Genomic DNA, 40,595 nt, shown 5'->3' with positions numbered 1-40,595 from the left:
CGCCGCTCCTACCCTGGGATCGCTAGCCCGCAACTCAGATCGTAATGCGGGCGGCGCCCTGCCGACGCTGCCCGCCGAGAGCTGATCAGCCCTTCTTCTTGGGGATATACAAATCGGTGATGGTGCCGTCGAACACCTCGGCGGCCATGCCGACCGATTCGCTCAGGGTCGGGTGCGGGTGGATGGTGTGGCCGATGTCGGCGACTTCGCAGCCCATCTCGATCGCCAGGCCGATCTCGGCGATCAGGTCGCCGGCGTGCACGCCGACGATGCCGCCGCCGACGATGCGGTGGGTGGCTTCGTCGAAGATCAGCTTGGTGAAGCCCTCGGTGCGGCCGATGCCGATCGCGCGGCCGCTGGCGGCCCACGGGAACTTGCCGATGCCGACCTTGAGGCCCTTGGCCTTGGCCTCGCTCTCGGTGACGCCGACCCAGGCGATTTCCGGATCGGTGTAGGCCACCGACGGAATCACCCGCGCCACCCACTCTTTCTTCTCGCCGGCCGCCACTTCGGCGGCGAGCTTGCCTTCGTGGGTGGCCTTGTGGGCAAGCATCGGGTTACCGACCAGATCGCCGATGGCGAAGATGTGCGGCACGTTGGTGCGCATCTGCCGGTCGGCCGGAATGAAGCCGCGTTCGGTGACGCTGACGCCGGCCTTGTCGGCGCCGATCTTGCCGCCGTTCGGCGCGCGGCCCACCGCGACCAGCACGCGGTCATAGACGGTCGCCTCGAGCGCGGCGGCCTTGCCGGCCTCGGCGCTTTCGAAGGACACCTTGATGCCTTCCTTCAGCGCCTCGGTGGCCGCGGCCTTGGTCTTCAGATGCACCGCCACGCCCTGCTTCTTCAGGCGGTCGGCGAGCGGCTTGACCAGATCGGGATCGGCGCCCGGCATCAGCTGGTCCATGAACTCGACCACGGTGACTTCGCTGCCCAGCGCGCGGTACACCGTGGCCATTTCCAGGCCGATGATGCCGCCGCCGACGACCAGCAGTTTCTGCGGAATCTCGGCCAGCTCCAGCGCGTCGGTGGAATCCATCACGCGCTGGTCGTCCCACGGGAAATTGCCGAGCTTCACCGCCTGCGAGCCGGCGGCGATGATGCATTGCTCGAAGCGGATCAACTGAGTGCCGCCCTCGCCCGCCACTTCCAGCTCGTTGGGCGAGACGAAGCTGCCGGTACCGGAGACCACGCGCACTTTGCGCTGCTTGGCCATGCCGGCCAGGCCCTTGGTCAACTGGCCGACCACTTTTTCCTTGTACTTGCGCAACGCGTCCAGGTCGATGCTCGGCTTGCCGAAGCTGACGCCGTAATCGCTGGCGTGCTCGGCCTCGTCGATGACCGCGGCCGCATGCAGCAGCGCCTTGGACGGAATGCAGCCGACGTTGAGGCAGACGCCGCCGAGGCTGGCGTAGCGCTCGACCAGCACCGTGTCGAGGCCGAGGTCGGCGGCGCGGAACGCGGCGGTGTAGCCGCCGGGGCCGGAGCCGAGCACGAGCATGCGGCATTCGACGTCGGCCTTGCGGCCGCTCGCCGCGGCGGCGGCCGGCGCGGGTGCGCTGCTTGCCGTTGCCGTTGCTGCCGCAGCGGGAGCCGCAGCGGCAGCGGGCTTCGGCGCTTCGGCCGGCGCCGCTGCGCTGTTGTCCGCGGCCGGCTTCGGCGCCTCGCCTGCGCCTTCGGCTTCGAGGATCGCGATCACCGCGCCCTCGGAGACCTTGTCGCCGATCTTGACGCTGATCGACTTGACCACGCCGTCGGCCGACGAGGGCACTTCCATCGTCGCCTTGTCCGATTCCAGCGTGACCAGGCCCTGGTCTTTCTTCACCGTATCGCCGACGGCGACCAGCAATTCGATCACCGGCACGTCGTCGTAGCCGCCGATGTCGGGAACCTTCACTTCGATGTTGTTGGCCATGACGCTGCGTCCTTTGTTCTATCTCGGGCCGACGGCGCGCTCGAAGCGTCCGTCGTGGGGGCGGCCATCGCAGCGCGACGGCCTGGCATGGGGCGGCGCGTACGCCGGATCAGCTCGCCGGCGCCGATGCGGCTTCGGCCAGACGCTTGTCCAATTCGTCCAGCGATTCTTCCAGCGCGCGCCAGCGGCGCTCGCGCTTGGACTCGCTTTCGTTCGCCGCCTCGGTCATCAGGCCGACCTGTTCCATGATCGATTCGCCCGGCCCGCAATCGGGGCGCACACCGCTGATGCGCAAGCCGTCGACGACGAAGATCAACTGGTCCTGCTCGTGGAACTCGGCGGCCTTGCCTTCCGGCGCCAGCGTCGACAGCGCGCGCTTCCAGCTCGCGACCAGGCGCTGGGCCAGGACGGCCGGCATCGGCGCCTCTTCGTTCTCGACTTCCTGGTCCACCCGCAGTTCCAGCGCCGAGCTGCGGCGCGAGGAGCTCCAGGCCGCGACACGCTCGCTGGCGGTGGCGTGGCGCAGGGTCCAAGCGCTCTCGCCCGGAATCAGCATCAGGCCGCTCTCGACGCCGCGCGCCGGCAGATAGGTCAGACGCAGGCCAGGCTCGGCCTTGGCCGCGAGCAGTTGCTCGACCGCCGAGCCGTGGTTTTCGGTAGCCGGCGGCCAACCGCGGCCCAGGGACACTTGGCAGCCATCGGCGGCATGAGCCAACGGAGCGGCCAGCAGCAAGGCGATCAGGCCGATGCGGCCAAGACGGCGTGGAGCGGAGACGTTCGGTATGCGGCTCATTACGGCGGGCAATCCTATGGAGAACAGCGGGCGTCGGGGCGTGGAGCTTGCGAGGCCGGCGCGGCCGCAATGACGTGTCCCGGTCGCGGACCGGAGCGCATCGCGGCAGCATGGCCAGCGTCGGGCGAAATCGGCAGGGCGGCCTGGCACGGTAGCCTGCTCCGCGCCGCCGCCGATGACGGCAGCGACGCGATGCGCACTACGGAACCTGAGCGGGAAGCCATCGCCGACGCGTGCCGCGCTTACAACAGCACGCGGCGCAGATCGGCCAGCAACTGCGCCAGGTAGGCGGTGAAGCGCGCGGCGGCGGCGCCGTCGATGACGCGGTGGTCGTAGGACAACGACAGCGGCAGCAGCAGGCGCGGCACGAACTGCTTGCCGTCCCAGACCGGCTTGGTCGCCGACTTCGACACGCCGAGGATGGCGACTTCCGGCGCGTTGACGATCGGCGTGAACGAGGTGCCGCCGATGCCGCCGAGCGAGCTGATCGAGAAGCAACCGCCGCTCATGTCGGCCGGGCCGAGCTTGCCGTCGCGCGCCTTGGCGGCGAGTTCGCCGGTTTCCTTGGCGATCTGCAGCACGCCCTTCTTGTCGCAGTCGCGCACCACCGGAACCACCAGGCCGTTCGGGGTGTCGGCGGCGAAGCCGATGTGGAAATACTTCTTGAGGGTCAGGTTTTCGCCGGAGGCATCGAGCGAGGCGTTGAAATCGGGGTACTTCTTCAACGCGGCCACGCTGGCCTTCATCAGGAAGGCGAGCATGGTCAGCTTCATGCCCGACTTCTCGTTTTCCTTGTTCAGCGCGACACGCAGCGCTTCGAGCTCGGTGATGTCGGCATCGTCGTGCTGGGTGACGTGCGGGATCATCGCCCAGTTGCGCGCGAGGTTGGCGCCGGAGAGCTTCTTGATGCGCGACAGCGCGACCGTCTCGGTCTCGCCGAACTTGCTGAAGTCGACCTTCGGCCACGGCAGCAGGTTGAGGCCGCCGCCGTTCGAGGCCGGCGCGCCGCCGGTCGCGGCGACCGCGCCGCCGCCCTGCATGACGCCCTTGACGAAGGACTGCACGTCTTCCTTGCTGATGCGGCCGCCGCGTGCGCTGCCGCTGACTCGGCCCAGGTCGACGCCGAGCTCGCGTGCGAACAGACGCACCGCCGGGCTCGCATACGGCACCTTGTCGGGCATGAGTTCGTCGGCGGTGAACGCCACCGGCGGGGTGCGCGGCGGCATCGCTTCGGGGTCGGTGCCGGCGTTGGCGCCGGGGATCGCTGCAGGGGCGGCCGGGGCTTCGAGCTTGGCTGCGGCGGGGGTTTCGGCTTTGGCGGGAGCGGGTGCCGCAGCTGCGGGCGCGGCGGGTTTTGCCGGCTCTTGCGGCGAAGCAGGCGCTGCTTTGGCTTCCCCTTCGGTTGGCTCGATCAGCGCGACCACGCTGCCTTCGGCGAGTTGGTCGCCGATCTTGACCTTGAGCTCGCGCACCACGCCGGCGAACGGTGCCGGCACTTCCATCGTGGCCTTGTCCGATTCCAGCGTCACCAGTCCCTGGTCCTGGGTGACCGTGTCGCCGACCGCGACCAGCAGTTCGATGACGGGTACGCCGTCGTAGTCGCCGATGTCGGGGACGCGTGCTTCCTTCAGCTCAGCCATTTCGTGGGGCTCCGCAATGCGCGAAAACCCTATTGTGGCGGTTGCAGGCGGTCACGCCAACCGCGTTGCCGGCCAATACCCACTAAAGGGCTAAGCAGCACCGGGACGCACACCGGCGGTGCCAGCGTACGCCCCAGTACTGCCGTGCGCCGGTCACGGCTTGGCGGATTTGCCCGACTTGCCCGGCGTCGACTCGACCTGCAACAGATCCAGCGGCTGGCCCTGGTAGCGGTATTCCAGTGCGTCCTCGAGTACATCGAGCGCGCGCATCTGCCGGCACAGGCCTTCGGCGCGGCGTCCGAGCGCGTCGGCGCGCGGCTGCACCGCGGCTTCGATCCTGGCATCCAGGTCGTCGAGCTTCTGCAGACGGCCGACATCGCCGCTGAAGGCGGCGGTGACCGCGCCGCCGACGACCTCGCCGATCACCGTCGGCAGGGTGTCGCCGAGCGCATCGCCGATGCCGTCGCCGAGCGCCTTGCCGCTGAAGTGGGTCGGGGTGATCACCCGGCTCAGACGGGCATCGAGCTGCTGGCGCGCCTTCTCGACGTGGGCGCGGGTGCGCTCGGGATGGTTGCCCAGCGCCGCGGCGACCTCGCCGAGCGCGGTGAAGGCGATGCCCGCGGCTTCCCGGCCGATCAGCTGCGCTTCCGGCATGGCCGCGCGGGTGCCGCGTTCGAACTCGGCCAGGCGGCGCGCGTCGGCGGCGTCGAGCGCGATCCAGCGGTCGTCGACGAACAAACGCCCCTGGCGCATCACGATGGCCTTCGGCTCGCCGCTCTCGCGGGTCAGGATCAGGCTGCGCTCGTTGAGGGTCAGGAAATAGCCGCTGTCGATTTCGCAACTGGCGTCGACATGGATGTTGGAGGCGAAACTCGAACCGCAGGCCAGCGTCAGTGCGGCCAGGGCGGTCAGTCGGAACGTGTGGGACGGGCGCATCGTCGGGTCCTCGACGGTGGAGTGCGTTCAGGATGCCGCAGCGCCGCCGCGCCGGCCCGTGCCGATGGGCGGCGTGACCTTCGTCATGGCCGTTGGCCTTGCCGGCTGTGGCGGTTGGATCGGCGGACGGGTCGCCTGCTCTGCGCCGATCCAGGCCGATCACCGCGCAAATGCACCGATACGGGTGTGCATTGCGTTCCCGGCATGGAACGCACCGGTTCGCCGATCGCTCATGCAGAGAAGCAGGCATGGCATGGCGATGCGGCGGCTTTGCGCAATCCGATCGCTCGGCGCCCGCGTCGACAAAGAACGCGCCAGCGCCGCGCGACATCGTTCATCGGTCGCGGCGAATACGCGAAACCCTTGCGCCGCGTGCGATCCGCGACGAGTCCCTGCGCATGGACAGCGCTCGCAAGCGATGATTTTTCGCGTGCATGCGTTACGAGATGAACGCAGGTTCATGCAAGTCGCGCACGGTTCATTTTGTTCATTTTTCCCTTGAAAACACGTGTCTAACACGATGCTCGCGTGAAAGTTCCTTCACCCGCGTTCGCGCGGCAAGTTCGGTTCATGCGTGCATGGCTATCTTGCGCCTCGCCTCCCCCAAGGCATCGACACAACACAACAACAGGAGATATCTCCATGATGCGCTTTCGTCATTTGACCCTTGCCCTGATGGGCGCCATGGCCTTTGCCCCGGCCGCCTTCGCTCAGGATTCCACCACCACCGACACCGCGAGCGGCAAGCGCTTCGCCGTCGTCGGCGGTTACGCGCTCAGCCAGCCGACCAAGAACCCGCTGATCGGCGGCGTACGCACCGATCTCGACGGTGAAGGCGCGGCCACGCTCAGCGCCAGCTACTACATCAACGACAACATCGCCATCGAGGCGTGGGGTTCGGCCGACAAGTTCGGTCACCGCGTCAACGCCGGCGGCGGCAAGATCGGCAGCGTCGATTCGCAGCCCATCGCGCTGAGCGGCCAGTACCACTTCCGTACCGCCGACAGCACCGTGCGTCCGTTCCTGGGCCTGGGCTACTACGAAGCCAACTACAGCAACGAAACCCCGATCGCCGGCCAGCGCCTGGGCGTCGAGAACGCCAAGGGCGCGATGGCGACCGCCGGCGTCGACCTCAACATCACCCCGACCTGGTTCGCCCGCGCCGACGTGCGCTACATGCAGGGCAAGTCGGACGTGAAGCTCAACGGCCTCAAGGTCGGCGAAGCCGAGCTGAACCCGGTGACCGTCGGTATCGGCGTCGGCGCACGCTTCTGATCGCCTGATCGCATCGTTACGCAACACCCAACGGGCTCCTTCGGGAGCCCGTTGTCGTTTCGACCGCTATCGCTCGGTGCGTTGTCGTCGCCAGCGCTCAGGCGAAGGCCTGCGGATCGGCCACGCGGATCAGGTAGAACGCGGCCCCGCTCGGATCGCTCAGGCGCGCGATGCGGTCGGCGCCGGCGTCGAACGGCGCCAGCAGGACGCGACCGCCGAGCGCCACCGCGCGCGCGACGCAGGCATCGACATCGCGCACCTGCAGATAGATCGACCAATGCGGTGCCATGTCGCCCCACTCCGGTCCCATCTGCATCAGGCCGCCGAGCCTGCGCCGATCGTCGGAAAACACCCGGTAGCCGCTCGCCGCGGCCGGCTGCGCCTGCATGCGCCAACCGAACAAGCGCCGGTAATAGGCTTCGGCGCGGTCGAGGTCGCGCGTGGCCAGTTCGGCCCAGCACACGGCGTTGTCGACGCCGAGGCGGTCGACGCCGGGATGCGCGCGCTGCTGGGCGAGCAGGAAGGCGACGCCTTCCGGATCGCTGCACACCGCCATGCGTACATGCTCCATGAGCTCGAACGGCGCGGCGATCAAACGCCCGCCCAGCGCGACGGCGCGCTTGGCGACGGTGTCGCAGTCGGCGGCGCGGAAATACACGCCCCAATGCGGCACGCTGCTGCCGTCCGGCCCCGGCCAGGCGCCGGGCACCAGGCTGTAGGCGCCGGCGACGTCGTGGCCGTCGAGCTTGAAGATCGTGTACGGACTGCTGTCCGGCATCGGGGTGCGTTCGATGGTCCAACCGAACAAAGCACAATAGAACGCCTCGGCCGCGACCTGGCCGTCGGTCGCCAACTCGAACCAACACGGCGCTCCCGGCGCGTGGACGAGCGAGGTCATCGTGGCTCTCCCCCTGACTACCCCTCGACACTACGCCGTGGCGAAGAAATCGTCATGGCGCGCTGCGGCGAAAGCGCTGCGCTGCGGTGCCTTGGGTGAGACAGCAGGAGTTTCGGTGAGCCTCGGCCAGAACGGCACCGCGCTCAGGGATGTTCGGCCTCGACGTGGACGCGTTCGCGGCGCAGCAAATACAGCCCGCTGGCGACGATGATGGCGGCGCCGATCCAGGTCGTCGAATCGGGCAATACGCCCCACAAGCTGAGGTCGAGCAATACGCCCCAGATCAAGGCCGTGTACTCCAGCGGCGCGATCAGCGAGGCCTCGCCGAGGCGGAAGGCTTCGGTGACCGCGTATTGCCCGATCGAACCGGCGACGCCGAGGCTGGCGATCAGCCACAGGTCTTCGCCGCGGATCGGCGCCCACGCAGGCAAGGCCAGGGCGCCGGCGCCGAGGGTCAACATCACCATCAGCCAGACCATCATCGCCTGGGTGCTGTCGGTGCGCGACAGCAGGCGCACGGTAATAGCGCTGACCGCATAGCCCAACGCCGCGGCCAACACCGCCAGCGCGGCCAGACTCAGCATGCCCTCGCCGCTCGGCCGCAGCAGTACCAGCACGCCGATCAGGCCGATGCCGATCGCGACCCAGCGCCGCGGCCCGACCCGTTCGCCGAGGATCGGCCCGGACAGCGCGGTGATCAGCAAAGGCGCGATGAAGAAGATCGAATACGTCGTCGACAGCGGCAACCGATGCACGCCGTAGACGAAGGTCGCCATCATGCCGATGCCGAGCACGCCGCGCAGCAGATGCAGCGACCAGCGCACCCGCAGCAGAGGCTTCAGCCCGCCGCTGGCCAACGCCCAGGTCAGCACGAACGGCAGCGAGGACGCGCCGCGCAGCGCGGCGACCTGGAAGGGTTGGTAGTGCGCCGACAGCAGCTTCAGCAGCGCGTCCATGATCGAGAACATCACCACCGCGACCAGCATGGTCGCCATCGCGCGACGGCGATGCGGATGCGCCACGCTCATGACGAGCGCAGGCCGGCGCAAGCGGCGTGCCGGGCGCAGGACAGGAAGCGGTGGTGTGACGAGAAGGACATGTCGGCCGATCGAAGCGGGACCGTCTATCTTGCCCGCCGCGCCTGCGCGCGTCATCCGGCCGACGGCGGACGCGATGAGACCGGGACGATGCCGCCCGGGCCGGCGCCGACAGAGCCAGCCGCGGCAGAGCAGATTCAGCCGCGCCGACGCAGCCGGCGTCCGAGCCCCACGCTGTAGGCCTGGTAGTAGCCGAGCAGCAGGCCGCCCACCGCGAGCAGGCTGCCTTGCCGCGGCAACCAACTGGCATGGTCGCTCCAGCCATGCGCGGCCTGCCACAGGCCGAACACGATCCGCGCTGCGACCACCAGGGTCAGGCCCAGGATCAGCCAGCGGTTCGGCGTGTAGTACAGGCTCTGGGCCTCGTACTCGAAGCGGGTCAGGTAGACGCCTAGCACGCCGAGCAACAGGCCTGCGCCCCAGCCGAGCGCGGCATACAGCGGGGCATCGGCGATCCAGTAGCCGACCAGCCAGGCGCTGACGAAGAAGATCAGCAGCGACAGCAGCGACAAGGCCGCCGCCAGCCGCACCGCCCACGGCAGGGCCCGGCGCCGGGCCTTGCCGTAGCGATAGCGCTGGATCAGCCCGAGCGGCAACAGCACCGCCCACAGCATCAGCAGGAGGAGCAAGGCCAGCGGAATCAGCAGCAACAGGGGCATGGCGGCAGCTTAGCGGTAGGCCGGGCCAAGGCCGCGCGAAGGAGGCGGCTTGGGATGGCGACCTCACCTTGTAACCCCGTGAGGCTCGGAGCGCTCACTTTTGCTCGCCATCCCGTGCAGGCTGGGGGGAGCGGACGTGCTTGCGAGCCACCGGCTCGCACCTCCGTGAACGCCAGGGCGCGATGCGCCCTGGCCGGGCCGCAGACGTAGAGACTTCAGCGCTCTACTCGGACGAGCCCTGGATCCCCGCCTTCGCGGGGATGACGAAATCGAGGAAACGCCCTGCGCGGGAAGGGCCGAATCGAGGACAGCAGTCGCGCCCGGGATGACGGATTCGAGAAGGCGGTCGTGCTGGGGACGACGAAGTCGAGAGCGACGGCCGCGGTTCGGCGGCCGTCCCGGGCTCGCCTCAGGCCGCCTGGCCCAGACTGGCGATGTCGATGACGAAGCGGTAGCGCACATCGCCCTTGATCATGCGTTCGTAGGCCTCGTTGATCTGGGCGATGTCGATCAGCTCGATGTCCGAGGCCACGCCGTGTTCGGCGCAGAAATCCAGCATTTCCTGGGTTTCGCGAATGCCGCCGATCAGCGAGCCGCCGAGCTTGCGCCGCTGCATGATCAGCGCGCCCGCGGCGACCGTCGACGGCGTTTCCGGAATGCCCAGCAGGACCATGGTGCCGTCGAACTTCAACAGGCCCAGGTAGGCGTTGTAATCGTGATCGCCGGACACCGAGTCGATGATGAAATCGAAGGAACGCGACAGCGTCTTGAAGGTCGCCTTGTCGCGGGTGGCGGCGAAGGCCTGCGCTCCCAGCGCCAGCGCCGCCTCGCGCTTGGACTCGGAGGTGCTCAGCACGGTCACCCGCGCACCCATCGCCACCGCGATCTTGACCGCCATATGGCCCAGGCCGCCGAGGCCGACCACCGCGACTTCGTCGCCGGCCTTGACCCCGTAATGCTTCAACGGCGAGTAGGTGGTGATGCCGGCGCACAACAGCGGCGCGGCGCGATCCAGCGGAATCGACTCGGGAATGCGCAGCACGTAGTCCTGGTCGACGGTGATGCGGGTCGAATAGCCGCCGTAGGTCGGCGCCCCGGTGCCGCGCTCGCGCGAGTTGTAGGTGCCGGTCATGCCCTGGTCGCAGTACTGCTCCTCGCCGGCCCGGCACTGCGGGCATTCGCGGCACGAATCGACGAAACAGCCGACGCCGACCGCGTCGCCGAGCTGGAAGCTCTTGACGTTGGCGCCGAGCCGGGCGACCCGGCCGACGATTTCGTGACCCGGCACCATCGGGAAGGCCGAACCGCCCCACTCGTCGCGGGCCTGGTGAATGTCGGAATGGCAGACGCCGCAATAGAGAATGTCGATCAGGACCTCGTTCGGGCCCGGCTCGCGGCGCTCGATCGAGAACGGAGCCAGCGGCGTGCGCGCATCGACGGCGGCGTAGGCGGCGGTTTTGTGCATGAGGTCGGATCCTGGAAACGGGTGAACGGAGTTTATCGGCGCCCCGATGAGCGGGGCGTCGGCCCGCCGCAACAGTGCATATCGCCCCCGCGCTTGCGTTACCCTTTGCCGGTTCTCCCCCCAGCGAGTGTGCCATGCCTTCCTTCGACGTCGTGTCCGAAGTCGACACCCACGAACTCACCAATGCGGTCGACCAAGCCAACCGCGAACTCGGCAACCGTTTCGATTTCAAGGGCGTCGATGCCGAGTTCGTCCTCGACGACAAGAGCATCACCCAGTCGGCGCCGAGCGAATTCCAGCTCGAGCAGATGACCCAGATCCTGCGTGCGCGCCTGATCGCGCGCAACATCGACGCCCGTTGCCTGGAATTCGGCGACGTCGAGACCAACCTGGCCCGCGCGCGCCAGAAGATCACCGTCCAGCAGGGCATCGAGCAAAAGCTGGCGAAGAAGATCGCCGCGACCATCAAGGACGCCAAGCTCAAGGTCGAGACCCAGATCAACGGCGACAAGCTGCGCGTCACCGGCAAGAAGCGCGACGACCTGCAGGCGGTGATGGCACTGCTCAAGGGCGGCGAATTCGAGCGCCCGCTGCAGTTCGACAACTTCCGCGACTGAGATGAGCGCGATGGCCCCGTCCGGCGACGACCCGATCGCGGCGACCCGGCGCTGGCTGGAGCGCGCAGTGATCGGCCTGAACCTGTGCCCCTTCGCCAAGGCGGTGCTGGCCAAGGGCCAGGTGCGTTTCGTCCTCAGCGAGGCCACGACGACCGAAGCCCTGCTGGAAGAGCTGGCCTCGGAGCTGGTGCTGCTGGAGCAGAGCGACCCGGAGCTGATCGACACTACCGTGCTGATCCATCCGCACGTCTTGAACGAGTTCCTGGACTTCAACGACTTCCTGGAACTCGCCGACGGCGCGGTCGCCGCGCTGGACCTGGAAGGCGAGATCCAGGTCGCCAGCTTCCACCCGGACTATCAGTTCGCCGACACCGCCTACGACGACGTCGGCAACTGCACCAACCGCTCGCCCTACCCGACCTTGCATCTGTTGCGCGAAGCCAGCGTAGAACGCGCGGTCGCGGCCTTCCCCGATCCGGACGTGATCGTCGAACGCAATCTGGCGACCTTGGAAAAGCTCGGCCTGGAGGGCTGGCGCAAGCTGATGGCGGGTTGATTGGCTAACGCTCGGTGGACGGCAGGGGCGACGGGCAGAGCAGAGCAAATCCCCCTTCCCCCCTTTCCAAAGGGGGAAACAGCCAGCGCGACTTGATGTATGGATTCGCTGGCAGGTTGCAGACTCGGGGCCGCTCGCCACGGCTAGCACGTTCGCATCGGCTTGAAAGTCCGCGAGCGACGGATACATCCGATGGCGAAGAGCACCTGCCCGGAAGCACTTCCCCCCTTTTGCAAAGGGGGGCCAGGGTGGGAGTTGCTCTTGCCCTACACCAGCCCGACCAGCCCGCGCTTAGCCCGCAGCCGCCGCGCGCGCACCCAGCGCCCTATCCAACAAAGTGCGCGCCTGCACCAGCGAATCGGCAATGCGGTGCCCCAGGCCGCGCAATTCCGCGCGCGGCGGAACCAGGTCGGGCACCTGGATCGGCGTTGCGCCGGCGGCGAGCGCAGCGCGCACGCCGGGCTCGGAATCTTCCAGCACCAGGCAACGGCGCGGATCGACACCGAGCTGCCGTGCAGCCAACAAATAAATGTCCGGCGCCGGCTTCGCATGCTCGACGTCGCTGCCGGTGACGATCACCGCGAACCGCTCGATCAGGCCGCTCGAAGTCAGCTTCGCCAGCGCGCGTTCGCGGCGGGTCGAGGTCGCGACCGCCTTCGGGATACCGTGCGCATCGAGCAGGTCCAGCAAGTCGATCAAACCGCTCTTGAGCGGCAGGCCGGCGGCGACGCGCGCGTCGTAGAGGCGGTCGCCGGCGTCGCGCAGGCGCAAGGCCGTGTCGGCGCCGAGGCGCTCGGCGAGCATCGCGTGGCTGGCGCGATCGTGCATGCCGACCATGCTCAGCCACAGCGCGTCGTCGGCTTCGATCGACTCCTCCACCGCGGCGGCGCGCCAGGTCTCGAGCATCGCGCGCTCGCTGTCCAGCATCAGGCCGTCCATGTCGAACAACACCGCATCGGGGACGAAATCGATCGGCGGCAACCCGGACTCAACCACGGAACAAGGTCTCGATATCGGACGCGTCCAGCCGGCGCCATTGCCCGCTCGGCAGATCGCCCAGCGACAAGCCGCCGATGCGGCTGCGGTGCAGGGCTTCGACGTGGTTGCCGACCGCGGCGAACATGCGCCGCACCTGGTGATAGCGGCCTTCGGTCAGAGTCAGGCGAGCCTGGCGCGGGGCGACCACGTCGAGCACGGCCGGCGCCAACGGCGTCTGTTCCGACTCCAGCATCAGCTCGCCGCTGGCGAAGATCGCGCTCTCGTCGCCGCGCAGATCGGCGGCCAGCGTGGCCTCATAGACCTTGGCCAGCTGCGCCTTCGGCGACACGATCCGATGCAGCAGACCGCCGTCGTCGGTGAACAACAGCAGGCCGCTGGTCTCGCGGTCGAGCCGGCCGACCGAGGACAACAACGGCGAACGCGCGCGAAAACGCGGCGGCAGCAAGTCGTAGACGATACGTCCGGGGTCCTTGGTCGAGCAGGTGTAACCGACCGGCTTGTGCAACAGCAGGGTCAGGCCGGCCGGCGGATCGAGCGGCTCGCCGTCGAGGCGGATCGCCTCGTGCGCGACCTTGTCGTCGGCGTACAGCACCTCGCCCTGCGCATCGGTGATGCGGCCCGAGCGGAACATCGCGGTGACGTCCTTGCGGCTGCCATAGCCCAGATTGGCGATCAGCTTGACCAGTTTCATGCGCGCGCCCTGCCCGGAGCCTTCGAATGCTTGATCGCTTCGACGACCTTGAAGCCGCCGCGCTGGGCGACGATGCGAACCTGGCCGAAGCGTTCGTCGAGCACCGATTCGTAGGGCAGATGGCGGTTCGCCACCAGCCACAGGCGACCACCGGGGTTCAAGGCCTCGGCGGCGACGGCGATGAAGCGGCGGCCCAGGTCGGGGCGTTCGTCGCGGCCCTGGCCGTGGAACGGCGGGTTGCTGACGATCACGTCGTAACCGCGGTCGAGGCCGGCGGTGACGTCGTGCCAGTGGAACTCGAGCTCGGCCGTCGTCGCCACGCGCGACAGATTGGTTCGCGCCAGTTCCAGCGCGCGCGCCTGCGCTTCGTACAGGTCCACGGCGACGACGCCGGGGCAACGCGCCAACAATTCGGCCGAAAGATAGCCGTAGCCGGCGCCGAGATCGGCCGCATGGCCGCGCAGATCGCTCGGCAGGTGCGCCGCGAGCAAGGCCGATGCGGTGTCGATGCGGTCCCAGGCGAACACCCCGGGGCGGCTGACGAAGCGGCCGCCGAGGATCTCGCGCGGCGCGTCGAACGCCGCCCAGGCCGCGGCCTGGGCAGGATCGGCCGCGCCGTCCAGCGGTGCGGTCCAGAACGCGCGGCATTTGCGCTTGGACAGGCTGCCGACCGGGCCGGCGATGCGCCCCAGGTCGGTCTCGCCGGAACGCGCGCCCTCGTCGTTGCGCATGCAGGCGAGCACGCGCCCGCCGGGTGCGGTGCGCGCGATCGCCTGGGCGAACAGCGCTCGTGCCTCGTCTCGCTGGCGCGGCGGCAGCACCAGCACCAGCGGGAAGCGCCGGGCCGGGTCGAGCGTGTCCAGGTCGACCGTGTCCAGGCCGGCGCGGTGCAAGGCGTCGACTTCGGGCTTGAAGCCCTGTTCGCAGACCAGGCCGGGGCGCGGCTGCTGACGCAGGCCGATGCCGTCGCGCGCGTGCAGGAACAGCGCGCCGCCCTGTTCGGGCCAGCGCAGCACGCCGTCGGCGAGGGGCTGGAAGAGGGTGTCGAGCGCGTCGTCGGAGCGGTCAACGCGCATGCGGGGAATTCTGAATGGCGGTCATCGCACGGATTTTACGCGCGACCGCGCTAGGGTGTCGGCATCGCATCCAACGGAATGCATGCCTCATGCGCCTGCCCGTCCTGATTGCGGCCCTGTTGATGCCCGCGGTGGCCTGGTTTTCCCAACAGGGCGTGTTCGGCCCCGACAACGGCACGATCTCCGACCGCTACCCCACCCTGCTGGTCGCGGCCGGCTACGCCTTCGCGATCTGGGGCCCGATCTTCCTCGGCGACCTGATCTTCGCCTTCTGGCAGCTGCGCGGGCGCTATCGCGGCGCCGACAGCCTGCGCCGGCTGCGCCCGGCCGCGGCCGCCGGCTTCACCCTGACCGCGCTGTGGATGCCGATCTTCTCCCAACAGTGGTTCTGGCTGGCCTTGGCGGTGATCTGGCTGGCTCTGGCCTGCCTGGCCCGCTGCGCGGTGCTGCTGTCACGCGACAGCCACCCCCTGCCCGGGCAGATCGCCTGGGCCAAGTTCCCGATCTCCTTACATGCCGGCTGGCTCAGCCTGGCCGCGTTCCTGAACACCGCCCAGGTGATCGTCGCCTATCGCCTGTTGCCGACCGACGACATGCTGGCCTGGAGCCTGGTGCTGCTGGCCGCAGCCGCCGCGCTGCTGTTGCTATTGAACGCGCGCATGCGCGGCAACGCCGGCTATACGATCGCCGCGCTATGGGGCCTGGCCGGCGTCTACGTCGAACAATCCGGGTCGGTCTTGCATGGCGCGCAGATCGCCGCCTGGGGCGCGGTGGCGATCGCCGTGTTGTTGCTGGCGCAGACCTTATGGTTGCGCCTGCACCCGCGGCACCGGGTGTTTTCCGGCCACCTCTCGCCGGGCGAGTGATCGTCGTCGGCGCGTTCGCGCTGCGGCGTCGTTGCGGCTGCGCAACAGCGGCTTCATCGCCACGCAACGCCGCGACCGCGAGGATGGAACATCGTCCAGCCCAAGGAGCGACCCACGATGCGAGCCCTTTTCATCGGCGGCACCGTCGACAACAGCGAACTCGATCTCGACGACGGCACGCCGCCGCGCCATTACCCGCCCGACACCGGCAGCGGCCACTCGCGTTACCGCTTGCACCACGTCGGCTTGCGGCAGAACGATACGGTCTATGCGGTGTATGCGGCACCGGACCTGGCCGACGGTGAGGTCGAGCGGGTCGCGCAGGAGCGCGGCTATGCGCGCCGATTCCAGGCGGAGCCGCAGGTCAGCGAGTGACCCAAGATCGGTGAGCCTCACCGCTGCGCGCGCCCCTCTCCCGCACGCGGGAGAGGGGCTTATCGAAGCCGAAGTTCAGTGAGGTCGGCTCGCCGAACTCAGCCCTGCAATTCGCGCAAGGTCACCGACGGCGGTGCGTCCAGCACCCGGCGAGTGGCGAACATGCCGGCCGCCAAGGCCGCCAGCACGCCGGCGGCGGCGCCGAACGCGGCCATGCGCGCGTCGAATTCCCAAGGCAGATCGAACACCTGCACCGCGACCACGCCGGCCAGCACCGAGGCAGCGATGGCCGCGGTCAAACCGGACAACAGACCGATCGCGGCGAACTCCGAGGCCTGGGCCAGGCGCAACTGGCGCCGGCTGCCGCCGAGCACGCGCATCACCCCGCCTTCGAGCAAGCGTTCGTCCTGGCTCGCGCTGACCGCCGCCATCAACACCAGCACGCCGGCGACCAGGGAGAAATAGAACACCACCTCGACCACGGTCGAGACCTGATCGGCAGTGCTGCGCACTTGCTTGAGCACCTGGTCGATGTCGATCACCGACAGGTTCGGGAAGCGTTCGACCAACTGCGAGGTGAAACGCGTGCGCTCGGCCGGCACGTTCATCGCGGTGATGTAGCTCGCCGCATAACCGTCGAGCGAACCGGGCGAAGCGATGACGAAGAAGTTCGGGCGGAAACTTTCCCAATCGACCTTGCGCAGGCTGGTGACGGTGGCCTGGAAGTTCTGCCCGGCGATGTCGAAGCCGACCTGGTCGCCGAGCTTCCAGCCCAGCTCCTCGGCGAAACCTTCTTCGACCGAAACCTCGGGCCGGGCGAGCTTTCGCGCGGCCCAGAACGTGCCGTCGACGATCTTGTTGTCCGAGCGCAGGCTGTCGGCGACCGACAGATTGAATTCGCGCTCGGCCAATTGCTTGGCGCGCTCGCCGCGCTCGGCATAGTCGGCGCCGGTGACGGCCTTGCCGTTGTGCGCGACCAGGCGCCCGCGGATCATCGGAAACAGGGTCGGCGCCGGCAGGCCTTGCTCGCCGATGAAACGGCGCACGTCGGCGATCTGGTCCTGCTGCACGTTGATGATGAAGCGGTTCGGCGCATCGGCCGACAACGACAGCTGCCAGCGATCGAGCAGATCGGTGCGCACGAAGGTCAGCAGCAGCAAGGCCATCAGGCCCAGGCCGAGCGCCGAGACCTGGGCGATGCTGGTGCCGGCGCGGCGGCTGACGTTGGCCAGGCCGTAGCGCAGGCTGCCGCGCAAGCGCGAACGCAGGCGGCGCACCACCACGATCAAGCCCCAGGCCAGCAAAGCGAGCACCGCCAGAGTCGCGGCGATGCCGCCGAGCATGGCCGCGCCGAGCGCGACCGAACCGGCCTTCCACCACAGCAGCGCGCCGAGGCCGAGCAGGCCGACGATCGCGACCACCCAGGCGCTGGGCTCGGTCGGATCGAGATCGCGGCGCAGCACGCGCAGGGCCGGCACGCGCCGCAGCGCGAGCACCGGCGGCGCGCCGAAGGCGAGCAACACCACCATGCCGACACCGAAGCCTTGCACCGCCGGCAACCAGCCCGCGCCCGGGATCGACATCTTCAAGGCCTGTTCCAGCCAACCGCCGATCAGCCATTGCAGGCCGAAGGCGAGCGCGACACCGATCGCGCTCGCGATCAAGCCCAGCAACACCATCTCGCCGACGTGGATGCCGACCAGGGTGCGCTGGCTGGCGCCAAGGCAACGCATCACCGCGGTGCCGGACAAATGGCGCTCGCTGTGGCGGCGCGCGGCCATCGCCACCGCGACCGCCGCCAACACCACCGAGACCAGCGCGGCCAAACCGAGGAAACGGCCGGCGCGGTCGAGCGCCGAACGCACTTCCGGACGCGCGTCGGAGATGGTTTCCAGGCGCTGGCCCCGTTGCAGCGCGGGCTTGGCCGCGGCGACGAAACGCTCGACCGCACCGGGCGCGCCGGCGACGACGAGGCGATAGCGGATGCGGCTGCCGGGCTGGACCAGCCCGGTCGCGGGCAGATCGCCGGCGTTGAGGAACACCTTCGGCGCGATGTTGAAATAGTCGAGCGAGGCATCCGGTTCCTGCACCACCAGCGCGGCCAAGCGCAGGCTGGAATCGCCGATCGCGATGCTCTGGCCGATCTGCGCGCCGAGCGTGTCGGCGCCGGCGCGGCTCATCCACACCGTGCCCTTCGCCGGCACGCCCTGCGCATCGCGTTCGGCGCCACCGGCGCGATCGACGATGCGGAAACTGCCGCGCAAGGGAAAGCCTTCGCCGAGCGCGCGCAGATCGCCGAGTTGCAGGCGTTCGCCGACCCGGATCATGGTCTGCAGTTCGGTGGCTTCGGCGCGGCGCAGCGCCGGCACCGACGCGGCCCGGCGCAGGGCGCCTTCGATCGGGTGATCGGCCCGGATCACTGCATCGCCGCCGAGCAGGCGATTGGCTTCGATGGTCAACGCGCGTTCGGCGCGATCGGTGACGAAGCCGACCGCGGTCACCGCCAACACGGCCAATACCAGCGCCGCGAGCAGGATGCGCACGTCGCCGGCCTTGAGGTCGCGGCGCAGTTGCCGCCACGCCAGGGACACGGTGCGGGGCATGCCGCTCACTCCTGCACCAGGCGGCCGCTGTCGAGGCGGATGCGGCGATGGCAGCGCTCGGCCAGGTGCTCGTCGTGGGTCACCAGCACCAAGGTCGTGCCGGCATCGGCGTTGAGTTCGAACAGCAATTCGATGATCGCCTGACCGGTGTGGGTGTCGAGATTGCCGGTGGGCTCATCGGCGAACAACAACGACGGCCGGGTCACGAAGGCGCGCGCGAGCGCGACGCGCTGCTGCTCGCCGCCGGACAACTGGCGCGGGTAATGATCCAGGCGCTGGCCCAGGCCGACCTTGGCCAGGATCGCTTGCGCCGGCGCGAAGGCATCGCGGTCGCCGCGCAGTTCCAGCGGCAGCATCACGTTTTCCAACGCGGTCAGCGATGGCAACAGCTGGAAGCTCTGGAACACGAAGCCGACTTTCTCGCTGCGCACGCGCGCACGGCCGTCCTCGTCGAGCGAGGAAATCGGTTCGCCGTCGAGCACGACCGTGCCGCTGCTCGGCGAGTCCAGGCCCGCCATCAACGACAGCAGGGTGCTCTTGCCCGAGCCGGAGGCCCCGACGATCGCGACCGTGTCGCCCTTGGCGATCGAAAATCCGACCCCATCGAGGATCGTGAGTTCGCCCGACGGCAGCGCCACGCGCTTGCTCAGCCGGTCGACCTCGAGGGTCGGCACCGCCGCACGCGATACCGCTTCAGCGTGCGTCCCGTCGCGACCCTTCACGATGGAATCGGCCATGATCGAATCGGCCAGGTTGGAAGCTGCCATGATCGTCCTATCTGCTTGCCTCGCCGTATCTTCGGGAGACGTTATTAAATGAGTTTTAAGAACTGCAACCGCGGGGGCTTCGATTTCGGGGATCTCGGCGACGCGAGCGCCGCCGTCGCCAGCACCGCCCCGGACCGCACCTGCGGCCCGGCCGGCGATATCGCGGCCCGGAAAGAACGATATGCGGCATCGCCGGGCCGCGTTCAATGGGCCGTTGGTCGTGGCGCCCACGCCGCGCTGCTGGCCGCGGCCGTGCTGCTGAGCGCTTGGGCGCCGCTGCAGGCTCAACCGGCGACCGCCCCACGAGCCTCGGCCAAGCCTGCGGTCGCCGCACCGGCGGCCAAGGCGGCACGCACCGTGCTGTTCATGGGCGACTCGCTGTCGGCCGGCTACGGCCTGGCCGCCTCGCAAGGCTGGGTGGCGCTGACCGCCGAGCGCATCGCCAAGACCAAGCCCGGCTGGAAGGTGGTCAACGCCAGCATCAGCGGCGAAACCACCGCCGGCGGCGCCTCGCGCATCGCCGGCGAACTGCAGCGCAACCGTCCGGCCGTCGTGGTGATCGAACTGGGCGCCAACGACGGCCTGCGCGGACTGCAACTGGCGCAGAGCCGGGCCAACCTCGAACGCATGATCGCCGCGGCCAAGGCGGCCAAGGCACAGGTGCTGCTGATCGGCATGCGCATGCCGCCGAACCTCGGCAAGGAGTACACCCAGGGCTTCGAGCGCAACTTCCGCGAACTGGCGAACCAGCACGGCACCGCCCTGCTGCCGTTCCTGCTCGAACCGATCGCCCTCGACCGCGCCGCGTTCCAGGCCGACAACCTGCATCCGATCGCGAGCGCGCAGCCGAAGCTGCGCGATCACGTGTGGACTCGGCTCGGGCCGATGTTGAAATAGCTGCGAATCGAAACGGGCGCGAAGGCGTCCGCTTCAGGCGCTGTGGCGGGCCGCGGTAGAACGGGCCCGTGCGTGCGGCTTCTCGGCATCGCGTCCGAGATAGGCCTTGCAGCGGAACTGGTCGATATCGTTGATCCGCAGGATGTTGCGCTTGCGGCTGACCAGGCCGCTGCGGTGCCAGGTCTGCAACTGCGCGTTCAACTTGGGCCGGCTGGCGTTGACCATCGCCGCCAGGATGCTCTGGGTCGGCGGCAGGGCGACCTCGAAACTGTCCTCGCGCGGACGCGTCTGCGACCGCATCAGCGACAACAGATACCTCGCCAGGCGCGATTCGAGGCGATGCAGGCACATCGTCTCCAGGCTTTCCACCGCTTGCCGCAAGCGCATGCACAACGAGGCATGGGCGCGTTCGATGACCGCCGGGTCCGCCGTCAGGCTCGGGAAGTGGCGGCGCGACAGCAACAGCACGCGGGTCGGACTGTAGGCCACCGCGGTGAAGGTATGCGAGTGATTGTCGAGCAACGGCGTTTCGTCGACCGTTTCGCCGCTTTCGATGGTGTCGACGATGAGCTCCTGGCCATCGGGACCGTACAGCAGCTTATAGATCCGCCCGTGGATGACGAAGGCGAGGAAGTCGCTGGAATCGTTCTTGAAGAACAGCGCATCGCCTTCTTCGAGGTTGAGTTCGGTGGAATGGCGGGCGATGTGTTCCAGCAGCGTCGCCGGCAAACCGCGCAGGAGGTTGCAGCGATCCAGGCCCCAGCGGCGCCGGCGCACGGCGATGTTGTCTTCGAGTGTCACGCACATACGGGCGGCCGCGTGCCCGAGCTGGCGGTTGCGTAAGTCCGGGCGGCGACGAGGCCGCGATCATGGTGGCCGCGCATGCGGCCGATGGCACGTTGCATAACGCCCCCTGTGGATCGTCTGCGTTCGGAGCCTGCGGCGAGCGGCGAGATCCGTCGATCGAGCTGTGTCGGAGGTGCGGCGCCGTTGCGGCGCCGCCAGCGCGAACCCGGCACGCAGGAGCCGGTACGATGCCGGCGCCAGCAGCGGCCCGGCATCGTGTCCCTTGCGGATTACGCGTACGGCGACGGCTTGAACGAGGTGAGCACGGTCAACAGGCTGGTCAGGTTGTCCGCCACGCCGGTCTGAGCGACCTTCTCGGTGGCGCCTGCGGCGGCGGTGGTGTCGACGCTGTAGATCTGCATCACGCCCTGGTTGGCGGCGGCCAGCGACAACGAATTCTGCTGCTGCTGCGAGGAAACCGCGTTCTCGAACAGGATGCCGGTGGAGTGCGCGGCGGCCTGGAAGATCGAGCCCATGGCGAAGGCCGGCGCTTCGCCGATGACCTTGACGTTGGACTGGGTGACGGCGTCGGTGATCTGGTTGTTGACTGCGGTGGGAAAGGCCATGAAGAAATCCTCGGTTGGCGATTACTGGAAAGCGAATGAGCCCGGATGCCGGCCCGGCTCAGCGCGAGCGCGGACCGGCATCTGCGGCCTGACCGTCGCGGTCAGGCCCGAACGGCTGCGAGGTATGCGAATCGAACCGATTACGGCTTGAACGCGCGCAGCACGGTCAGCAGGCTGGTCAGGTTGTCCGACACGCCGGTCTGGGCGATCTTTTCGGTCGCACCGGCGGCGGCGGTGGTGTCGAGGCTGTAGATCTGCATCACGCCCTGGTTGGCCGCCGCCTGCGCCAGCGTGTTCTGCTGCTGCTGCGCGGACACGGCGTTTTCGAACAGGATGCCGGTCGAGTGGGCCATCGACTGGTAGATCGAGCCCATCGCGAAGGCAGGCGCCTCGCCGATGACCTTGACGTTGGACTGGGTGACGGCATCGGTGATTTGATCGTTGACGGCGGTAGGGAAAGCCATGTTGAACTCCTTGGAGGGATGAAGTACGGCCGATGCCGTACGTGTTGGAAGAACGAGTCATCTATCGCGTTGTGAAGCCGATGCTGGCGCCTTGGCGGCGTGTTTTAGTTGTTGTCCCGATCGGGTTTTGCAGCGGAATTTCCGCTGTTTTCCGCATCGGCACGCGACTCGTCCGATGGCGCGGAATTCTGGGTCTTCGGGATCAGGCCGTTGTCCTTCGCGGCGTCGATCACGCTTTGCAGTTGTTTGGCGAGCGGCCCGAACTGTTTGTCGAAGCAGGCCTCGACTTCGAGCTGGACCAGGTGCGCGAGTTGATCGGCGATCTGCGCGATCATCGGCCGCTCGCCGGCAGCGCCTGCGTTGCCCGGCGGCGGCTTGGGCGGACGCAGATCGTCGAGCGAGGTGGCGCGCTCGACCGCGCCGAGCACCGCCGCCTCGGCTTCGCGCTCGGCGCGTGCATCCTTGCGCACCGTCGCCTGGGTACGGCGCAGGCTTTGCTCGATCACGTCCTCGATGCGCTGACGGCCGGATTCGATGAGGTTGCCGGCCTGCGAACGGCCGAGCTGTCCGACCGTCGGCGCGCCGGCCGGCGCCGCTGCGCGCGCCTTGGAATCGGCGTCGATCGCATCCAGCGCCGCGCTCACCTGCATGCGTTCTCCGTCGCTGAGTTCGCGGCCGAGCACGTGCAAGGCCAACAGGCCGACGTGATGGTCCAGTTCGGTGCGGATCGGATCGGCGGCGGTTCGGCTCATCGAGGCACCATTGAGCGAGGCGCCATTGAGCGCGGCGCCGTTGACGGCCGCTGCGCTGGCGAAGCTTGCATCGGGAGGGGCGGCGGACATCAGCGCGCTCCCAACTGCTTCAGCAACGCGCTCAGCACCTGCTGGGGCTGCACGCCGGCCAGCTTGGCCAAGGCCGTCAGGACCTGCTCGGGCGACACCCCGGCCAGTTTCGTCAGCGCTTCGAGTACGTCCGGGCGCAGGAAGCGCTCGATCAGCTCGTCACCGTCCGCGGCCGGCTCGGCCGGCGGCGCCGGATCCGCTACCGGCGCGGTCGCCGGCGCCACCGGCGGCGCCGATGCCGGCGCGAGCGCGTGCTCCATCGCCTCGCTCGATGCGGCGTGCGCCGCCGATACGGCCTGCTCCACCGCCTGTTGCGACGCCGCTTGCGCAGCCTTGACCGCCGGCAGATCGAACAGACCTTCCAGTTCCTCGTGCAGCAGGTAATGCAGATTCTCGTCCATTGCGAACTCCGGTCTTACAAGGGATGCGATACGCAATGCGGTCGCCGATCAGGCCGGGCTGGGCTTGCGCGTGACGGTGACGACGGACGCCGGCGCCTTGTATCCGGCGATCGACGCAGTGATTTGCCGCGTGCCGGCAAAAGCCGCGAGTGGGCCGACCGTGGCCTGCCAGTAGGCGGCCGAGACGCTGGCGACCAGTTGTTGCAACTGCGCGCCGACGTTGCCCTGGCTCGACGCGGAGGCCTCGAAAGGCACCAGGTCGTAGGCCAGCAGCACGATCGTGCGCAGGAATTCGTCCTGGATATCGCTGTGTTCGAGGCCTTGCGCATCCGAGCCGAGCAGGTAGGAACGCCAGTTGATGAACAGGTTCAGGGCCCGGCACAGCGCCGCGAACCAGACGCTGCGCACGCCGCTGTCGCCGGCCAGGGCTTCGACCAAGGCCTGGAATGCGGCATAGGCGCGGTCGAGGTTGGCGACGCTCGCGATCAGCGCCATCGCCGCGGCCAATTGCTCCTGGATCACCGGCTTGCCGGCGACGAACAGATCGGCCAGCGTCGCGGCATCGCGCACCAGGCTCATGAGTTGGGCGATCTGCGCGGCGCTCAGGGCCTGCAGGCCGGTGAACATCAGCCTGTCGCTCGCGACGCGCAGCAGGTCGGTGTCGACATAGCCGTCGAGGCCGCCCTGGGTCGAAGCGAACCATCCCGGAGCGCCGGTGACCGCATGCCCCCCCAGATGGGTGTCGAAGGCGATGAAGGGGTACTTCGCGGCGACGAAGCTGCGGTAGTGGCAGGCGTGGCCGAGTCGGAACCCCAGCAGGCTGGCGTTCGCCGTCAACAGCTCGTAATAGCTCGGGCCCTGCTCCGACGACGGCAGATCCAGCGATTCGCACAAGGCCATCGTGTTGCGTTTGCCGGCGGAGTCGACCCGCTCGCGCGTGCGCGCGCTGGCGACGTCGTAGCGGCGCAAGGTCAGGCCGTCGCAGGTCAGGCTGTCGTTGCGGAACATCTCGTCGAACAATCCCGAGACGTCGTAGGTCCGATGCGGCGGCGTGCCCGCGCTGTCGCGCGCCTCCTCGGCCTGGCGCCCTTTGGCCGCGGCCAGGCAGGCGAAGACATAGTCCGAATAGGCGCGATAGAAACCCGTCGCCGGCAACCGCAACGAATAGGCCATGGCATAGCCGATCGCCGAGCGATTGTCCGAAGACAGACCCGCGTCTTCTCCGCACTGGATGTGGTTGGTCAGTTGCAAGGCACGCGCGCCCGCGCCGGCACCGAAGAAACGGGTCAGCTCCGGGCTCGGTTGAACCTGCTGCTGCGCGGTCAGAAACGCGAACAACTCGGCGTAGTGGCCGCCCCTGTTCCCGCTGCCGGGCAGGTCGATGCCGATTACCTCGCCGAGGCTCGGATCTTCGAACAGGGGCAGGATCCTGGCGCTCAGATCGCGTTCGAGCGCCTGCGCGCCGGCGTAGACCGCCGAGGTCCGCGCCAGCAGCTTGTACTGGGTCTGGCGGGCTCGGTTGTAGCTCGCGACGACAGCATTGGCCGCGCGGATCTCGTCCTCGCCGATGGCCGTCTGCACATGGGCGACGCCCTGCTGTTCGAGATAGCGCAGGCTCATCGCCATCCACTGCAGATAGCGTGTTTCGCCATCGGGCTCGGCGCGCAGCCGTCTGATCGCGAACGAGCGTGCGCAGCAGGCATCGTCGAACGGCGTGTACTGGCCGGCGCTGTAGATCTTGCGGTTGAAGTAACGCAAGGCCGGCATCAGCTGGTCGAGCGTCGTCGAGGCGTTCGGCTTCGCGCCCTTGACCAGGGCCTCGAGCGCGCCGCGCACGGTCTTGTACAGCACCGGGTCGGTGGCGGCGATGCCGCGGCGCAGGTTCAGGCCTAACCAACGGGTCAAGCAGACGCAGGCGATGTAGAGATTCTCGGCGATGCATTCGCCGCGCTCGTAGCGCGCGCGGTTGCCGCTGGCGGCCAGGCTGGCGAGCGGATTGCTCTCCTCCATCCACGACAGCGCCTTGAGAAACAAGGACACCGCGCCGCGACCGGCCTGGGCGTCGTCGGCTTCGCCACCGCCGAAGGCCGCGGCCAACGACAGTTGCTGGCCCTTGGCAATGGCGACCGTAGCCTGCACTTCGACCGTGCCGTCGCGGCCCTGCACCTTGTACGCGACCGGCAATTGCAGCGAGTCGCCGGCCACCGACGCCGCATCTTCGACCGGCAGGATGCCGGCGAAACGGCTGTGGTAGTCGAAGCGATAGCTCGGCAATGTCAGCGACGGCAAGGCGAAATAAGCCATGGCCCGGGTCCTGTGGGTGCGGTGCGGCGACGGCGGGCCGACGCGGGCGTGCGTTCACGCCCGCGCGGGACGGCGCGGCGGTCAACTGCCCTTGCGGTTCTGCAGCAGCGAGGAGTACTTGGCGATGCTTGAATCGATGCGGTCGATGGCGAAGCTCGCCGACTCGGCTTCCATCGCACCGGCAGCGGCGGCAACGGCGGCGGCCGCGCCCATGAGGATGTCGGTGGCGAGAATGCCCAACGCGTCCTCGGCGGCTTTCTCGAGGTGGTTGTCGACCAGGTCCTGGGTCATTTGCCGCATCAGGATGCCTTGGCTGGCCAGCGCGATCTTGCTGACACCGTCGAAATAGGCCGCGGCCGATTGCGCCACCAGGCCGGCGGCCTGGCTGATCATCATGTCCGGCCCGGTCGCGATCTGCGACGGCGCATACGACGCGGTCTCGGCGTTGGTGAATTGGACCGCCTGCACGATCTGCTGATTGAGCGCGTCGGTCGGCGGCGGAGCCGGCGTCGGCGGATCGACGCTCTTGGCGACCGCCAGGCTGCGCGCCGCGGCCAGCGGCGAGGGCGGTGGCGTCGCAGGAGTCGCAGGAGTCGACGGCGGCGTGCCCGCGGCGGCGGCCGAGGACGGTGCCGCGGCGGCGCTGGCAGGCGACGTCGCGGCGGCATCGCTCGGCGACGTGGCACCCGCTGCTGCGGGTGCTGCGGGTGCCGTCGATGCCGCGGGTGCGGCAGCGGCGGGCGTTGCCGTAGCCGCCGGCGCGCTCGGATCGACAGGCGCAGCCGGCGTAGCGGACGTCGCCGGACTCGCACTTGCGCTCGCGTCGGCCGGCGTCGTTGCGGGCGTCGTTGCAGGCGTATCTGCGGCAGCCGCGGGAGCCGTCGGCGCGTCGCTCGGCGGCGGCGCAGCGGTGGCCGCTGCCGCGGTCGCGGCCGGCGTATTCGCCGGGTCGGGCGCGGCCGGCGCCGCGGATTCTGCAGGCGCAGGCGACGCCGCGGCAGCGGGCGCGGTGGCGGCCGGCGCCGGAGTCGTCGCGCTGGCGCTGGCGCTGGCCGCTGCGGCATCGGTGGCGGGCGGATCGATCGGTGCGGGAGGTGTGGTGGCGTTGATGATCATGGCGGCGGGTATCGCTATAGGCGGCGTGGCAGCGGATGCCGCAATGGGCAGCGTGGGGCTGGCCGTAGCGGTGGAGGGTGTCGGCGTGGACGATGCGATCGACGGTGCGGACGATGCTGGCGGTGGCGCTGCGCTCGCGTTGCGAGCCGTTTTCTTGCCCGACGCGTTCTTGTTCTTGCCGGGCCGTTGTTTCATCGCCGGGCGCTCCCACAACGAGGGTCGCGAGCGGGAACGGGCTCATGCCCTCGCCTCGCCGGCGCCAGCGCCGACGCAGCGAGCGTCATGGCTTCTCCCCGATCGCCATGATCAGCGCAACCGCCTTGGACACCACCGCGCTCGAGATCTGGTTGAGCACTTGCTGGCTGTGTACGGCGTTCTGCAGCGACAGGCCGGCCGAATGGCTGGACACTTGATAGAGGGATGCGATCGCTTGCGCGGGCGCTTCGGCGACCACCTTGACGTTGGTTTGGGTGACAGCGTCGGTGATCTGCGAATTGACGGAGGTCTCGTCGGCCATGAGCCTGTCCTTGAATGGTGCGGTTTGAAGGGGTCGGCATGACCGGCGCCGGGGTTGCGCTGTCCATTCCGTTATTCGTCGTGGGTCTGATTGGGAGGAACGCCCGGCCAGTACCGTTGTGAAACGAGATTTGACCGATGCGCTTGCAGACCCCGCGAACGAGGTCTCCGCCCCGCCCGCTCGAACGCGCTCAGTCGCGCGCCATCGCAGTCTTCAGACGGTTGCGCAGCAGCTCCACGCGCTTGCGCGCGAGCGGCTGGTTGATATGGAATTTCTGGGCGATCACCGGGTACGGCAGATCGTCGATGAAGCGATAGGCGAACAGGCGACGCTGTTCGCGGCTCAAGCGCGAGACCGCGGCGACGACGCGATCGAGTTGCTGGTCCAGTTCCAGCTTCTGCAGCGCCGACAGGCCGTCGTGGGCGAAGCCGCTGGCTTCGCTGTCGATCTCGCGGTTGCGGTCGAACACCTCGCGGTCGCGTCCTCGCCGGCGCACGCTGTCGAGAAATACGTGACGCAGCACCACGAACAGGAAGCCGCAGGGATCGGTCACGGTCTGCGGCGCGCGGCGCATGAACAGCAGGGCCTTGATCGCGGTATTGGCCAGCAATTCCTCGGCCTGGTCGCGCTGTCCGTCGGCGAAGCGGCGCGAACGCGCCTCCAGTTCGGGCAAACACATCCGCCAAGCGTTGGCGAACATTTCGTCGGCGACCTTGAGGTCGTCGCGCTCATTCTTGGGACGTTCCATCTCTCGCTTCTCCTGTGTCGAGCACCTGAGAGCGAGTCTGGTTAGGGGGTCTGGCGATGGCTGTTACTTGGGTGACACGCGCCTGCTGCTGAGGGCGATGAACTGCGCACCCCGTCGCGATACTCGACTTCCGTTCCCGTTTTCGTCGACGAGTTGCGATTTCGTCACCATCGCCGGTGTCCGCAATACGCGTCGGATGCCGTTGCGCGCGCGGGGCGGCAAGGCTGCGAGCGTCACGGAAGGCACGTGCGCCGCGACACGTCGGCGCGGCGTTTCAAACGATGTTCGATGCCCGTCCGGAGGGCCGCAGGCGAGTGGCGAATCGATCGCCGCGCGCCCGACGAACGCCTCGGAGCCGCGACTGCGTCACAGATCCGCGTCGACGACCGCGCAACATCACAACGCAGCGGCGCGCCTGCGCGATGGCGCAGGCCTTGCTTACGCGGCGCGGCCTTGCGCGCCGCCGTCCAAGCCCAGACCGCGCAGAGCGCCGTCCCAACCCCAGGTCAGGGCGCAGCAGGCCGCGACCACCAGCCCCCAGGACACGCTGCCTTGCGGCAAGGCCTGCAACGGCGCCTGCAGCGCCGGCAACCAGTTCGCGCTGGTCGCCATCATCATGCCCATACCGATCACCAACAGCAGGCCCAGCAAACCGCCTTGCAGCAGGCGTTCGAGGCGATCGCCGGCGGTCGCCGCGGACTCGGCCCGGCGCGCGACCTGCGCGGCGAAACCGTAGGGAATCGGCTCCATCACCGGCGCACGCAGCGCCCGGCTGAGCAAACGGTACTGGGCCAGGCGCGGATCGCCGGCGCTCATCGGCATGCCGGCGCGCTCTTCCTGCAGCGCGCGCTCCTGCAGCCGCCACTCGCGCGCGATGCGTTCGTCGTCGAAACGCGGTTCGTGATCGGAAGGAATGCCGTTACGGTTCATGCGAATTCTCCCAACCGGGCTTCGAGGCGCTGGCGCAGGCGGGCGCGAGTCCGGAACAGATGGCTCTTGATCGTGCCCTCGGCCAGGCCGGTCATGCTGGCGATTTCGCCGATGGGCACTTCTTCGAGGTGATACAGGGTCAACAAGGTGCGTTGCAGCGGCGGCAAAGCTTCGATTTCGGCGTGCAGCCCGGCGGCGATCTCCTCGTCGGCGCAGGCCGCCTCCAGGTCGAAGCCGTCGCTGACCATGTCGAGCGGCGACAAGGCGTCTTCGTCGTCGGCGACTTCGAGGATCGGAATGCGCTTGCGTTCGAGATGGCGCTTGGCGACCGAATAGGCGACCTGGCCGATCCACGACTTCAAGGGGCTTTCGTGGCGGTACTGGTGCAGGCACTGGTGTACCCGCAGGAACGCCTCCTGGCACAGCTCGCGGGTGTCGTCCGGGTGCCGCACCATGCGCTGGATGATGTGCCAGCACAGCCCCTGATAGTCCCGCACCAAGCGCTCGAAAGCGCCCGGCGTCTGGGCCAGGACGGCAGCGACCAGACTGCGGTCGTCGTTGATGGGGAGGCCGGTCATCCCGCTCAAGATGCGGTCAGGGCGCAATCGGTTGCAGTGACGAGGATATCCATCGCGATATGACAACGGTCAACTTCCGGATGGCCAGGCCGGACCGGCCGACCCCGCCGGCCACCCTGTAACCGGCGTAGTTCACCGCGCCCAGCCCCGGCCGCAGCCCCATCGCCCGGGCCTGCAACCGATCGCCAGGTACCCGTATCCATTACCTCGTGACCCGAACCCGAAGAGACTGCCCACATGGAATTCGAACTTCTTATCCCCATTACCCTGTTCATCTGCATCGTCTTCGCGATCAAGATCGTCGTGGACGCGCGCTTCCGCAGTAAGTTGCTGTCGACCGGCGGCGCCGAAGAGCTGTTGCGCTCGATGGCCCGCGACGAAGACATCCGTCGCCGCCACGGCGCCTTGCGCTGGGGCATCGTCATGGTCCTGCTGGCTCTCGCCTTCGGCATCATCGAGGCCACCGGTTGGCGCGAAGCCACCCCGGGCATGGTCGCGGTGCTGCTCGGCGCCTGCGGGTTGGGCAATCTCGCCTACTACTTCATTTCGCGCAAGCTGAATTGACCAAAGTAGTAGACCTTCCGTGCCGGTCTCGGCCGGAAGGCGGTTTCTTGCGGGTGCGGAGGCGGCGATGATCGCCGCTTCTGCTCCGGAGCCCCGCATGCGTCCGCTCACATCGCTGCATCTGTTCCTTGCCTGCCTGTTCGCCGTCGCCGCCTCGTGGCCGTCGGTCGCCGGCGNACGCTCCCGACCGAGGTCATGTTCCCGACCGCCGCATCGTCATGACCGTCGACGATCTGCCCTGGGTGCAGTTGCCCTCGGTGCCGAGCGCCGAGGCGATCGACGGCCACCGCCGCCTGGTCGCGGCGATCGAGCGCGCCGGCGTGCCGGCGATCGGTTTCGTCAACGAGGGCAAGCTCGAACACGACGGCCAGGTCCAGCCCGAACGCCTGGCGATGCTGCGCGACTGGCTCGACGCCGGCGCCGAGCTCGGCAACCACGGCCACGGCCACCTCGACCTGCATGCGGTCGGTCTGCCGGCCTACCAGGCCGACATCCTGCTCGGCGAACGGCAGTTGCGGCCCTTGTTGGAACGCGCCGGCCGCGCGCCGCCGCGCTGGTTCCGTCATCCCTATCTGCGCGCCGGCCGCAGCGCGCAGGACAAGGCCGATCTGCAGCGCTTCCTCGCCGGACACGGTTACCGCATCGCGCCGGTCACCGCCGACAACACCGATTGGATCTGGGCCACCGCCTACCTGCGCGTCGGCGAATCGCCCGAGCTGTCCAGGCGCGAGGCGCGCAAGCTCAAGGCCAAGCTGCGCGGCGACTACGTGGAGCACATGGGCGACAAACTCGACTACTACGAACGCCAATCGGTCGCCCTGCTCGGCTACGCCCTGCCGCAGATCTGGCTGATCCACGCCAACGCGCTCAACGCCGATACCTATGGCGAGCTGATCGCGATGATGCGCAAGCGCGGCTACCGTTTCGTCGACCTGGACGAAGCCATGCGCGACCCCGCCTTCGAGCGCAGCGACGCCTACCTCGGCCCGCTCGGCCCCAACTGGCTGCACCGCTGGGCGACCGGAGAGCACCCGCCGGCGAGTGTCCTTGCCGGCGAACCGGAGACGCCGGCCTGGGTCATGAAGCTGGCCGAGGTCGAACCGGAATGAGCGCTGCTCGTGTCAGAGCGGCGTAAGCGGCGACCTGCGCCGGCCGTTGCAACGCCGCGGTCGCGGCTTGCGCCGTCCCTACCCAAAACCGTGCGCCGTCACGACCGATCCAGGGCGGTGCGCAGCACCGGCACGGTGGTCACGTCGTCGACCCCCTTCAACGCGGCGACCCGCTCGCGCAGGTCCGCCAGCTCGCTCGGCGAATGCGTTTCCACCAGCACCATCAGATCGATCTCGCCGGCGACGCTGTGGATCAGGCGCACCTGCGGCAGTTGCGCCAACGGCGGCACCACGTCGTCGCAACTGAAGCCCTCGCCATAGCGCAGCAACAACCAGGCCCGCAGCGGATCGCCGCCGCTGCCCAGGCGCACGGTGTATTGGGCGATGACCCCGGCCGCCTCCAGACGCTGCAGGCGCTCCTGCACGGTGCTGCGCGACAGCCCCACCGCCTTGGCCAGGGCCACCGTCGACGAGCGCGCGTTGTCCTGCAGCAGCGCGATCAGCTTGCGGTCGGTGTCGTCGAGCGTCTTCATCGCAAGGGCCATCCATCCGGCGAGAACGCCGGCACTATCGCCGGCCTGACCGGCATTCTGCCGGGTTGAGACCGGCGCAGGCGAATGCGCACGATAAGCCATCGCCTCGCACCCCGACCGGACCCGCACCGATGGCCGCCTCCGGCTTCGCCGACCTGCCCGCCCCGCCCTACTACGCGGTGATCTTCTCCTCGCAGCGCAGCGCCGCGGACGCCGAAGGCTACGACCGCACCGCTACGCGCATGGCCGAACTGGTGCGCGACCAGCCGGGCTTTCTCGGTTTCGAATCGACGCGCGGTGTCGACGGTTTCGGCATCACGGTCGCCTACTTCGACAGCGAACAGGCGATCCGCGCCTGGCGCGAACACGCCGAGCACACGGTCGCCCGCGACCTGGGCCACCGCCGCTGGTACCAGCGCTTCGAGCAACGCATCGCCATCGTCCAGCGCGCCTACGGCGGCCCCCACCTTCCTGCCGACTGAACCCCACTCATCACCCGAGCGACCATGACCGAGCCGAACCGCATCGCCCTGATCCCCATCGACGTGCAACGGGGCTTCGACTACCCACCCTGGGGCCGGCGCAACAACCCCGACATGGAAGCCAACGGCCAGCGCCTGCTCACGGCGTGGCGCGAACGCGGATGGCCGCTGATCCACGTCCGCCACGATTCGATCCATGCCGGCTCGACGCTGCATCCCTCGCACCCCGGCAACGCCTTTCGCCCCGGCTTCGAACCGCGGCCGGGCGAAACCGCGATCGGCAAGTCGGTCAACGCCGCCTTCATCGGCACCGACCTCGACCTGCGCCTGCGCCGGCTCGGCGTCGACACCGTCGCCCTGTTCGGCATCAGCACCGACATGTGCGTATCGACCACCGCGCGCGTTGCCAGCAACCTGGGCTACCGCACCATCGTCGTTGCCGACGCCTGCTTCTGCTTCGACCTCGCCGACGCCGACGGCAGCGTGATCCCGGCCGAAGCGGTCAGCCGCGCGCATCTGGCGACCTTGCGCGCGGAGTTCGCCGAAGTGATCGACAGCGACGCGCTGATCGCGAGGATCGCTTGCACACAGAGATGACACCGCCGCCGCAGCGAAGCTATCGGCGCCCTCTCCCGCGATGCGCGAGAGGACCGGGGCGAGGGCAAGCGCATTCGAGCCGCCGCCTCGCCGAAGCAAAACGCGCTTGATCGAAACCACTCGACGAACGAGCGGCACCGTCATTGGAAGAAACCTCTCTCCCTTCGATCGCACCGCACCGCTCACGGGGCGACGAACGGTATTGCATCCGGTTTTTCGCGGGCGTATCGTTCGCGGCCTTCGTCCTAGCGACGCATTCGACCGACCTCCTTCCGTGCATTTCACACTCGACATCGCCAAACAGAACGCACCGCGGCCCTCGTGCCACGGCCTGTTCGATCGCGCGTCGACGAAGCGCGGTCGCCTCGACGTTCTGCACACGCCGGACTGACTCCCTTTACCACGGGAGATCGGTCGCCCCGATCTCCCGAGGAACGCGAACGCCCTCGGTTCACCACCGGGGGCGTTTCAGTTTCAGCGTCCGCAAAGGGAAAAACCAAGCAATAACGCGAGTCCATACCCCCGAAGCATCCGAGAGGAAAGGGGATGAGCCGTCGAGGCGCTTCGAGCGCTGTGTCCCGATGCTTCGGCACGGGCGGCCGATCGTGGAACCGCAGACATGGGCGCTTGCGCCCGAACCCATTGCCGATTGGCGACAGTCGGCAATACGAAGCATCCGATGAAACGAACGACAGCGGTACGGGCTCGCAGCCCGTCCGGTGCGCGCGGCATTGCCGTGGCGTATGCCGACGTCCGCGGATGGATGTTTCTCAAACCGACGGTAGCTCAGCCTGGTAGAGCAGCGACGTAGTGCGCGGGTCATCGGTTCGAATCCGATCCGTCGGTCTTTGGATATAGCTCAGTCGGGTAGAGCAACAGCTTTCGATGCTGTCGGTCGCGGGTTCGAGTCCCGTTATCCCTAACTGCCTTCCAAGCAGTTAATCAGGAACGAAAGTTCCGATCCAGGAAACGCCCCGCGCGGCGTTTCGCCAAACGCCGCGTTCGCGCGGCGCGCAACGGAACGACGCAGCGGCGACATCGCCGGACCCGCGCCCTCGTGGCGCGCGACGGTGCGGCGCAAGCCTCGCGACAGGGAACGTCGCGAACGCGGGCCGCATCGCCTCCCGCCGGCAGCGCGCGGGTTTCGCGATGACGATGCCAGGGGCGTTTCCTACCTATTGCTTTCGTCGGCGCTCGCGCACGACGGATCACCGCGCCGTTGCGACGACCGATTCGGTCGCAGCGGCCATCACCACGGATCGGGCCCACCGGAACCACAAGGAGAACACCATGTTCTGGATGAAGAAGGTCGTGGTCGGCGATGCCGAGCGCGCCCTGGTTTACCGCAACCGCCGGATCGAGCGCGTGCTCGGCCCCGGCGTGCATCGACTCAGCAACTGGCAGCACCAGCTCGAAGTGACGGCGCATTCGATCGTCGACGCCCAATACAACGGGCGCGACGCCGATGCGCTGATCGCCGGCCTAGGCGCGCGCCTGGACGAACACTTCGTGCTCGCCAACCTGGGCATGCAGGAGATCGGTCTGGTGCTGCGCAACGGCAGGATCGACGATGTGCTCGCACCTGGCACCCGCCAGCTGTACTGGAAGGGGCTGGCGCAGATCGAAGTGCGGACCATCGTCCTCGGCGACGGCCTGGCGATCGAGCCGGACGTCGCCAACCGCTTGCGTCAGCTCGCTTACCTGGACCGCATCGCGGTCGCCGGCGCGGTGCCGACCGAGTCGGCCGGGCTGTTGTTCGTCGACGGCAAGTTCGTGCGCCGTCTCGAGCCGGGCGCCTATGCGTTCTGGAATTTCCGCAAGAACGTCAGCGTCGAGGTGATCGAGCTGCGCATGCAGGCGATGGAAGTGTCGGGCCAGGAGTTGCTGACCCGCGACAAGGTATCGCTGCGCGTGAACCTGGCGGCGAGCGTGCGCGTGACCGACCCGGTCGCCGCGCGCACCCGCGTCGTCAAGCACGCCGAGCACGTCTATCGCGAGCTGCAGTACGGCCTGCGCAAGGCGGTCTCGTCGAAGACGCTGGACGAGCTGCTCGGCGACAAGGCCTCGCTCGACGCCGACATCTTCGCCTACGTGCGCGGCCAGGTCGCCGGCATCGGCGTCGAAGTGCTGGGAGTCGGCGTCAAGGACGTGATCCTGCCGGGCGAGATGAAGGAGATCCTCAACGGCGTGGTGCAGGCGGAAAAGACCGCGCAAGCCAACGTGATCCGCCGTCGCGAGGAGGCCAACGCCACGCGCAGCCTGCTCAACACCGCGAAGTTGATCGAGGACAGCCCGGTGCTGATGCGGCTCAAGGAGCTCGAGGCGCTGGAGAAGATCACCGAGAAGATCGACAAGTTGACCGTGTTCGGCGGTCTGGAGGGAGTCATGAAGCAATTGGTCAGCCTCAAGGGCCACGGCTGAAGGCAGGGCCGGGCGGCATCGCCGTCCGGATTCCGATAGCGCCGGGGCCGCAAGCCCATAACGGACGCCGCTCCCCAGGGAGCGGCCATCTCGTCGTGCCCGCAGGGCGCGACGGACTATCGGATAGAGAATCGCGATGCGTAAGGATATGTACAAAGTGATCGTCGAACGGCCACGAGGCGGAGGCATGACCTCGGCTCGCGCGCGGCCGGCTCGCGATCCGGAAGACGAACCGCTGCACGAGGGCATGAAATATCGCCACGGCAGCCGCAAGTGGTTGAACGAAAACCTGAAACCGCTGCAACGCTACCTGGAACGGCAGCTCGGGCGGCGCTGGGATTTCGTCTACTCGGAACTGTGCGGACAAGTCGACCGGCGCAATACCGTGCAACAGCACATTCACCAACATCTCGAGGATTTCGTGGCGATGCGGGTGCATCGGGTCGACGGCGAGCTGTACGCCTTGCGCCGTTACGGTGGCTTCAAGACCCTGGCCGAATCCTGGCACGACCTGTACGTGTGCCCGGACAGCGGTTGCCTGATGCGCAACGAAGCGGCGATCCGTTTGCGGGTCGAACGGCGGCGTGCGCATGCGCGGGACGTGCAACACCGCCGGCAAGGGCTGGAACCGGAGGTGCGCAGGCTCGGGCCGACCGCCCAGCTGCGGCGCATCGACGGGATCTGGTATGCGATCGAGCTGGCACCCGTGCCTGCGTCCTGGCAGCGCCAGCCGCGTCACGGTGCGCACGGCACGGTTCGTACCTTCGCCCACGACCTCGTCACCGGCCAGCAAGCCGGCGACTGCGCGGGCCGGCGCGAGGGGCTTTACGGAGACGCCGGCGTTTACGCGCAGCGCAAGCGGCAACTCGGACGCAACGAACTGCTCGAACACGGACTTAGAAACAACGACCTGCCGGACGTCTACGACGCACCCGCCCCACGGCGCTGGCGCCGGATGGGCAAGTACCGCGGACCGATCCGCCGCGGCGGTCGCCACAAGGAACATTGAATGACTACTACATCGAACTACGAATTGCTGCACGCCGACGAAGGCGCGGTGCCGGTCAAGGCCTGGGTCCGCGGCGTGCCGGTCGACGAAGGCGCGAAACGACAACTGCGCAACATCGCCGCCCTGCCCCATGTCGGGCCCTGGGTCGCGGTGATGCCGGACGTGCACCTCGGCAAGGGCGCCACCGTCGGTTCGGTCGTGCCCACCCGCGGCGCGATCATTCCGGCCGCGGTCGGCGTCGACATCGGTTGCGGCATGGCCGCGGTGCGGACCACGCTGCGGGCCAAGGACCTGCCCGACAGCCTGGCCAAGCTGCGCTCGGCGATCGAGCACTACGTGCCGGTTGGCAACGGCCGCGGCGGCGAGCACCGGCGCTTGCCGGACAGCCATGCCACGCGCCTGGCCAAGTCGGGGCTGGCGCAACGGCTCGACGCCATCCATGCCAAGCACCGCAAGCTGCGCACCGACAAGCTCGACAAACAGATCGGCACGCTCGGCGGCGGCAACCACTTCATCGAGGTCTGCCTCGACGAGGCCGGCGCGGTCTGGATAATGCTGCATTCGGGGTCGCGCGGCACCGGCAACCTGATCGGCAGCTACTTCATCGAATTGGCGCGACTGAAACTGGAACACCGCGTGCTCGGCTTCCATCTGCCGGACAAGGACCTGGCCTTCCTGCTCAAAGGCGAGCCTTTGTTCGACGACTACATCGAAGCGGTGTCGTGGGCGCAGGACTACGCCCGCCACAACCGCGAAGCGATGATGGACCGGGTCCTGCACGCGATGCGGATCCAGTTGCCGAAGTTCCAGTTGGAAAAGACCGCGGTCAACTGCCATCACAACTACGTGCAGCGCGAACAGCACTTCGGCGAGGCGCTGTGGGTGACCCGCAAAGGCGCGGTCAGCGCACGCGAGGGCGAGCTCGGGATCATCCCCGGCAGCATGGGCGCGCGCAGTTTCATCGTGCGCGGCAAAGGCGATGCCGACAGCTTCCACAGTTGCAGCCACGGTGCCGGCCGGGTGATGAGCCGCAGCGAAGCCCGCCGGCAGATCACCTTGAAAGACCACCGCGAGGCCACGGCCCACGTGGAATGCCGCAAGGACGCGGCGGTCATCGACGAGTCGCCGGCGGCGTACAAGCCGATCGAAGCGGTGATGGCTGCGCAGTCCGACCTGGTCGAGGTGGTCCACACCTTGCGCCAGGTGGTCTGCATCAAGGGTTGAAGCGCCTGTTGCGCTTGCGACGCCGCCCCTCGGGGGCGGCGTTTTTTTGCCCGTGCGCAGCGATCAAGGATCTCGTCGCCCGGCTCCCGCGTTCAGGGCGAGCCGCACCCGTGGTTCAGCTTTCTCTACGCCTTTTCCGCATTTTCTGAACGCCGCGCGTTTGTCTGAACATCCTGTACGCATCTTTGCGACTGTGCTCGCGTTTCGTCTGTGCGCTGACGACTTTTCCGTGCACGCGGCGCGGCGAAAACCGATATCGTGCGGATGCAAGGGGAATGCCAACGGACTGAGCTTATGACGCATCGCAATGCCGACCGGCTGTCCTTTTTCCACTCCGACGACGAGTGCGAACCGCCCCCGACAGCCGCGTCCGCGGCGGCGCTGTCCCACGAAACCCGCGAGCTCGCCATCACCTATGGCCTCGGCGCCCGCCTGCATCACGGCGAACGCCATTGGCTCGATATCCGCGACGATCTGGCCCGCGGCTGGGAGCGTTTGTGCGGCCGCGAGTGCGTGCCGTGGACGCAGGTCGAGGGCGATGTCGAAGGCGCCTGGCGCCTGGTGTTGGCCGACTGACTCGATCGCAGGCCGCACGCCGCCCTACCGATAAATTCCCCGCCGGCGCCTCCCTGCGCCGGGCGAGTGGGCGATGCACCCACTGAGCCGCGTTGCGTACGCGGATCGGGTCGAGAAAACGATAAGCGCCGATTCGCTCAGGCGCGCACCGGCTGCGGCCGCCGCCACTGCCATTTCAGATTCACGCCGAGCGTGCCGATCACGATCAACACCACGCCGAGGCTCTGCACCGGCACCAGGCTGTGGCCGTAGACCAGATAGTCGAGCAGCAGCGCGATCACCGGATAGATGAAGGCCAGCACCGCGATCGTCGCCACCGGCAGGCGCGGATACGATGTGTAGAACAGCACGTAGCAGACGCCGCTGTGGATCAGGCCCAGGCCGGCAAGCCAGAACCAGTGATCGCCCGGCACCCACACCGCGGCATAGTCGGCGAACGGCGCCAGCATGACGATGCCGACCAGGCATTGGATCAACACCACCGCGAACGGCCGCTCGCGGCTGATCCGCCGCGACAGCAACAACGAAGCGCCGCACAGGATCGCGGCGACGAAGGTCAGGGCGACGCCGATCAGATAGCCGCTGCCGGCGCTGTTCCACAGCTTGAACGGGTCGGCCGAGCACAGCACGCCGACGAAGGCGATCGCGGTCCAGCCCAGGTCGGCGCTGCGCGTGCGTTCGCCGTAGAACATCGCCGCCATGCCCATGACTACGAACGGGAAGAAGTGGTAGACCATGGTCGCCACGCCGATCGACGAGCGCGCCATGCCGGCGAACAGCGCAACCCAGTTCAGCACCAGCAGCACGCCGCTGAAGATCGCCGAACGGATCAGCGCGCGCTCGCCGAGCAGGCCGCGGAACAGACCGCGGGCGCCGCCCCAGGCGATCAGGAAAGCGCTGCCGAAGACGCAGCGGAATAGCACCGCGGTGATCGCGTCCTGGCCGCTTTCGTGCACGAACACGCCGACCGAACCGATCAACAACTCGGCGATCAGCAACTGGATGAGGGCGCTACGCGACTCGCTCGGGGTGACGGCGTTCATGGCGGCAACGGCGGGGGGGGAAGGACAGCCTAGGCCGACACTGCCGACCGATACAGATTCAGTTAGTATCGGATTCGACCAGTACAGATCCGGGCTACCGTGCTGTTCCGCCGGCCGAGAACACGGCGATCGCCCTTGCCCCGAGAGAGTCGTCGCATGGCCCAGGACCTGCTCTACGAACGCCTTGCCGACCGCATGCGCCGGCAGATCCAGCGCGGCGTGCTGCGCGCCGGCGAACGCCTGCCCTCGCTGCGCCGGCTCGGCCGCGACCAGCGCATCAGCCTGGCCACCGCGGTCGAGGCTTATCAACAGCTCGAACGCGAAGGCCTGATCGAGGCGCGTCCGCGCTCGGGTTACTACGTGCGCTCGGCGCCGATGCAGGCGCCGCGCAGCCCGCGCGCCCGGCATCTGTCGCGCGCGCCGATGCCGGTGCGCAACCCGGCCCTGCTCGGCGTGCTCGACGTGCAGTCGCGCCGCGACCTGGTGCCGCTGCACGCGGCGACGCCGGCCCCGGCCTTCCTGCCGAGTGCGGCCCTGGCCGCCTCGATCACCCGGGTGATGCGCCGCGATCCCGGCACCGCGCTCGGCTACACCGTGCCTCAGGGCCTGCCGGAACTACGCGAGCGCATCGCCCAACGCTACGGTCAATGCGGGGTCGAGATCGACCCCGACGAGATCGTCGTCACCGCCGGCGCGATGGAAGCGATCAGCCTGACCCTGCGCACGGTGACCCGGCCCGGCGACATCGTGATCCTGGAGACTCCGACCTATCACGGCCTGCTGCAGGCGGTCGCCGCGCAAGGCCTGCGCGTGCTCGAAGTGCCCAACCGTCCCGGCCTGGGCATCGACGCCGCGCAGATCGGCGAACTGCTTGAGCGCCATGCCGTACGCGCCGCACTGCTGGTGCCCAACTTCAACAACCCGCTCGGCAGTCTCACCGGCGACGCCGACAAGCGCGCGATCGTCGCGGCCTGCGCCGCCCACGGCACGGTGGTGATCGAAGACGACCTGTACGGCGAACTGGCCTACTCCGGCGAACGCCCCTCGCCCTTGCGCCGTTACGACGACGGCGAGCATGTGGTCACCTGCGGCTCGTACTCGAAGATGCTCGCGCCGGGACTGCGCGTGGGCTGGATGATCGGCGGCCGCCGCACGCAGGAATTGCTGCGCACCAAGAGTTTCTCCACCGTCGCCACCGCGACCCTGCCGCAGATGGCGCTGATCGAGCACTTCGCCCGCCACGACGTCGAACGCGGCCTGCGCCGCCTGCGCCGCGCCCTCGCCGATAACGCCCAGGCGTATCGGCAGGCCTTACTCGATCACTGGCCCGACGGTACCTGCGTGGCCGAACCGGCCGGCGGCATGACCTTGTGGATCGAACTGCCCGCCGACATCGACGGCCAAGCCTTGTTCGAGGCCGCGCTGGAACGCGGCATCGGCACCCTGCCCGGGCATTTGTTCTCGAACCGTGGCGACTACAGCCACCATATGCGCCTGAGTTGCGGGCAGCCGTGGGACCGGAAGATCGAGACCGCGCTACGCACGGTCGGCGAATTGGCGAAGGGGCTGCAGGGTTGAGGCGACGCAAGGTGGTCGGCCCGCG

Annotated in this window: 41 protein-coding genes and 2 tRNA genes; 17 read left to right on the top strand and 26 right to left on the bottom strand. The window is 68.3% G+C overall.

What is annotated here, in order from left to right; translation table 11 throughout:
• Positions 1-85 precede the first annotated feature (85 nt).
• From lpdA to ACTJJK_RS05010, 4 genes are all read right to left on the bottom strand, one after another.
• The gene (gene lpdA, locus ACTJJK_RS05025; protein ID WP_440729656.1) at positions 86-1,912 is read right to left on the bottom strand and encodes a dihydrolipoyl dehydrogenase; all 1,827 of its coding nucleotides are present in this window, start codon (positions 1,910-1,912) and stop codon (positions 86-88) included.
• A gap of 109 nt (positions 1,913-2,021) precedes the next feature.
• Positions 2,022-2,705, bottom strand: a complete 684-nt coding sequence (locus ACTJJK_RS05020; RefSeq protein WP_440729655.1) for a hypothetical protein — start codon at positions 2,703-2,705, stop codon at positions 2,022-2,024.
• Positions 2,706-2,947: 242 nt separating this feature from the next.
• Positions 2,948-4,345: a dihydrolipoyllysine-residue acetyltransferase gene (gene aceF / locus ACTJJK_RS05015; RefSeq protein WP_440729654.1), complete on the bottom strand. Its 1,398-nt coding sequence runs from the start codon at positions 4,343-4,345 to the stop codon at positions 2,948-2,950.
• 153 nt (positions 4,346-4,498) lie between these two features.
• Positions 4,499-5,281 (bottom strand): DUF2884 family protein, encoded by a 783-nt coding sequence (locus ACTJJK_RS05010; protein ID WP_223620902.1) that lies wholly within the window; start codon positions 5,279-5,281, stop codon positions 4,499-4,501.
• A gap of 642 nt (positions 5,282-5,923) precedes the next feature.
• Between ACTJJK_RS05010 and ACTJJK_RS05005 the strand changes: the two genes are divergently transcribed.
• Complete coding sequence (locus ACTJJK_RS05005; protein WP_031371109.1) at positions 5,924-6,556, top strand: OmpW/AlkL family protein; 633 nt, start codon at positions 5,924-5,926, stop codon at positions 6,554-6,556.
• A gap of 97 nt (positions 6,557-6,653) precedes the next feature.
• Here the strand turns inward: ACTJJK_RS05005 and ACTJJK_RS05000 are convergent, their stop codons facing one another.
• The 4 genes from ACTJJK_RS05000 to ACTJJK_RS04985 all read right to left on the bottom strand — a co-directional run bounded on the left by ACTJJK_RS05000 (position 6,654) and on the right by ACTJJK_RS04985 (position 10,675).
• Positions 6,654-7,454 (bottom strand): VOC family protein, encoded by an 801-nt coding sequence (locus ACTJJK_RS05000; protein WP_440729653.1) that lies wholly within the window; start codon positions 7,452-7,454, stop codon positions 6,654-6,656.
• A 143-nt stretch (positions 7,455-7,597) separates the two neighbouring features.
• The gene (locus ACTJJK_RS04995) at positions 7,598-8,482 is read right to left on the bottom strand and encodes a DMT family transporter (RefSeq protein ID WP_440729652.1); all 885 of its coding nucleotides are present in this window, start codon (positions 8,480-8,482) and stop codon (positions 7,598-7,600) included.
• 206 nt (positions 8,483-8,688) lie between these two features.
• Complete coding sequence (locus ACTJJK_RS04990; RefSeq protein ID WP_440729651.1) at positions 8,689-9,210, bottom strand: DUF1453 domain-containing protein; 522 nt, start codon at positions 9,208-9,210, stop codon at positions 8,689-8,691.
• A gap of 409 nt (positions 9,211-9,619) precedes the next feature.
• Entirely contained in the window at positions 9,620-10,675 is a 1,056-nt protein-coding gene (locus tag ACTJJK_RS04985) for an NAD(P)-dependent alcohol dehydrogenase (RefSeq protein WP_223620899.1), read from the bottom strand.
• 134 nt (positions 10,676-10,809) lie between these two features.
• On the opposite strand from ACTJJK_RS04985, the gene ACTJJK_RS04980 reads away from it, so the two are divergent.
• Positions 10,810-11,292 carry a YajQ family cyclic di-GMP-binding protein gene (locus ACTJJK_RS04980; RefSeq protein ID WP_031371104.1) on the top strand — a complete coding sequence of 161 codons (483 nt, stop codon included), beginning with the start codon at positions 10,810-10,812 and terminating at the stop codon, positions 11,290-11,292.
• Position 11,293: 1 nt separating this feature from the next.
• Positions 11,294-11,848, top strand: coding sequence for a DUF1415 domain-containing protein (locus ACTJJK_RS04975; RefSeq protein WP_223620898.1), 555 nt, complete (start codon positions 11,294-11,296; stop codon positions 11,846-11,848).
• Positions 11,849-12,139: 291 nt separating this feature from the next.
• Here ACTJJK_RS04975 and ACTJJK_RS04970 read toward each other — a convergent pair whose 3' ends face one another.
• From ACTJJK_RS04970 to ACTJJK_RS04960, 3 genes are read right to left on the bottom strand one after another with little or no spacing between them, the layout of a single operon-like run.
• On the bottom strand, positions 12,140-12,844 hold the full coding sequence (locus tag ACTJJK_RS04970) for an HAD family hydrolase (RefSeq protein ID WP_440729650.1): 705 nt from the start codon (positions 12,842-12,844) through the stop codon (positions 12,140-12,142).
• Positions 12,837-13,538, bottom strand: a complete 702-nt coding sequence (locus ACTJJK_RS04965; RefSeq protein WP_440729649.1) for a pseudouridine synthase — start codon at positions 13,536-13,538, stop codon at positions 12,837-12,839. The genes ACTJJK_RS04970 and ACTJJK_RS04965 overlap by 8 nt, the downstream gene beginning before the upstream one ends.
• On the bottom strand, positions 13,535-14,614 hold the full coding sequence (locus tag ACTJJK_RS04960) for a class I SAM-dependent methyltransferase (protein WP_223620895.1): 1,080 nt from the start codon (positions 14,612-14,614) through the stop codon (positions 13,535-13,537). The genes ACTJJK_RS04965 and ACTJJK_RS04960 overlap by 4 nt, the downstream gene beginning before the upstream one ends.
• 89 nt (positions 14,615-14,703) lie before the next feature.
• On the opposite strand from ACTJJK_RS04960, the gene ACTJJK_RS04955 reads away from it, so the two are divergent.
• Both ACTJJK_RS04955 and ACTJJK_RS04950 read left to right on the top strand, forming a co-directional pair.
• Positions 14,704-15,480: a hypothetical protein gene (locus tag ACTJJK_RS04955; protein ID WP_223620894.1), complete on the top strand. Its 777-nt coding sequence runs from the start codon at positions 14,704-14,706 to the stop codon at positions 15,478-15,480.
• A 117-nt stretch (positions 15,481-15,597) separates the two neighbouring features.
• Positions 15,598-15,855 carry a hypothetical protein gene (locus tag ACTJJK_RS04950; protein ID WP_031371098.1) on the top strand — a complete coding sequence of 86 codons (258 nt, stop codon included), beginning with the start codon at positions 15,598-15,600 and terminating at the stop codon, positions 15,853-15,855.
• Positions 15,856-15,953: 98 nt separating this feature from the next.
• Here the strand turns inward: ACTJJK_RS04950 and ACTJJK_RS04945 are convergent, their stop codons facing one another.
• Entirely contained in the window at positions 15,954-18,458 is a 2,505-nt protein-coding gene (locus tag ACTJJK_RS04945) for an ABC transporter permease (RefSeq protein WP_223620893.1), read from the bottom strand.
• Between the two features lie 5 nt (positions 18,459-18,463).
• Positions 18,464-19,225: an ABC transporter ATP-binding protein gene (locus ACTJJK_RS04940; RefSeq protein ID WP_223620892.1), complete on the bottom strand. Its 762-nt coding sequence runs from the start codon at positions 19,223-19,225 to the stop codon at positions 18,464-18,466.
• 48 nt (positions 19,226-19,273) lie between these two features.
• Here ACTJJK_RS04940 and ACTJJK_RS04935 point away from each other — a divergent pair, with 48 nt between their 5' ends.
• A complete protein-coding gene (locus tag ACTJJK_RS04935) occupies positions 19,274-20,122 on the top strand; it encodes an arylesterase (protein ID WP_440729648.1) in 849 nt (282 codons plus the stop codon).
• A gap of 33 nt (positions 20,123-20,155) precedes the next feature.
• Here the strand turns inward: ACTJJK_RS04935 and ACTJJK_RS04930 are convergent, their stop codons facing one another.
• The 11 genes from ACTJJK_RS04930 to ACTJJK_RS04880 form a co-directional block, all read right to left on the bottom strand.
• Positions 20,156-20,929 carry a Crp/Fnr family transcriptional regulator gene (locus ACTJJK_RS04930; RefSeq protein ID WP_081930655.1) on the bottom strand — a complete coding sequence of 258 codons (774 nt, stop codon included), beginning with the start codon at positions 20,927-20,929 and terminating at the stop codon, positions 20,156-20,158.
• A gap of 269 nt (positions 20,930-21,198) precedes the next feature.
• A complete protein-coding gene (locus ACTJJK_RS04925; protein WP_031371093.1) occupies positions 21,199-21,534 on the bottom strand; it encodes a RebB family R body protein in 336 nt (111 codons plus the stop codon).
• Positions 21,535-21,674: 140 nt separating this feature from the next.
• Positions 21,675-21,998: a RebB family R body protein gene (locus ACTJJK_RS04920; RefSeq protein ID WP_031371092.1), complete on the bottom strand. Its 324-nt coding sequence runs from the start codon at positions 21,996-21,998 to the stop codon at positions 21,675-21,677.
• A gap of 104 nt (positions 21,999-22,102) precedes the next feature.
• Positions 22,103-22,840, bottom strand: coding sequence for a hypothetical protein (locus tag ACTJJK_RS04915; protein WP_440729647.1), 738 nt, complete (start codon positions 22,838-22,840; stop codon positions 22,103-22,105).
• Positions 22,840-23,241 (bottom strand): hypothetical protein, encoded by a 402-nt coding sequence (locus ACTJJK_RS04910; protein ID WP_440729646.1) that lies wholly within the window; start codon positions 23,239-23,241, stop codon positions 22,840-22,842. The genes ACTJJK_RS04915 and ACTJJK_RS04910 overlap by 1 nt, the downstream gene beginning before the upstream one ends.
• 48 nt (positions 23,242-23,289) lie before the next feature.
• The gene (locus tag ACTJJK_RS04905; RefSeq protein WP_440729645.1) at positions 23,290-25,545 is read right to left on the bottom strand and encodes a hypothetical protein; all 2,256 of its coding nucleotides are present in this window, start codon (positions 25,543-25,545) and stop codon (positions 23,290-23,292) included.
• Between the two features lie 81 nt (positions 25,546-25,626).
• Positions 25,627-26,661: a hypothetical protein gene (locus ACTJJK_RS04900; RefSeq protein ID WP_440729644.1), complete on the bottom strand. Its 1,035-nt coding sequence runs from the start codon at positions 26,659-26,661 to the stop codon at positions 25,627-25,629.
• Positions 26,662-26,941: 280 nt separating this feature from the next.
• Positions 26,942-27,178 carry a RebB family R body protein gene (locus ACTJJK_RS04895; protein ID WP_031371088.1) on the bottom strand — a complete coding sequence of 79 codons (237 nt, stop codon included), beginning with the start codon at positions 27,176-27,178 and terminating at the stop codon, positions 26,942-26,944.
• Positions 27,179-27,368: 190 nt separating this feature from the next.
• Entirely contained in the window at positions 27,369-27,926 is a 558-nt protein-coding gene (locus ACTJJK_RS04890) for an RNA polymerase sigma factor (protein WP_031371087.1), read from the bottom strand.
• A gap of 438 nt (positions 27,927-28,364) precedes the next feature.
• The gene (locus tag ACTJJK_RS04885; protein WP_051884593.1) at positions 28,365-28,856 is read right to left on the bottom strand and encodes a hypothetical protein; all 492 of its coding nucleotides are present in this window, start codon (positions 28,854-28,856) and stop codon (positions 28,365-28,367) included.
• Positions 28,853-29,434, bottom strand: coding sequence for an RNA polymerase sigma factor (locus ACTJJK_RS04880; RefSeq protein WP_031371085.1), 582 nt, complete (start codon positions 29,432-29,434; stop codon positions 28,853-28,855). The genes ACTJJK_RS04885 and ACTJJK_RS04880 overlap by 4 nt, the downstream gene beginning before the upstream one ends.
• Positions 29,435-29,671: 237 nt before the next feature.
• Between ACTJJK_RS04880 and ACTJJK_RS04875 the strand changes: the two genes are divergently transcribed.
• Positions 29,672-29,998, top strand: a complete 327-nt coding sequence (locus tag ACTJJK_RS04875; protein ID WP_031371084.1) for a DUF6249 domain-containing protein — start codon at positions 29,672-29,674, stop codon at positions 29,996-29,998.
• A gap of 128 nt (positions 29,999-30,126) precedes the next feature.
• Positions 30,127-31,107, top strand: coding sequence for a polysaccharide deacetylase family protein (locus tag ACTJJK_RS04870; RefSeq protein ID WP_440729643.1), 981 nt, complete (start codon positions 30,127-30,129; stop codon positions 31,105-31,107).
• 98 nt (positions 31,108-31,205) lie between these two features.
• On the opposite strand, the gene ACTJJK_RS04865 is transcribed toward ACTJJK_RS04870, so the two are convergent.
• Positions 31,206-31,640, bottom strand: a complete 435-nt coding sequence (locus ACTJJK_RS04865) for an Lrp/AsnC family transcriptional regulator (protein ID WP_031371082.1) — start codon at positions 31,638-31,640, stop codon at positions 31,206-31,208.
• A 131-nt stretch (positions 31,641-31,771) separates the two neighbouring features.
• Between ACTJJK_RS04865 and ACTJJK_RS04860 the strand changes: the two genes are divergently transcribed.
• The 8 genes from ACTJJK_RS04860 to ACTJJK_RS04825 all read left to right on the top strand — a co-directional run bounded on the left by ACTJJK_RS04860 (position 31,772) and on the right by ACTJJK_RS04825 (position 37,949).
• The gene (locus tag ACTJJK_RS04860; RefSeq protein ID WP_440729642.1) at positions 31,772-32,122 is read left to right on the top strand and encodes an antibiotic biosynthesis monooxygenase family protein; all 351 of its coding nucleotides are present in this window, start codon (positions 31,772-31,774) and stop codon (positions 32,120-32,122) included.
• A 24-nt stretch (positions 32,123-32,146) separates the two neighbouring features.
• Positions 32,147-32,719, top strand: coding sequence for a cysteine hydrolase family protein (locus ACTJJK_RS04855; protein WP_031371080.1), 573 nt, complete (start codon positions 32,147-32,149; stop codon positions 32,717-32,719).
• Positions 32,720-33,494: 775 nt separating this feature from the next.
• Positions 33,495-33,565 (top strand) — tRNA-OTHER (locus ACTJJK_RS04850).
• A gap of 4 nt (positions 33,566-33,569) precedes the next feature.
• Positions 33,570-33,641 (top strand) — tRNA-Arg (locus tag ACTJJK_RS04845).
• A 368-nt stretch (positions 33,642-34,009) separates the two neighbouring features.
• The gene (locus ACTJJK_RS04840; protein WP_440729641.1) at positions 34,010-35,140 is read left to right on the top strand and encodes an SPFH domain-containing protein; all 1,131 of its coding nucleotides are present in this window, start codon (positions 34,010-34,012) and stop codon (positions 35,138-35,140) included.
• Positions 35,141-35,327: 187 nt separating this feature from the next.
• The gene (locus ACTJJK_RS04835; protein ID WP_440729640.1) at positions 35,328-36,149 is read left to right on the top strand and encodes a hypothetical protein; all 822 of its coding nucleotides are present in this window, start codon (positions 35,328-35,330) and stop codon (positions 36,147-36,149) included.
• Complete coding sequence (locus ACTJJK_RS04830; protein ID WP_440729639.1) at positions 36,150-37,373, top strand: RtcB family protein; 1,224 nt, start codon at positions 36,150-36,152, stop codon at positions 37,371-37,373.
• 294 nt (positions 37,374-37,667) lie between these two features.
• A complete protein-coding gene (locus ACTJJK_RS04825; RefSeq protein WP_223621879.1) occupies positions 37,668-37,949 on the top strand; it encodes a hypothetical protein in 282 nt (93 codons plus the stop codon).
• Positions 37,950-38,086: 137 nt separating this feature from the next.
• Here the strand turns inward: ACTJJK_RS04825 and ACTJJK_RS04820 are convergent, their stop codons facing one another.
• Positions 38,087-38,992, bottom strand: coding sequence for a DMT family transporter (locus ACTJJK_RS04820; protein WP_223621880.1), 906 nt, complete (start codon positions 38,990-38,992; stop codon positions 38,087-38,089).
• A 156-nt stretch (positions 38,993-39,148) separates the two neighbouring features.
• Between ACTJJK_RS04820 and ACTJJK_RS04815 the strand changes: the two genes are divergently transcribed.
• Positions 39,149-40,570 carry a PLP-dependent aminotransferase family protein gene (locus ACTJJK_RS04815; RefSeq protein WP_440729638.1) on the top strand — a complete coding sequence of 474 codons (1,422 nt, stop codon included), beginning with the start codon at positions 39,149-39,151 and terminating at the stop codon, positions 40,568-40,570.
• Positions 40,571-40,595 lie beyond the last annotated feature (25 nt).

The sequence above is a fragment of the Lysobacter sp. 22409 genome (genome assembly GCF_052045105.1).
GTDB lineage: Bacteria > Pseudomonadota > Gammaproteobacteria > Xanthomonadales > Xanthomonadaceae > Lysobacter > Lysobacter antibioticus_B.
The sequence above is the reverse complement of the archived record's forward strand: the minus strand, read 5'-3'. Positions and strand labels throughout refer to the sequence as shown.

What these genes read in the sequence shown, in the direction of transcription:
- ACTJJK_RS04990 (WP_440729651.1), bottom strand. Translation starts at nt 9,210, where the DNA reads ATGCCCCTGTTGCTGCTGATTCCGCTGGCCTTGCTCCTCCTGCTGATG.
- ACTJJK_RS04985 (WP_223620899.1), bottom strand. Translation starts at nt 10,675, where the DNA reads ATGCACAAAACCGCCGCCTACGCCGCCGTCGATGCGCGCACGCCGCTG.
- ACTJJK_RS04815 (WP_440729638.1), top strand. Translation starts at nt 39,149, where the DNA reads ATGGCCCAGGACCTGCTCTACGAACGCCTTGCCGACCGCATGCGCCGG.
- ACTJJK_RS04880 (WP_031371085.1), bottom strand. Translation starts at nt 29,434, where the DNA reads ATGACCGGCCTCCCCATCAACGACGACCGCAGTCTGGTCGCTGCCGTC.
- ACTJJK_RS04935 (WP_440729648.1), top strand. Translation starts at nt 19,274, where the DNA reads ATGAGTTTTAAGAACTGCAACCGCGGGGGCTTCGATTTCGGGGATCTC.
- ACTJJK_RS04920 (WP_031371092.1), bottom strand. Translation starts at nt 21,998, where the DNA reads ATGGCTTTCCCTACCGCCGTCAACGATCAAATCACCGATGCCGTCACC.
- ACTJJK_RS04910 (WP_440729646.1), bottom strand. Translation starts at nt 23,241, where the DNA reads ATGGACGAGAATCTGCATTACCTGCTGCACGAGGAACTGGAAGGTCTG.
- ACTJJK_RS04960 (WP_223620895.1), bottom strand. Translation starts at nt 14,614, where the DNA reads ATGCGCGTTGACCGCTCCGACGACGCGCTCGACACCCTCTTCCAGCCC.
- lpdA (WP_440729656.1), bottom strand. Translation starts at nt 1,912, where the DNA reads ATGGCCAACAACATCGAAGTGAAGGTTCCCGACATCGGCGGCTACGAC.
- ACTJJK_RS05000 (WP_440729653.1), bottom strand. Translation starts at nt 7,454, where the DNA reads ATGACCTCGCTCGTCCACGCGCCGGGAGCGCCGTGTTGGTTCGAGTTG.
- ACTJJK_RS04820 (WP_223621880.1), bottom strand. Translation starts at nt 38,992, where the DNA reads ATGAACGCCGTCACCCCGAGCGAGTCGCGTAGCGCCCTCATCCAGTTG.
- ACTJJK_RS04980 (WP_031371104.1), top strand. Translation starts at nt 10,810, where the DNA reads ATGCCTTCCTTCGACGTCGTGTCCGAAGTCGACACCCACGAACTCACC.
- ACTJJK_RS04890 (WP_031371087.1), bottom strand. Translation starts at nt 27,926, where the DNA reads ATGGAACGTCCCAAGAATGAGCGCGACGACCTCAAGGTCGCCGACGAA.
- ACTJJK_RS04875 (WP_031371084.1), top strand. Translation starts at nt 29,672, where the DNA reads ATGGAATTCGAACTTCTTATCCCCATTACCCTGTTCATCTGCATCGTC.
- ACTJJK_RS05010 (WP_223620902.1), bottom strand. Translation starts at nt 5,281, where the DNA reads ATGCGCCCGTCCCACACGTTCCGACTGACCGCCCTGGCCGCACTGACG.
- ACTJJK_RS04955 (WP_223620894.1), top strand. Translation starts at nt 14,704, where the DNA reads ATGCGCCTGCCCGTCCTGATTGCGGCCCTGTTGATGCCCGCGGTGGCC.
- ACTJJK_RS04940 (WP_223620892.1), bottom strand. Translation starts at nt 19,225, where the DNA reads ATGGCAGCTTCCAACCTGGCCGATTCGATCATGGCCGATTCCATCGTG.
- ACTJJK_RS04865 (WP_031371082.1), bottom strand. Translation starts at nt 31,640, where the DNA reads ATGAAGACGCTCGACGACACCGACCGCAAGCTGATCGCGCTGCTGCAG.
- ACTJJK_RS04885 (WP_051884593.1), bottom strand. Translation starts at nt 28,856, where the DNA reads ATGAACCGTAACGGCATTCCTTCCGATCACGAACCGCGTTTCGACGAC.
- aceF (WP_440729654.1), bottom strand. Translation starts at nt 4,345, where the DNA reads ATGGCTGAGCTGAAGGAAGCACGCGTCCCCGACATCGGCGACTACGAC.
- ACTJJK_RS05020 (WP_440729655.1), bottom strand. Translation starts at nt 2,705, where the DNA reads ATGAGCCGCATACCGAACGTCTCCGCTCCACGCCGTCTTGGCCGCATC.
- ACTJJK_RS04995 (WP_440729652.1), bottom strand. Translation starts at nt 8,482, where the DNA reads ATGAGCGTGGCGCATCCGCATCGCCGTCGCGCGATGGCGACCATGCTG.
- ACTJJK_RS04835 (WP_440729640.1), top strand. Translation starts at nt 35,328, where the DNA reads ATGACCTCGGCTCGCGCGCGGCCGGCTCGCGATCCGGAAGACGAACCG.
- ACTJJK_RS04930 (WP_081930655.1), bottom strand. Translation starts at nt 20,929, where the DNA reads ATGTGCGTGACACTCGAAGACAACATCGCCGTGCGCCGGCGCCGCTGG.
- ACTJJK_RS04975 (WP_223620898.1), top strand. Translation starts at nt 11,294, where the DNA reads ATGAGCGCGATGGCCCCGTCCGGCGACGACCCGATCGCGGCGACCCGG.
- ACTJJK_RS05005 (WP_031371109.1), top strand. Translation starts at nt 5,924, where the DNA reads ATGATGCGCTTTCGTCATTTGACCCTTGCCCTGATGGGCGCCATGGCC.
- ACTJJK_RS04895 (WP_031371088.1), bottom strand. Translation starts at nt 27,178, where the DNA reads ATGGCCGACGAGACCTCCGTCAATTCGCAGATCACCGACGCTGTCACC.
- ACTJJK_RS04905 (WP_440729645.1), bottom strand. Translation starts at nt 25,545, where the DNA reads ATGGCTTATTTCGCCTTGCCGTCGCTGACATTGCCGAGCTATCGCTTC.
- ACTJJK_RS04855 (WP_031371080.1), top strand. Translation starts at nt 32,147, where the DNA reads ATGACCGAGCCGAACCGCATCGCCCTGATCCCCATCGACGTGCAACGG.
- ACTJJK_RS04915 (WP_440729647.1), bottom strand. Translation starts at nt 22,840, where the DNA reads ATGTCCGCCGCCCCTCCCGATGCAAGCTTCGCCAGCGCAGCGGCCGTC.
- ACTJJK_RS04900 (WP_440729644.1), bottom strand. Translation starts at nt 26,661, where the DNA reads ATGATCATCAACGCCACCACACCTCCCGCACCGATCGATCCGCCCGCC.
- ACTJJK_RS04860 (WP_440729642.1), top strand. Translation starts at nt 31,772, where the DNA reads ATGGCCGCCTCCGGCTTCGCCGACCTGCCCGCCCCGCCCTACTACGCG.
- ACTJJK_RS04840 (WP_440729641.1), top strand. Translation starts at nt 34,010, where the DNA reads ATGTTCTGGATGAAGAAGGTCGTGGTCGGCGATGCCGAGCGCGCCCTG.
- ACTJJK_RS04830 (WP_440729639.1), top strand. Translation starts at nt 36,150, where the DNA reads ATGACTACTACATCGAACTACGAATTGCTGCACGCCGACGAAGGCGCG.
- ACTJJK_RS04950 (WP_031371098.1), top strand. Translation starts at nt 15,598, where the DNA reads ATGCGAGCCCTTTTCATCGGCGGCACCGTCGACAACAGCGAACTCGAT.
- ACTJJK_RS04825 (WP_223621879.1), top strand. Translation starts at nt 37,668, where the DNA reads ATGACGCATCGCAATGCCGACCGGCTGTCCTTTTTCCACTCCGACGAC.
- ACTJJK_RS04965 (WP_440729649.1), bottom strand. Translation starts at nt 13,538, where the DNA reads ATGAAACTGGTCAAGCTGATCGCCAATCTGGGCTATGGCAGCCGCAAG.
- ACTJJK_RS04925 (WP_031371093.1), bottom strand. Translation starts at nt 21,534, where the DNA reads ATGGCCTTTCCCACCGCAGTCAACAACCAGATCACCGACGCCGTCACC.
- ACTJJK_RS04945 (WP_223620893.1), bottom strand. Translation starts at nt 18,458, where the DNA reads ATGCCCCGCACCGTGTCCCTGGCGTGGCGGCAACTGCGCCGCGACCTC.